We start from the raw sequence: 57,671 nt of genomic DNA, 5'->3' as shown, positions 1-57,671 counted from the left end.
TACCAATATATGCTCATCATCACTGCACTTTATCAGAAGTACACGAATTAGCGGAGCCTGTGACAAGTCGAACGGAGCCCGAGTTTCACGCATGATCCATTCATCTGCAGCTGCCTGCCTTGCTTCTTTGGGCACATTTTCAAGACTGACCAGCTGCATCTGAAACGGAACTACTTCCTCTATTTGCTGAAGCACCTTTTCTCCATCTGCTACAAAGGATGTTCTTAAGGTTTCATGCCTGCGGATAATCTCCTTGAAGCACTCTTCGATATGGGACACAACAACCGGTCCGCGCAATAAAAGAGCCATTGGGATGATATAAGCCGGGTTACCCGGCTGAAGCTGATCCATGATCCACAGTCTCTGCTGTGAAAAAGACACACTTGGATTTATGTTGCGATCTCTTATGGATATAGGATGAATATCCTTTGACTTCAAACCTTTTTTCTCCATAAATTTCTTCACGAATTTAGCCTTCTCAAAAGCATAGCGTTCCAATGGATCAGTAAGCTCCACATCTTCACCCCAATTTGTTTACTTTTATTTGCCAGCGATTTTATCGAAAAAAGCTGCTATCCTCAGTTTGTTGATGCAGTCATCTGCATAATTTTCCAATTCTTGAACATCTTCCTTTCTCATTATGTCATACCGGTTCATAAGATCTGGCAGCATGTAATAAAAAATTAAAGCGCGTTTCGAGACGTTGAAGGGATTGTACAGCTTGGTGTAAATTTCCTTCATTCTTCCGACAGAATGAAACGTTCTTAAAGGCCTTGGTAAAGGTCTATTCTCTTCGTATTCGCCGTGACGGTGAAGTTCAACCCTCATACCATTAACATAAATAATCTTGAAATTTTTCCGGAGTGCAAAGTTAATCGCTTCCTCAATCCGGTCGATGATGGGTTCACCTTTATCATTTAAAGAGGTATTGCATACAATCGGCACACCGGTCTCTTCGTTAAATTTCTCTATCAGTCCATACAAGAGATCCTTCTCATCTTTTTTTATCGTTTGTATTCTCGCACTGTTATCCAAATGCAGGATGGCAGGTACCTGATTCTTTTTATCCTCTCTGATGTGGTAAGTATGAAGCATGTAAGGTGATTTTTCTGAACCATCAAACCATTCCTTTAAATGCTCTTCTAAAATAATCGGAGCAACGGGCCTCCACCATTGTCTGTCTTTAACCTGATTCAACAGCGTTTTGGCATCATTGTACCTCGGGTCGGCAATAATGCTTCGATTTCCTAGTGCCCTTGGGCCTATTTCGGACCTTCCATAAAACCATATAAAAGGCCCATTGATCAGGTCCCGGACAGCCTCTTCCGGATTGAACTCACTTATGGAAAGAATGTGCTTCTGATATGGCTCTGATTCTATAACAGTTAATAATCCGTTGTGCTGATTACCGTAATAGCTGTTTCCCAATGAAAAATGAAAGGTATGTATTTTTTTGTAGAAAGCATATAGTGCAATCCCCATGGACATACCGGTATCACTGACACAAGGTGTACTAATAAACCCTTTAAAATTATATTTTTGCATTAAATAAGTATTTGTCGGGCAATTCAGCGCAAAACCACCAGTAATGGAAAGATAGGTATCTTTTCCCTCTATGCCGGACCGCTCTAATAAATTCTTGACATTTAGGTCCATGATCCGAATTGACATCTTCTGAATTTCTTTCATTACCATACTGATTTTATTGTCCTGGTAGTCAAAGGCTTTGTCGAAACCATTGAATACAATGCCGATATCTTGTTCCGTTGCCTGATCAATGTTTTTCTCTAAACCGTCAATATAATCGGAAATGACTTGATAAGAATTATTGAGAACTCCGGTCGTTTGGAATAAGAAAGTTTCTTCTTCCACATCAAGAAGCTCACTGGTACTTGCCGAAGCAAGCGCCATTAGCGTTCCCTCCCGCAGATTGTACCGAAGTCTGCAATAGGCCCACAGCAATGCCGGCGAGTAAAGCGGATAAAACTCGATTTGTCCATTCTTCACTATGCAACCAATATAGCAATATTTATTATCTCGATAAACATTTGGATCATTAACATGATCGGGACCGTGGTCAACCGCAAGACCGATAATGTTGTCATTTTGAAGAAGCCGAGTTTCGGAATAAATAGCGGAAAATAAATGTGCTACGCTGTGATATGCATATTCGGGAAAATCTTCGACAGAATGGTAATCATCTACGGTGTCCAGCCCGGGTGAACCCCAAACCTCATTCATATCATTCAGCGATAACTGGTACGTATCCAACAGGGAATTAATCACTCTTCTCGCCTGATCAATGTCCAGAAATGAAGTGGAATGTTGTTTATAGCCCGTCAATCGTTCCAATTCCCAATAATGAATAAGCTGGACATGATCCCCCTCTTTTTTCCATAACGATACATTTTGATCATGCCTGATTTCCAAATCCAGAATATGTGCCTGTGTATTGATATCTATATAAGCCGATAAGTAATATCCATCTTTCATTGCCAATACCTCCAGCCTAAGGTTTGATTTCATTAATCAGGATAATAACAAAATGCCGGGCAGCGGTTATTGAATATTTCCGCTTTGACTCTGACCTCGTATTCGTGCGGGTCGGTTATTTCGTTTGCCAGACGAATCAGGCTCTTCATAATCTTGATATCTTCAATCATGTACTCCAGTACATAGCCTCGTCCTACAACCTTCAAATGGGTAACCCCTATATCCATAAGCTTTCTGATCTTGCATACACCGCAGCCCTCGTTTCCAAACCTCGGATAATCATAACCTCTTTTCTTTTCCGGGTCCGCGAGTTTTAGACGGTCTCTGAACATCTCCATACTTTTCAGCTTATCTCCAACCTTTGGAAAAATATTCGATTCATCGTCCAACTTAGAGGTTTTTTGCGGGATATAACATGCCGGTAAAAGCTCGTCACAATGCAGCGAATTACAAAAACCTCCGGAAAACGAACAAAGTGCGTTGAGTATAAACGCTTCGAACTCGATCTGGCCTTTCACGCCCGAACCATTAATCAGTTGTTCCATATTCGCAATGGGTATTTTTCTCGGGAACACATACCTTGAGACCTCAAATTGGTTTAACAGCTGAATCGTCCGGTGATTAATGGCTTCAATCTCGCCGCTGAAATGAACCGTGCATTTAATTCCAGCTTCCCGCAGATAAATGACCAAAGCCAAATCGGCAATAATGAACGTTTCAAATCCGATGTCCATTAAACTGTTTACAATTTTGGTAATATAGGGATATAACTCATTTTGGTAATAATGTGCATTAAAAGTTATTTTAACGGGAATTCCATAGGAATCCGCCATTCGCTTCAGGATCTTCATGCTGCTATAGCTGGTCATATTGGTTGCCTTCGCCAGATTTTCTCTCCGGTTCAACGGAATAACGGAAGAAAATTTATTGAGCCACTCAAAAGGAATAAATCCGCAAAAAAATTCATCCGCTCCAGCTTCGGCCAACGGTTCAAAGTTCCTGATCTCTGATAAAGGAGATAAAATTTGCATACCAGTATCCTCCAATGATAGTTAATACACTGACAAAACAATCCTATCAATCCCGCTGGCGATATAATCATCCAAGCAGGATGAATCCTGCAGCAATGACGTTTCAACCCCGATAATACTGTTGCCGAATCCGAATATATCCAAATGCTTCGGATAGCTGAAATAAAACTCATTGCAATACTGCTGGCATTTTACGGCAAGTCTCTGGTCGCTGCGGTTTGTACTGGTACACTCAGCATACAAGGGACAATAAACCGAAGTATTGATCTGGTAAAAGGGAAAATGTAAGCTATGATTCCCCTCCGGAATACGATTTTTCAGCTTATGCGACTCGAATTCGTATCTCTCGATCCGGTGTTTCAGCAGAAATTGTCTTAAATGCTCTGTGTTTAGATTATTCTCTTCAAAAGCAATGGACCTTTCTTTGAAGCCCCACATAAAGCCTACTCTGGAATCTTTCTTTCGCTTATTCAGCAGCCGGCCAAGAATGGGCTTGAGACGTGTCGTTTGTTCGTTGATTATCCCCAACATTCCCCAGTCATTGACGCTGAATTCCACCTCTGTGTCCTGCTCGATGCACCAATTGTCGATAAATTGGATGATTCGCTCAACGCTTTCCACAGAATTCTCAAGCAAATAGGGATATGAAATCACAATTTTCAGTCCCAAGCCATGGGCTTTAGCAAGAATTTTTTCCAGCAATGGCTTTGCCGGAAATAGATTGTGACAGAATTCGTTTCCAATATAGATTGTACGGACCGCTTGAGTGAACAATTCATGCTCTTGAAGATTTAACTTAGTAAGCATCTTGTACTTAAACGCAGAGAAATCCATTTGAAAAAAATCAATATATTGGAAAAATCCTGATATTGAAATAGCTAAATCTGTTTTTTCCGATAGGGAACGAAATTGTTGCTTCTCTTCTTCCGATAAGGTAAAGGAGAACAGGCCTTGCAGATGCTCCTGGTATTGCTCTGAAAAAACGGCATCCTCTTCAAAGGGATACTTCGGTTGCTTGGCATCCAAAAAGTCTAAGTCATTCAATCCATCCGCACTAGCTTGTTTGGCAACGTTCATTATCCGGTTGATTCTGGATAAAAACTCATGAAATTCCGCTCCATCCTGACCCTCAATCTGAAAGGAAGCGATAATTATCTTATAGAACCGCATATCTTCTATATGTGATGTCTTACAACAAAGGCGGAATTTTTTATACTGGAAATCGGCATAATCAAACATTTGTATATCCAACCCAAAAGCTTCCTTTTCTATTATGGAAGGGCTTTCAATAATAACCTCATCATGTGTAATACTTCTGACTCGAATATCTTCTCCATTTCTAAAACCAACAACCAGCGTAGGAGACATTTGTTCGGTGTTAAATCTCATTTTATTCCTCCTGCCCATAGTAGGCTTCGCTTGTAATTATCATAATCACAACATGCCCTGATACTGTTCTTCCCACTTTGAGAGCTCCTCTAAAAATTCATCCACGGTATCCAGATCGCCGAAAAATTCAATAATTTTGCCCGAAATGTGATGAATCGTAGGGTAAAGAAACACATCCTGTACTTTCAGTTCCAGATGAAACTTGTTATTGATGGCATTAATCAAGCTTATGCCAACCAATGAATTACCGCCCAAATCAAAGAAATCATCATACATTCCAATGTTCTCAACCCCGAAAATATCCTGCCACAATTCACTAATAGCCTTCTCAAGGTTATTACTGGGCGGGGCATATCTTACACTTAACTCCGGTCTTTGATACAACGTAGTGATGTTCGGTACATCCGTGCCGCTGGTGTTCAAATGCACATTCATCCAGGAGACCTTGTCCTGAGCAGTAATAAGATAAGCTCCATCGCTCATGCTAAGTATACTCCGCAGAATATTTAGAGTTTGTCGCTTATCCGAACCCCACTCCCACGCGGCCGTCTGATATGGACGACTTGCATAAGAGCAGTTGTTCAACAACAACCAAGCCGGTAAGCCGCTGCTGATATCCTTGTCAAATAAGTGGAGGTGTAAATGCAGCATAGGCTTCATCCCGTAGTCCTTGTCAGTCCAACGCAGGTCTGGTGCAGAACCCTCTGATGAATCGGAGAAACAAATGATGCCATTAACACCGAATTCGGATTCACAAGCATCGCGGTAAATTCTAAGCGTATGCTCCTCATCATTTCTCTGAATCTGTTCCCATCTGACTCCATCTAAGCTTCTATACTCTCCGCTCGAACTGTCAGCCACCGCAGCAATTCTGCAGCCCATCTCTGTGAGTAAGGCGATCATTTCCGCTTCCCGTTGCTTGATATCCCCCATAATAAACAAGGACATAGCTTCATCTCCGGCAGAGCTTGAACAGACGCTGTTCTCTTCGGTCCATTCTATAACCCATCGATAGCCGTTGCGGTATACCGCGATGGTCGAATCCTGTCCCTGCTCAAGCTCCATAAGAAGCTGCGCCGCACACTGCTGGTATTGCTGTTCGATCTCCATATCAATCAGCTTGCAGCGTAGATTCTTTGATATGTTATTGAGTGTTAAGCAGCACTTGTTGTAGATGGACGCATCCGTTCTTGTCGGTTCATTTCCTATCACATGGAACAATCTTGACCCGATGAGATAGATCCGGAGAATCTCATTAACCAGCACCTCCCGGAAGAGCCGTTCCAGAATGGACAGCGACTGTTCTACAACTGCCTCCTCCTCATTGAGACCCCACATATACAATATTTCATCCGGCAGGGAGCCAATTCGATCCATGATGCTGATATAATCATTCATTCTTGTGGAGTTGATGTAATATATCCCGTCCGCCTCAGAGAAGTCCTCTGCAGGGAAAATGCAGTATACCTCATTTCCTTCGTCAACCAATTGCCTTTGAATGGAGTCAATAAGCTCTGAAGGGTACCCGAAGATACATACCCGTCTGGTATTTTGCTTAACCCGCAAGCCCCCCAACGAAGCTCTCTTCCAGGTAAGTGAATACAGCGATTGTGATTCATCTCCCTCACGGCGGCTAAGCGTGTCTTGAGGAAGCCAATATCTTTGTTTGAAGAAGGGGTATGGTACCAAAGGCACCCTCCTGCGCTCTTCATTCTGATAAAAACGTTCCCAATTAAACGGAACATGCATTCCCGCTAGCATCCCTGCCGATTTTATGAGACTATAATGCTCACTGTATCCCCGGACGACATGTCCCATGGAGGCAATACATGGGACATCAGCCGATGGCTCCTCGACATTTTGTTGAATCAGGCTTGATAAAAAACGTCCTGGACCTACTTCTAGCGCAACACCTAAGCCTTCTCTCAAAAGCGACTGAATCCCCTTTGAAAAGTTCACAGTCTCACACATATGCCTGATCCAATACTCTGGGTCTGCCGCATCTTCATCCTTCATCCAATGACCCGTTACATTTGAAATATAAGGTATCGTGGGTTTTTTTAACGGAATGCTTTGAAGGAGCTCCAAAAACTGTTCCCGGGCAGATTTCATCATGTGTGAATGAAAAGCCTTGGAACCTTTAATGGCCTGATAGGCCACTCCCTGTTGCTGAAGTGACACCTTAAGAATATCAAGTTCGTCTAATGAACCTGCCACAACTGTTATACTAGGGCTATTTACTGCTGCAACGGACAGTCCCGGTGTCAAGGTTAAGATCGGAAGTGTCTCCTCAACACCCATGCAAACAGCAAGCATCCCTCCCTTTTCCGTGACCCTGTCTATTATCTGTCCGCGCTTCATAATGAGAAATAAGGCATCTTGAAGCGTAATGACCTCTGACAAACATGCCGCTACGTATTCGCCAATGCTGTACCCAATCATTGCTTTCGGTACAACGCCCCAGTGAATGTAGAGAACACTAATTGCGTATTCCAATACAAATAGAGAAAGGTGTATTTGACATGTACTCCATTCATCCGCTTGCCGTCTAAACATTATGTCTCTGATATCAAACCGAGCATGCTGCATAATAATCTTAGCGCAGCGGTCAACTGCTTCACGGAAAACAAGCTCGTTCTCGTACAAATCCTGTCCCATACCGGTATAATGCTCACCTAAGCCCGGGAACATAAATGCGACGCCATGCTGCGTATCTGCACGCTTCAGATAATGAAGTTCCAGCGGGTCTTTGGTTTCGAGTACTTCGATCAGCTCATTTACATCACTGCAAACAAGCATATAGGATTCTTTGAATCTCTTTCTCCCCACAGCCAAAGTGTAGGCGACATCCGCAAGCGATAACTCCGCATGGTTTCGAAGATGACCGATAACCCCCTCCACTGTATCGGTTAAGCTCTCCCACTTTTGGGCGGACAGAATAACTGGCAGATACCTCCTGGATTCTTTTGACGAATGTACAGCTGGTGCTTCCTCCAGAATAAGATGCGCATTCGTTCCGCCAATACCAAACGAACTGACAGCCGCCCTCCGCGGGCCCTCATGAACATTCCACGGCTTCGCTTGGTCGATAACGTAGAAGGGGCTTGTTTGAAAATCAATGTTCGGATTCGCAGACTGATAGTGCAAACTTGGGACAAGCATTGCGTTTTTAAGCATAAGGGTTGTTTTTATTAACCCGGCAATACCCGCCGCTGCATCAAGATGGCCGATATTGGTTTTTACCGATCCGATTGCACAGTATTGGATTTCATTTGTATAGTTCCGGTAAGTCTGGGTTAATGCCGCAACCTCTATCGGATCACCCAATATCGTTCCGGTTCCATGCGCTTCGACATATTGGATGGATTGGGGGTCCACACCTGCACGTGCAATTGCCTTGTCAATTACCTTGGATTGCCTGTTGACACTAGGAGCAGTGTATCCGATTTTCTCGGCTCCATCATTATTAATGGCTGAACCCTTGATCACAGCATATATGTGATCATGATCGTGGAGAGCATCCTCCAACCGTTTCAGTACAACAACACCTGCACCGTTCCCGCTGACAGTTCCATTCGCGCGTTCATCGAAAGCCCTGCACTGCCCGTCTTTAGAAATAACTCCGCCTTCGTCATGATACACAATTTCATCCTGCGGAATTTTCACAGCCACACCGCCGGCCAGAGCCATGCTGCACTCATCGTTAATAAGACTTAGGCAGGCCTCATGGACACACACCAATGATGATGAGCAAGCTGTTTGAATATTAATGCTTGGCCCGCTAAGATTCAACTTATAAGACAATTTGGTGGAGAGGAAATCCTTGTCGTTCATAAGCATGGTCTGCAGAACCCCATGTTTTTTTGCGATGCCCCAAGCTTGGCTGGAGTTTAACAGATATGTATTCATTCCTGTGGTGGCAAATACACCTATCTCACCGGAATACATCTCTGAATGATAACCCGCATTCTCAAGGGCATGGTAGGCACATTCCAAAAAAATACGATGCTGCGGGTCCATTAACTGCGCTTCCATCGGCGTATAGCCAAAAAAACCGGCGTCAAACATATCGATGTCAGAAATGACTCCCGAAGAATATGTTCTCGCTGCGCTCCCCGGCTCTTTCGGGAAAACGCTAATACTGTCAACGCCGTTCACCAGATTGCTCCAGAATGTATCAAGGTCTCCCGCTCCAGGAAATATGCCTGATATACCGATAATGGCTATGTCTGTTTCATGATGAGGGCCCATCTTATGAACTGGAAGCCGAACGTCAGACTCAGCCATGGTCAAGCCACTCAAATGTGACGATAATGCCTCTATCGTAGGATACTGGAACAACGTTGTTACCGGCAGATTCAACTGGTATTCCTGATTGATCCGGTTCATGATCCTCATTACGGAGAAGGAATTGCCGCCAAGATCAAAAAAATTATGCTGCGTATTGATCTCACTGCATTCCAGCTCTTCCCGCCATAATTCCATTACCTTTTGTTCGTAACTGCTCTTGGGAGCAGACCGCTCAATCCTCTTCTCCTCTGGACGGGTTATCTGAAACAGTCCTTGACGGTTTATTTTACCGTTTGGAGTTTTAGGGATATCATTAAGCTGTACCAGAGTCGAAGGAATCATATAAACGGGCAGGAAGCTAACCAAATAATTACGCAGGCCGGTTGTATCCAGCGGTTGATCGGATGTAAAAAATGCATGAAGATTGTCCTCTCCATGCTTGTTCTTCTTCGCAATCACAACCGCCTCTTTTACGCCCCCGAACCTTGCTATAAACCTTTCAATTTCCTCAAGCTCAACCCGGAAACCTCTGATTTTAATCTGGTTATCGAGCCTTCCAAGAATCTCGACACTCCCATTCGGAAGCCACCTTGCGGCATCTCCGGTTTTATACATTCTGCAGTTTTCTTTAAAGGGATGCTCTATAAACCTTTCTTTTGTTAAATCCGGGCGGTTAAAGTAGCCTTGTGACAGTCCCTCACCGGAGATATACAATTCACCGGCCACTCCAATTGGTTGCGGTTGAAACTTATGATTCAGAATATAGATCTGTGTATTACGGATCGGGGTTCCTATGCTGAGTTCCGCGCTGTCAGTCAGCCGCTTGACTGTGGACCATATAGTTGTTTCCGTCGGACCGTACATATTATATATTTCGCCCTTCATGCTATTTTTTAACTCTTCCAGGAGCGGTTCATGAAGGGGCTCCCCGCCGATCAACAAATGCTTGATCGCGTTTAGTGATTCTTTACCTGCATTTTTGTTCAGCAACAGCCTTAAGCGGGACGGGGTGCTCTGAAGAAAATCAATCTTCTTTTCCGTAATCATTTGGCCCAACCGTTCCATATCCGTCTGCTCAACTTCACTGGCAAGAACGATTTTTGCTCCGACTGCCAGCGGCAGCAAACCCTCCAGGGCAAAAATATCGAATGAAATCGTAGTGACTGCGGCAACTACACTAGTCTCATCCATTGGAATGCGTTGTAGCATGCCCTCTATGAAATTATAAAATGCCTTATGTTGAATCATTACCCCCTTGGGAGTCCCGGTTGAACCGGAAGTGTATATCAAATACATCATATCCGAAGGAAGAGGATGCCCATGGGTAAGCACGGAGTCATCCTCGGAAGATTGAACGAGTTCTTCCATAGAAATTGTATCAAACTTTGAACATACATCTTCATATCCGCTCTTGTCGGTAATGATAAGCTTTGTCCCGCTATCCTCAAGAATACTTGTAATTCTTTCCTTAGGATATTGAGGATCAAGCGGCAAGTACGATCCGCCGGCTTTGAGAATGCCCAAAAGGGCAATGAGCAGTTCCGGCTTCCTGCCAACCAATAAACCGACAACCTGATTGGCCCCTATTCCATGGCGACGCAGCAATCGGGCAGCCTGGTTTGATTTTTTATCAATATACTCGTATGTATATCGGTTCTCCCCTTGCTCCACTGCGATGGAATTCGGATATTGTTTGACTGAATCCTGAAGAAGACTAAGAAATGAAGTATTTTCCCCGTCCCCGTTATCCGTTTGGTTGAAATCATGAATTAGCTTATGCCGTTCGGCTGTTGTTAGTATGTCAATGGACTCCACCCATTCATTTGGATCAGCGGCCATTTGTCTCAGTGTATTTTCAAATTGCATTGCAAGGCCGGATAAGGCCTCTGCCGTAACTTGTGTTTTGGGTCCCCCTAGGAAATGCAATTCTATGACATCGGTCAGGACCACTTGCAAGGTAATATCGAAATCACTGCCTTCAAACATCGAGTAATTTCCCAACCGAAACGGCAGATTGTATGTTTTTTTGTTTATATAATCAATGGGGTAGTTCTCAATGATGATATTGGTATCAAACAGTTCCCCGGGAACAGTGGCATTGCAGAATTGTTTGATGTCAATCAGCGGTGTGTTATGATATTGCCTCCGTTCGATTAATTCTCCTTTCACTTTCAGCAATAGCTCTTGCACCGTTAGCTCTTCAATGAGATTGATTTGCATAGGTACCGTATTGATGAACAGTCCAATCATTTGCTCTACTCTCGGGATGCTGACGGGTCTGTCGCTTATAGTTGTTCCGAATATCACGGAATCGGTATTTTTATACTTACTTATGACAATAGCCCAAGCGGAATATAGAAAAGAAGCTGCAGTCAGTTCAAGATTTCTGCATACGCTCTCCATCTTTTCTTTAATTTCCGTAGAAACGACATGTGTATGCTTGAGATTAAGGTTATGTTCTTGTCTCCTGGAGTCCTTATCGGGAAACAGGAGTACCTGTTCTTGTAAATCAATTAAATGAGCACGCCAATATTCCCGCTGTTCTGCTGTATTGCTCTGTTTACTGGCTTTAACATAATCCTTAAAGCTGCTCTTGTTATTGGAATACTCGGAATAGCCCGCTAAACTTTCATAAGCAGTAAATAGATCATCTATTAAAATCACATTACTCCAACCATCAAACAAGATATGGTGATAGGTAAGCAATACTTCATAAGTATCCTTTGCCAGTCTTATCAGCTTCAGCCGCAATGGTTCTTTTTGGAGATCAATCAATTCCCTCCGGTCTTTCGTCTTCAAATCATTGACCAAGGAATTCCTTGTCTCAGCCTCAACAGCTGAATATTCATAGACCTTCACAGGGACCTGCATATGTTTCAAAATGATTTGTACCGGCTCTTTAATATTTTCCCAGCGGAATATCGTCCGCAACATTTCATTCCGCTGTACAACCATATTCCAAGCTGCCGTAAACATATTCACATCAAGAGTGCCTATCAGCTGCAATGATAACTGCTGGTAATACAATTGGCTATCAGGGTTGCTGATGCAATTGAAGAGTATCCCCTTCTGTAAGGGCGTTAATGCCAATATGTCCTCGATTTCGCGGCTAGGCGCCAATTTCATCCCCACCCTCTTATTGTGACACAAGGATTCGGCTGTTCAGGTATCGGATCAGTTCCTCTTCTCTATCATTTAGGTAGAAATGTCCGCCGTTGAATAACCGAATCTCCGTAGGTCCATCTGAATATTCCTTCCATTGCTCCATGATCGGATAAGAAACCAGTGCATCCTCTTCACCCATCAAAGCATACAGATCACAGGTAAGCTTATTCTTCTTGTTATATGTGTAATTCTCAAGCATCTTAAAGTCGGACCGTAAAATGGGGATAAAGATTTTGGCTAAATCCTCATTCTCAAATACCTCCGGGTTCGCGCCTCCCAGTTTCAACACCGCTTCGATAAATTTATCGTTGGAAAGAGTGTGATACACTGTTTTATCGCCCGCTACGTGAGGAGGCCTTCTGCCTGACAGAAATAATCCTTTGGGTTCAGGATAACCGTGCTCAATCAGCTGATAGGTTACCTCGAGTGCCAGCCAGCTACCCATACTATGTCCAAATAGAAAGAAAGGGGCGGAGTCCAAGGTTGACGTTATTTGTTGGAATACATCTTCGACCGCCTCATCAAACCGATCATACAAAGCATTTGTAAACCGTTTGCCCCTTCCGGCCAATTCGATAGGCATGATCCCTATCTCCGGATTGAAATATTTTTTCCACTTGTGGTACATCATCGCTGAACCCCCGGCATGAGGAAGACAATAGATGCGCATTTTTTCATTCATTGAACTAATTCATCCTTTGCGGCAAAGATAAGAGCTGATGCTATGTATTGCGTTTGGGGCACAATTTTCCCCAAATCCATCTTTATAATTTGATCTGCCAGATGGAAGTATTGATCATCATGAGTAATGACAATTACACATTTCGATTTTTCCTTCAACTGAAACAACAAATGACTGTAGAAGTAGCTGCGGAATTCGGGGTCTTGATCAGACGCCCATTCGTCAAAAAGAAAAATCGGTTTATCCTCTATATAACTTACAAACAGCGCCAATCTTTTTCGTTGTCCGGTAGAGAGATCTACGGTGCTAAACTCTCCGTTTTCAATTCTTACTTTGTCCGCAACCTGCAATTCAGCAAGCAGATCATCTACTAAGGCATCCTTCAACCGGTTATCTTCGTTCATTCCATACAGCTTTTTGAACAGATAATAGTCGTTGAAGACGGTTGTGTATAAACCCTTCAATTGCTCTGACCCTGACTCCTCCCCGTTAAGCGAGATGCTGCCGGAATGTTGGGAATACAACCCTGTGATTATTTTGGCCAGAGTGGATTTGCCGCTCCCGTTTCCTCCTGTTATGAAAGTTACCTCTCCAGACTTAAACGAACAAGAGAGGGGACCGAGCAGAAACTCATGCCCACTTTCGGTATTATATCTGAATGCAACTTCCTTTAACTGGAGGTCTATTCTCTTTCGCTCTCTGTCAGGGGTTGCCGGAGCGGGTTCTATTGAATCCACCGTCCCGTTCCCCAGCAGATCAATCAATTGATTTAATCTGTTCCAGCTAATTCTGATCTGAAACAGGTTAGGGATCGCATTCAGAACTCCGTTAACAGGACCTGTCATGTAAAGAAAGACCAATACATAGCTGCGCAAAGAGTTATTTTGCACATTATCAAATATGACCGGAAACAAAAATACTACGACACCAATTACAAAAGTAAACAATAGCTCCCCAATAACAAAAACGTTCGTGAATTTCAAATTCCCGGCAATTTGCTTTCTTTTGTAATTATCGCAACATTCCATCATATCCTCATGAAATTCGGAGCGTTTTCTCCTATTCAAGTTGAGTTCTTTAAATCCGTCGACCATGTCACGAATGAAACCGAAGAAAAGGTTCTGCGAATCTCGGGTTTCCTCCCATAATTTATTCGCTGATTTACCGGTGGCAAAATACAAACCCGCAGCAATAGCAATAAAAATGATTGAGGATAAAAGACCATAAAAGTTGATAACACCGAGATAGATAAAGCAACAAAGCAACGTTACAATATTTGTAATCAACGAAACGAAAATATTCACAAAATTGCTGATGTTCTCTGTATCGTTATTAAGCCCGGCATACAGCTTGCCGTTATCGATCTTCTCGAACTGCTCATAATCCGAACCTAGAATTTTGGTAATCAGCTCGGATCTTTTTTCGTACACCAGGTTATTTGTTATATGAATAAATTTAGATCTTACAATCCTCTGACCGAATACATAAATCAAGATCCCCAGAACAAAATACATAACCAAAGCTGTATCTGTATCACCATTACGATTCAGCGCTTCGTTGATGACAAAGATGATTAGGGCGTTGCCAAACCCGCTTAGTAAACTTAAGGAGATCAGAGAGAATATCAATCCTTGTCTTTTTTCTTTCGCTTCAAAGATTGAAGAAATCAGACTATAGACAACAAACAAACCCACCGTAACGTATAGCAGAGCAACAGCGTAAATTACGCTGTTTGGTGCCCATACGTTAACAAAACTCCAAGGCAATCCCCAAAACAAGAGGGCCGGCATTTTGTATAAGGAAAAACCGACGGAGAGAAGAACAATAAGGGCAAATAATACTTTTAAAAAGGATTGAATGAAATTCCCCTTTGCTCTCCAGCCTTGCCTGTGAATTTGAATCAGAGACATGATCAAAAAGAACATAATAGCTAAAGATGCCGGTACCGCTACACAAAAGATTACAAAGGATATTGTGTCAGCCGACTTGTAAGTATCTCCGGTTATAGCATTCGAAGGTTCATAGCCCTGTAGAATTTCTGTAATTCCTTGCCCGATCAGCTCTGTATATGAGCTGTTCAGATTTGCCAAGACAGCTACTCCCACGCCATCCGAGGGACGAATTGAAAAGAATGAAGAATAATTGGGGTTCGAGCCAGCATGTGAAAGCTCCCCTCCGCCCTTCTGAAAAACGTTCCACCCTGCGGCATAGGAAGAACCGTTCGGCCCAGGCATAACCGATCTGTCCGGCTCATGAGATGCACTAATCAGTTTTGCCAATGAAGATGGCAGTTCGGCTTTTCCAAGCTGGATCTGCAGCCAACGCTCAGTGTCACTTGCGTTAGAAATAATATAGCCTGCAGGTGTATTTCCGCGGTATTCCGGCGCCTGATAGGCTGCAGCTCTTAAAAATTTCAGCTTATAGCCCTCTGCAATCCGTCCACTGTCCGATTTATTTCGGCCCAGGTAGGTTTGATTCATTCCCAGTTTCAGCATGACTTCATTCTGCAGATAGTCCTCGAAGGACTGGCCGGTACATTTCTCTATGATGAGCCCAAGAATGTCATAATTAATAGTCGCATACAAAAAACGCTCACCCGGATAAAAATCAAGATGAACGCCACTCACATTTTTAACAGTGTTCTCCAGCGCCATGGATGTGCTGTCAATAGGGATATCCCCAATCGTTTTAAAAGGAATGCCACTTGTGTGATGAAGCAGCTGTTCAAGGGTAATTGGGACCTTCTCCGATATTTGGTGCCCTTTATATTCACCGGAATAGCTTGCCTCAAACCACGGCAGATATTTGGTCACAGGATCCTCTAAGCGGATTAATCCGTTTTCTACTAATTGAAGAACTCCTATCGCTGTAAAAGCTTTGCTTGTCGAGCCCAATTCAAAGAGAGTATCAGGAGACACCTTGACTTTGTTCTGCTTATCCGCATATCCGTAACCCTTTTTTAATATAGTTTTGTTATCCTTCACTACGACAACGGAAATACCGGGTATTCTCCCCTCGCGCATTTGTTTATTGATATACCCTTCAATCTCTTCGAGTTGACTGGAAGGATCGCCACTATTGCCTCCGGAAGCAAATGCATACCCTGTACATACAGACATCAAAAGGATAATGCAAACAGCCGCAACTATAACCCCATTGCTAAAAACAATCCTCTTCATTATGACGTTCCTTCCTCACTTATAATGAATCTAGAATGTAATTCACCTCATCCTGCGTTAAATCGACGGAATGAAAATCTAAATTGCAACGTCTGCCTGCTGCCCCTGAATCTGCCCCCCATTGGGCGATCCTCTCAATATTCTCCTTGAAGATTGCCGCTAACCGGTGAATAGACTTCATTGTATAGCGCTTATGGTTATAGCATATTTCTGTAAAAAGCCGGCGGTTGATTATATAAATATTAATGTCCATCAGGGATGTACATTGATTGCCCGGGTGATTCTCATATTTCCGCTTGGTTAGGTCGAGATCAAAACTGTCCATGTCAAGCGCCAGATCTCCCAGATAATTGAACCGGATATATTTCTGGCATGTCCCTGTAAACAAACCCTTATGATATTGTAAAAGACCAAATCCGTTACCCTTATTCGGAATTGCCTGGAGTTGGTCTCTCAACTCGCCCAGTTGGTTCTGCAGGCTGCCTGACCCTAACGTTATTCTCACCGGATAAATGGAAGTGAACCATCCCACCGTCCTGCTCAAATCAATATCCGTATCCAGGCCATCTCGTCCATGCCCTTCTAATTCAAAGACTATATCGAGTTCCCCTGTTAAATCGTTCATGGTCCTTATAAAGGACAACAATAGCAATTCATTCATAGAAGAATGAAGCCTCACGTTGGCTGCAGTGGTCAAATGAAGCGTGGTTTCCTCACTGAATCCCCATTCATGCACAATACAATTTGCGATGATATCATCTTCCCGGGCTACTTCCTGATCATCCCCTTGAAAAGAAGCCGACTTAGCGGCAACCACGCTCCAATATTCTTGCTCTTCCTGCTCCAGATCGTCCAGCCTGCAAATCATCGCATCGGACCATTCTTTAAGCGAATGGGTTCTCACCAAGGAATTGGCAGAAAAAGCTCCCCCTTTCCCGATCAGTCCGTCCAGGTCGCGCAAGAGGATCCGCCAGGATACTCCGTCTATGATAAGATGATGGGCCACGATCATACATACTTGTCTCTGTGCGCCTAAATCCGCCAAGCATACTCTCAATAAGAGGTCATTATTCAGGTCAAAAGCCCTGTTTAACTGGAAACTGATGTGGTCCATTTGCTCAGCTTGCTCCCCTGCGGACAGCCCGCTGAGGTCATAAGAGCCAACTACTAACGGAACGTTTAAATGCCGGTTATTATAGAACATGCTACCCGATTCTTTGTCCAGGTTAATTCTTAAGCCATCATGTACACGGATGAGCTCTTGAACCGCCCGTTGCAGCATATTCTTATCGGTGTTCCGCTTCATGTTAAGTACCACCGATTGCATATAGTGCCCCGGGCTGGCTAACTGCTGCGACTTAAACCAGCGCACAATCGGTGTATCCTCAATATTTCCTTGAAGCACTTCCTGTACGCTACCAGTATTCAATTCTAAACAATCTATCATCTGTTCAATAACAGGAAACGACAAGATATCCCGTACACTTATTTTTAAGCCGAACTGGTCTAATAATGCGGAAGCAATTTGAATAGCTTTTATGGAATCGCCCCCCACATGGTAAAAGTTATCCTTTAGGGATAATTGGGAGACATTGAGAATATTTTGGACGACAGAAAGAAATAACCCGCTGATGTCATGTTCCGCTGCTCCCCTCTCTGTCACTAGGCGCTCCGTTGAATCAGAAGCACCCTGCTCAGGAACCGGAAGTGCCGAACGGTCAATTTTCCCGTTGGGGGTAAGGGGCATTGTATCCATCCTGATAAAGTAAAGCGGACACATATAATCCGGCAGCTGCCCGGATACAAAACGTCGAAGGTCCTTATCGTTAATATCCTTCTTGGCAACATAATAAGCGACTAAAGCAACAGCCCCGTTGATATTATGGTCAACAATCGTCACATGCTCAATATTCCTGTGCTTCAGCATAAGGTTCTCAATTTCCGGTAATTCCACCCTGAAGCCTCTAATCTTCACTTGCTGGTCCATCCGCCCGAGATACTCCAAGCAACTGGCTGAGGCTAATAATTTTCCCAAGTCTCCTGTGCGGTACATCCGGTTCCCTTTATTAAACGGATCTTCCATAAATTTATCTTTAGTTGTCTCTGGTTGATTCATATAGCCTCTCCCGACACTATCCCCTGAGATATAAATCTCCCCGGATACCCCTGTAGGAACTGGCCTTTGTTTTTCATCGAGTATATAGATTCGGTTATTATGGCTGGGTTTCCCGATAGAGACCGACGCAGCCCTTTCCAGTTGCGGCTCAAAGCGGTGGATCATACAACCTACCGTCGTTTCTGTCGGACCATATTCGTTGTAAATGCGGATCTTCCCGTCAAAATTGTCATAGACGGCCTGTGCCAACGCCTGCTTCAAATCCTCACCGCCGACGATTAATGTATGGACACAGGACTCCTTATATATTTTGTCCTTTATTAAGTTCAAATGTGAGGGTGTGGCCTTCACAACCGTCGCATGTTTGTCTTTAAATATCCGATAAAAAACATATTCATACGCATTATCCTCATACACTGCGATCTCGCCGCCGCTCAACAATGGCGTAAAGACGGAGGTTACTGTTAGATCAAAGGCGAGTGAAGAATAGAATGCAAACACCTCGCGGGGTGCTTTAACATAAACTTGCTTTGCCCACCAGATATAGTTCACCAAATTGCGATGCTCAATCATGACACCTTTGGGTCTCCCGGTTGATCCCGAAGTATAGATCACATACGCAAGATCTTCTGGGGAATTCACAACGTTCAAATTCCTGTCTTCCCCATTGTACAGGGATGAGTCTTGAACATGGACGACTTCCCCCCAGAAATCATTGTCGGGAAACGATGTATTATTAACAAGAAGTATCTGTACATTCGCATCCTGCAGCATATACTTTATTCGATCCGGCGGATAAGACGGGTCCAAAGGAAGATATGCGCCTCCCGTCTTCAAGACTGCAAGTATACTGATAACCGTCTCAATGGAATGTCGGGTAAGGATGCCTACTACCGATTCCACACCCACATTCCTTGACCTCAGAAATCTTCCAAGCTGGTTGGCCTTCCGGTTCAGTTGGTCATACGTCATAACCTCTGAGCCGAAGCTTACAGCCCGTGCATCCGGACATTCATCCACATACTCTTCAAATAATTGATAGACAAGCTTATTCCGGGGATATGCGGATTCTGTACGGTTATACTCTTCCCGGATATTATCACTCTCAGTCGGGACATGAAGGCCAAGTATGCTATTAAGAGGATGCTTTATCATTTGTTCCGCGATATCTGTAATTGTCCCATACATATGATTGATCTGATCCCTGCAATACAAATCTGTTTTGTAGTCAATATCAATTGTAAGAGCGCCGTCTGCGTCCCAATCTCTGATGATGACATGCAGGTCGTACAGCTGACATCCATTGTAGAATTCCTTATTTTCAACTTTCAGATCATTGATAGCATTAGGCAACGCCGTATTGTAATAATTGATGCTTATTTTCATCAGTCCGTTTATATGTGGGTGTCGTTCTTTGAGGTCGTGAATCATCATGTCATAGGGATACTTCTGGTGGAAGTAGCATTCCTTGAGTTCCCTTTGGATGGATTTAAATGTCTCCAATACAGATGTACTAGGCTCCACCCTGAACCTGAACGGCATCGTACTTGTGAACATACCGAAGATTCCTTTTTCCTTTTTCCCTGAACGGTTCAATACCGGAGTTCCGATTACCAGTTCAGACTTGTTTAAATACAAATAAAAATACGCAACGAACATACTTATAAAGAATGTGTTAATTGTAATTTCATTATCTCTAACATATTGTTTCCATTGAGCAGCTGTATGCGGGTCTAGAATAAATGATTCTCTACACCCTTTCTTTACCTCTAAATGGACTGAGCTACAATCTTCTGGTATGATGTTAAACTTGTCACACCAGAACGCTTTATCCTTTAAACGCCGCTTTGAAGATAAATAATTGTTTTCAATTGCAATATACTCACTGAACGGCAGTGCGTCTGCACCCGCATATTCCTGAATTCCTGTAAATTGCTTATAGTGATCTGCAATCTGATTTGTTAACAAATGGATGGACCAGCCATCCGCTATAATATGATGTAATTTAACAAAATAACCGCATTGTCTATCATTTAATATGTACATCACAAAACGGAAAAGATTACTGTTTTCTTTGAAGAATGGCAGTTGCGCTTCTTCCTTCACCCAGTCATCGAATGCTTGTTCCGGTACTTTATGACTGCGGAAATCAATAATAGGGATGTCAATATCCTCACTTCTATATTCCGCTATAAACTGCATGACAACGCCGTTTACTTTTTTTAGCTGTACCCGGATTCCTTCGTTGCTTCTGATGACGGATTTTATAGCTTGCTCCATTAATTTGAAGTTAACCATCCCTCCAATGTTTACCGGGCCGCCAATATTATGGACGGATGTTCCTGAATAAATTTCCTCAATAACCCAAACCCTGCGTTGAGGATGGGTTAAAGGATAATATTGTACGTCCCTTTCCTCCATAACTAACTACCTCCGTACATATAATAATATAAAAAAAAGACAAGACACTGGGTGTCTCACCTTTTTCGTTTCAGAGATGCATTTATTAATTGATTGCCTTATAAAGACATAGTTTCACCATGTCATCCAAGTATCCACCTGCACTACGGGAACTATAAATATATGATCTCCATTAGCGGTTATCGTGCCGAAACAACGTATAACTTATAGAGACTTCTATTAAATTATCAGCTTGAATTATATATATATCAATAGATAAATTCGACAAAAATGGAACATTTTTAAAATGTGTTAATTCTGCGGGAAACTTCAAAAAACTCTACTACACTTATTAGTTGTCTATATAATTACCTTCTATGTAAAAATCCTTTTCTTCGTAAAGTAATGAGACATGTATTTTCACCTTGTGCTTGCGCTTATCAATCTTTTTTATCAAATATTCTTTTCCTACCAGAGGCCCGGAAACCACTTCTATTATACCGTCTTTAATTCTAAAATTAGAGGGCTGAATAATATGGCCATCATCGAGCAAGTTAGTTATAAATAATAAATCCTTTTCATCCACCTCTTTAAAATAACTATTTTGAAATGCTTCACTTTTTAAAGTTTCACAGTACTCTTTGTTAACTTTCTTCACGTTTTTTAACTCTAGCTTTAAATATTCTGTATCGTAATTAATTAAACGGTATAAATGAGGTGTTTTTTTTAAGTCGTAATACTTCTGGAAGTTTAGTCCTGAATCGATATTCGCAAAAATATAGCCTGGAAATAATAATTTTAACGTTGCAACCGTTTCTCCGCCTCTCCTTTCCGTCAAATAACGTCTAGGCAGGACAAACTTGTAACTCGGATGCTGCTTCATTAAATAGTCGGTTACTATTTCTTCCTTACCGCTTTCAACATACAATGCGTACCAACCCACAGGAGATCACCTTCACTAATTTAAGAGTATTGGCTTTACTGGCAGGGAATTGTTCCAACTTTATTAGTCCAATGTTTGCGTTTACAATATTAAATTCTTCAGTATGATTATTGTATTGCAGCAATGTCAGATATATCGCGTTCACACATCAATTCATTCAATACTTTAGCTAGTACTTCCCTTTCGTGCGACTGAATTTTTTGTAGGTTATTGATTATTTTATCTTTAACGATTCATTCTTTGTAAATATATACTTAATATATAATTTGCTGACCAAGTGAGAATCACGTTCAATCTCCAAGTAATCGCTAATATAGGAATTCGTAACTATTCTTTTTGGTTCCAAATATTCTAATCTCATTAACATAACTTTTTTGTGCTGCCACAATACATATAAAGGACATTTATTCCAAACCTCTTTGGCACACATTAAAAAGTTAACCATAATGTGATATTTTCCCATATATACCCCATATCACTTACATGACTCATCCATTGATCATTAGGATTACAATATCTCTCTACGGTTCCCATTCTTTAAATCCCAAAGTAGTTTTCCACCTCGTAATTGACAAGTTTAATTCCTTCCAACCAATCTTCAAGATCCAAAATATTAAAACTTTCGTAGGCTGCATTCAATTCGCTAAACAAAACTTCTGTATAGCTATGTCTTCCATTAGCATAGTTATCTGCAGTATAAAATACCATTCTGTCAGTATCTACTCCAAAGATAAAATATCATGTTCCTGATGTGTTTGTTGGAAAGTGTCGGTGTATTTCGAAATATAAAAAGTATCAACCAGCAGATAAACATAAGACTTTTTAGAATATCTTTAAGAAAATCAGTGAAAGACCTGTAAAGCCTATCCACCATTTTTCTTGACACTTTTTGCAGATTAATCCATGAGCAAAAATGGAAATGATCATTTGTATAAAAGTCTAATCTCAGAATATCTTTTATATAGTCATTTTTGTCGGCGAATAATTGCAGATAAATATTAAAAACCCAGTCTAAATAATTCTTATTTTGTGAGATTATCGATAGTAAGTTTGCATGATTTGGATAGCAATCAATAATTGGATACTTCATATACAATTTAATTTCCAAACTCTTGCCTCCCTAATAATATCCCCCCCATATTAATCAAAATATTTCCTTATTATTCATATTACTTTGTTTTTTTAAAGTTTAATGTACTAAATATCATATTTCCCAAACCCTGTTATTTTATTGATAATACAAATACCTGATGCCCCCACCTTGTTCATATCAGGGCGTGAGGGCATCAGGTATAAGACAAATTGGATCAATATTTGTTCATCCCTTACTCAAACATGCTCTCCAGAACTATCTTCCAACTGCCTTACAGCGTCTAATAATTGATCAAGACCCCATATTATGAATTTTGGCGGAAAATCCTCACTTAAGCTGCACACAGCTAACTTGTACTGAGGATGTACCTGATATTGACGAAAATAATAACGCTCAGGGCTGTGCCTATTCTCAAATAAAATATCATTACCGTTAACCGAAAATGATACTAAATTTAATGGGATGGTCAAGCCTTGACCATAAGCTTTAATATAGCTTTCCTTTAATGTCCATAAATCATAAAAATACTGAATTTTCTCCTTTTCATCCTTTAAAATTAATTCTTTATATTATTTCTCCGCGAAGAACCTTTTAGCAATATCCATCTCTATTGGTTGAATCTTCTCCACGTCTATACCGACAGGACTTTGACCAACTACAGCTACAACCCATTCTCCAGAATGAGACACATTGAATTCTACCGGATATGTCGCTAAATATGGCTTACCATAAGCATTTGATTCAATTTGAATATCTGAATTTTTCAAACCTAATTGCTTACCGAGAAGTACACGGATAAGAAGGTCTGCGGCCAGCGACCGGAGAAAGTCCCCTTTACGAATGTATCGACTTAAACGTTCACACTTTTCTTCAGGTAAAAACTTTAAGTAAACCATATATTCACTTATTGAAGTTATTTGTTCAAGTAATGTAAATCTTATACAAATAATGTCCACAGTTTTTCTCTCCTAATTAAGATAAACGGAAGCTTAAGCCTTTTTTACTTCTGTGAGAAAGAATTTTTTATACTATTCACATTTAGGTCGTGTCTGAAAACTCTTCATTGAGTCAATTTAAAAATGGAAGCCACGTATACAAATGCCAAGAATGACTTGGCTTGTCTATCGTAGCGAGTAGCCACACGGCGAAAGTGCTTGATTTTATTGAAAAAGCACTCCACTAAGTGGCGTTCTTTATACCGATACCAATCGACGTTCCATGGGTTTTGACTATTCGCTTTAAGCGGGATGGTGTAGGATGCCTGTTTAGCTGTGATCCAATTCCGAATCGCTTCGGAGCCATAGGCTTTGTCGCCAAGAATATGCTATAAATCGAGTAGGAGGAGGCGGTGAGCCTCCCTCCTCTCACACCACCGTACATTCGGCTGTCTCTGCTCTTCATACTGTTTTTTGCAAGTAAAAAACAAGCGATATCTCTGATCGGATAGTTGCTGAGATATTATTGGACAGTCATGATAGATACTCGATAAGTTTTTTATATAACTTAACCGATATCTTAAAGCCGCAAGGGTAGCGTCAAGAAGTTTGTGTAAGAGAAGTAGAAGTACCTCCCCGGGGTTACGGGTTGGGGGTGTAGTGTTTCTGGGGGAGGGGGAACCCTTGATCTGATTAACAAACTTCACAGGATCAGTTATTATTCAGATTACCTGCCCCCAAATGTAGTCCTCAATTTGCTCAGCATTAAAAGAAGGTGCTATACATTTTTCAATCTCGGGTCCATATTTCTTGGGAACCGTATTAGGGCAACGATATCTTCGACTTTTACCAATCTCACCGGTTTCCTTATCTTTAGCACCTTTAGTAGTGGTCGCATCATATGTTCTTCCGCAATGTCCACATTTCAATAAAGACTTTAATAAGTACTGATACTTCTTATTGCCTACGTATTTATTTGTATCATTTTGAACTCGTTGCATCTGTGCCAGTTTCCACATCTCGCTATCTATAAGCGGGGGAACATCGACGGTCAACCAATCCTTACGGTCTCGAAAGGTGTATGATTTTTTGGGATTACCTCCATCAGTGAGTTCGCCTTTAACCTTCTTAGTTTCTCAGCGATTGTAATAGTACTTTCCAATATAAATTTCTGAAGTCAAGATCTTACTGATACTGGATGCTCCCCAGTTTGAACTTTCGGCTCGTTTAGGTTTAACTTTACCGTAAAGACGGTCTCCGATTTGACGCAAAGTAAGTTTCTCAAGTACATACCATTCATAAATCATTTGAACATACTGACGTTCAGTTTCATTTACTACTAGTTGACCTTCCTCATACTTATCAAAACCAAATGGGGCTACACGCATGGGCATAATCTTCTTATCATTTCTAACTTTTTCCAATCTGCCTCGGATCGTCCTTTTTCTTATCAGTTGCAACTCATATGATGCGATTGCAGACATTATTCATCGCGGTCTGGTTCAGCAATCCAACAAGCTGCGTATAGACATGCATCTCCTCGGGTGTGCGTTCAGTTGGGAAAAATTCAAAACTGATCGTGCTGCTGTCAAAACTGAAGGTGATGCCTGGGTAATATTGTTTGCCAATTTCAAATATCGCTGTCTTGAATTTTTCCATTGTATCGACATTAGCATCATTGATGGCTTTAGCAAAACTATCTTCGATAAAATTCGCTTCAATACCAAGCGATCTCTTTACAAGTACTTGTTTGCCGTAAAGCAAATTAATCAAATTTCTAAGTGTTATCCCTGTGTGACCTTCCAGCGGGACAACTACTTCCAGTGAAACATTCGTGTTTGCCGCGGGCTTGTCTGGAGTACCTGAATCAACATGTCCGACTAGTCTGACTGGTTCTTCTGATTTTAAAGGTTTCTCTTGTTTCTCAATAACCTGACTGGTCAGTAAGCTGTCAAGAGCAACCTCCGTGCCATTCGATGTGGTGATTTTACCCGCTCTGTCAATCCAGTAAATCTCCGTATCAGTCTCAATCTGGTAAGCGAAGCTCGGAACTCCCATGTACTTAGGCTCTATTCCTAGATGGTCGCTCAGCGCCTTAACGACTTCTTTTCGGTCCATATTAACCTCCAATTAGAATCGATGTTCTCAACGAGCTTGGGGATAACCCCTTCCATTGAGGTTGTAACCGTTCTAACTTGGACGGAGGTTTAATGCAAGTAAATTATCGAGCATGCCCTGATAAACGGATTGACGGATATGTATGACAGGTGTAGCATATAGCTACTAGCTATATGCTATTAGCTACTACGAGAAAATCTCGAACAGAACGGAGGATGTAAAATGCTAATCGATAAGAACACTTCTTTGGAAGACTTGATGAACATTGCCAAAGCAACTGTTCCAAGTCTGGTTCAAGGTGAGGTCTTCCTTGTCAAAGATCTGTTTCGGGGCTTTGAGTGGAACCGGATCGCAAAGGGTAATCGTACTAAGCTTGGCTCCATGTTCCTAAACTACGCTGAGAAGCATGCAAGCAATTCCCTTAAGATATTAGGGAAAACGCCGCAGAATCAGCAAATGTACGAAAAGCTGTGATCAACTTTATAAATTAAAAGAACAGGGATGGTGACTCTTATAACACCGCCCCTGTTCTTTTGAGTTTAACCCCTGCCTGCTTTTCTTACCCCTGTCTCAAAGTCATTCCGACACCATCTGACAAATGTAGATGAATGACGTAGGTACGTCTTAGCCGCGCTAGGTTCAAGTTGACCCGCCTTCAGCTTCTCCGTTACTTCTTGCTCATACTGCTCATATAATAGCTCCAATTGCTTGATAAATTCCTGCGATGCTTTCATTCGGATAACCACCTTAGAATATTGGCATAAGCTCATTATACTGAACTGGAAGCATTTGCATAAGTAATTGGAGATATGTGATTCACAGTTGTGATTGAACTATGTGAGTCTAGGATTAGGATTAAACACAGTACACAAGTCATCTAGAGTAAAGGGCTGGTATGACCCAGCCCCTCCTCATCAAACCGTACGTGAGGTTTTCCCTCATACGGCTTTCCGATGTTTGTCATTCATGGGCATGCAGATTACAATAGCGTTTTTAGTCCACACTTATTGGCCATATACTTGACCTCCGGGAATGAACTCATCCATCTCCTCCGATTTCTCTTCTTTGCATACCACCGGGTGAATCGCTGCAAAATATACCAATCCAGCTTCGCTAACCTCTTTTGGCTGTAGTTCGTGTAGTAATAATTTCTCCATCCCTGTATCTTTGGATTGAGCCATTCCACGTGTTCCTCAAACGATTTCCAGCGCATGCCAGGCGGTGCTAATCGGTCTTTGACCACGCCTCGGATGCGTTCCTCTGCCTTCTTCGTTAGCCACTGCTGGGTGGTATAGTACAACTTCCCTTGAGAAGTTTCTGCTTTCGTTTTTCGGTGGTGCATTCCTAAGAAGTCGAAGCCTTCGTCTCCTGTCCACAGACCTACAATGCGGGTTTTGGTCGGATGTAGCGTGAGTTCTAGACATTCCATAATGTTGCGGATGAGTTCATATGCATGTTCTGCATCCTTTTTGGTTTTACAGACCACGACAAAGTCGTCTGCATACCTCGTCAGTTCTCCCAACCTACTTCCGTGTTTCTCCCATAACCGGTCAAAGTAGTTCAAATATCTATTCGCCAACAGTGGCGAGATGACGCCACCTTGGGGTGTACCTAGATCGGAGCGCCGTAGGTTTCCTTCTTCCATCACTCCCGCATGAAGCCACTTCCGTATTAATTTCAGGATTCGCCTGTCATTGATACGCATTTGTACCCATTTCATGAGCTTCTCCTGATTAATGTTGTCGAAGTAGCCTTGGATATCGACGTCGACTACCCAATTTTCTTTGCGGTTGCAGGCTTTCCGGATTCGTTCCAGCGCTCCTTTCGCACTTCGCTTCGGACGAAATCCGTAGGAGACTTCTTTAAAATCGGCTTCAAAGATGGGTTCAATCACCAGCTTGGTTGCCATCTGCACTACTCGGTCACGCACGGTGGGGATGCCTAGCGGTCTTGGCTTCCCGTCTTTCTTCGGGATATAGTGCCGCCGTACCGGCTGCGGATGGTAGCTGCCTGCTTTCAGTTCTCGCTCACATCTTTTGAGAAATCTCGTCACTCCCTGTTTCTCGATTTCAGCGAGCGTTACGGCATCTACTCCCGCAGCTCCCTTATTCGCTTTCACCCGTCTCCAGGCTTCGCACAGCACATCCCACCGGTAGACTTTGTCATACAAGGCGTGGAATTTACGCTTGTTGTTCTCCTTGGCCGCATGACCTAGCTTTTCTTGGAGTTCTTGAACTTTTTCCTTGGGTGTCGTTAGCCGTTTGGCATTCACTCACTCGTACCTCCTCCAAAAGCGTAAACAAAGCAGGGCTCCTTCCCTCCCTAAGGTTATGTTGTCCTTAGGTTCTTCGGTACTATAAGCCCCTCGGACTCCCTTCCCACAGACGGTTCACTTCGTCTTCTGGACTTATAGAGCGTCTCTCTACGGGTTCCTTAAAAAAAATTTTTTTCTCCCGTGTGGGGAGGGTCTCCCCAGTTCACTGCATTATCTTTCAATCCATGCCGTTCCCTATACGCCGGAGGATTCTTCACTGCTGTTCCAAGTTCTGAACAGTTTCCTTGGCCTTCGTCTATTGTTTCGAGACTCGGCATCCTCTCTTCCCCTTCGCAGGGCCTTTTTGACGACGCGGCAAGATTCACTTCATGTTGCGGCCTGGATTGTTGCTCGCCCAGTCTCTGACTGGTACTTTTGTCGATGCGCTTTTACACACAGATTTCGCCATGCGCAAGCATCCTAGCTACAAAGGTGGCTTGGTCCCTCCTTTGGTTGGACTTTCACCAACTAGGTAATGCGTGCCTCTGGGCACGCAAACAAGAAAAGAGGTGCAGATTTTCCCTGCACCTTGTAAGCATTACTCGGAACGGAACTGAAACTGACTATCAATCCATTCCTTAACCATTGTCTTTGATTGAAAAAAGATTTGGGTTATCACGAGCAGGTCGGAGAACATAATGTCGTCAGCTCGAATCAGATGAGTGCGATAATTCGCGTCTGTAATTCGCTTGCCTTTGGTCAAGGTAGAATTCATTCGCTCTTCGATACTGTCCCCTGTATAAATGTTAATCGCAAGATCCAAATGATTAAGTCTCACCTGATCGAATGGTGTGTCATACGAATCCATTGCATCCAAGTGAATCATTCTTCCAATCAGCATCCCGTCACCAATTGATTCTTCGGAAAGTTCCTCTAGTGACATGCTGAAATGTTTCTGGTTGCCTTCATTCTTCATCGTGGCTACAATTTGTAATTTACGAATGCCATCAATTTGGTATTCCCACCACTGCTTTCGTTTCCATTCATCTCCTTGTATATCTTCAGCAGTATATTCTGGTAAAAACAACTCGCTACCTTCATGTTGATCAGGATGAATTATTAATCGTTCGATCCAATACGGGTTAGGGGGTTGAATAAACTCTTCTTCTAATGATAGTGGCGGTGCCTTTTTAGATACAATGTGTGGATCGACTCGAATGTATAATTTTTTGGTGCCATATTTATGTATTAAATAAGAAGGAACCATTGAGTTGAGGTATCTATCAATAAGAAGAAAAGAGTCTTTGTACTTACAAGTTCTGTGTTTTGGTAAATCGGGAATCGGTTTATATCCAACTGCATCTAATCGAATTAACTCTAGATCAGGATTTCCGTTCGACTTCTTTCTGAGCTTATCATAAAGCTCTGGGTGCGCCTGAAAAATTGGCTGTGAGGGATTATACTCCTCAAAAGATTTAACTTGATGATAAATGCGACTAGCCTTAAAAATCTCTCCTAATATACTGGTAAGTGCAGAATTATCATCACCAATTAGAGTAGGAAAATTATTACCAACTAGATGAACCAAATTATGGTCTTCCGGCGTAAGCATCTGCTTTCTTACCGAAATCAACCGTGTTATACTATCGGTTTCGTTCTGCAACTTGTCTTGTAAAAAAGCCGCTGCTCCGGCTAAGTCCAATCTTTGGCTTTCTGCATATCGCTGAATACACTGCTCATAGAATTCTAAATCATCCATTTTGCCGCACACCTCTTTCAGTAAGGAACCTACATTTCTCTTATCTTATCCCATTAAGGATCGTGTCTCAATTTACACCCACTATAAATAAAGTATGTATGATAGTTGCGAACGTAGCCATCGAAAAGCTTCATTAAAATAATATTCAAAGTAACCCCCATAGAGTAAATAACAATATAATACAGATCAAGTAGTCATGTAATGTTGTCTTACCCAATTAAACGTTCTTGTTGGTGCATTACTCACCTTGCCTATTTCACTATCTGGATCAAGATAGTCATGAATATAATTTTCGATTTCATCCGGTAATTTTTCTAGCTGTAGTAAATCGTTGATTCGCTTAGAAAGTTTATCAAGACCTTCCCTACTATAAGATTCATAATGATAATAAGTGTAATAATCCCAAGTCCCCATCTGAGCACCTATTCCGAAAATTTTAACCTCATTCGGCTCTAACCATCTTGTCAAATTTCTAATTGAATCTTCTAAGACCTCAGCCAACTCGTTAGCTTCTTTCCACTTTTTAATCTTCCCATCAACTATGGCATTAATTTCTTTCTTGAAATTATTAAGAGCCTCAATTCTTTTCGGTAGCTGTTCCGTATTTGCAATCACTGAAAGAGCTTCCTCTATTAATTCAAGCATCGAGTAAAACTCCCTAATATCTTTATCGGTACAACCAAACAATCCAAATGAAATCCCCATTATACCCCTAACATTCAATCCATAGAACCCAAGATCAAGCGCACTTACCATCCGATTTCCTTTTACAATCGATTCTTGAGGTAGCTGTGTCATAAATTGACTGTAGTATTTTTGAAAGAGCATAGTGTTTTTAGCTAACTCTGATTGAATGTCATCCCAAAATAATATTTGAATACTAAACGTTCCAGACGCTTTTCTTTTTATATTCTCTAATCGTACTGACTCTTGTAATACACTATCCCTTTTACCTGTAGTGGCAACGTAATAAGCATTAATAGCAGGTTTAAAGGATTCTGCCTTTTGTGCTTCATCAATTATTGTTTGAAGGTTCAAGTTTTCTGTATTCTTACATTGAACTCCAACAAACTCACCTTTATGGTTTTCTCCGAATATATCAACGCCAGCTTGGTCTTGTCCTTGCCTCCCGTTCATTTCTAAGTCAGGAGAACTCCACTTTTCACTTAACGCATCACGAGTCAGTGACTCAAATTCTTTCCAATCTTGTGGTGGTGCAAGTTTAGAAGTTGCAACTAGTGGCATTCAACATACCTCCATGCTAATAATGTAGTTTACATTTCTAGTACAACAAAGAATTGCTTGATAGAGTTTTGGTGATGCTTTCATTCCGATTAGCCCCCTTGAGCTAAGTCTTAAGCTTATAATAATGGCTGGTATTATCGATTTTTGCCTGCTGATCCTCAAGCCGATTTATTTCGTTTACAGCTGCATGGAATGAATTTTTCACTTGTTCCAAATAGTTATATAGCTCGTTTACTGGATCTTCTGCTACTTCAGCTAAGTCATATCGACGTTCAGCAGCCTTATCTACTGCATCTTGTGAAACATCATTCATGTCTTCGTTATGAACCATCTGCTCAGATAGTAAATCGGACGCATACTCAACTGTATCAAATTCAGCAAGTTCATAGATTGGTTTACCATAATCACAAAGATCACGGATTGAAGTAATAGAATCCATGTCAACAAGATTCGCTACGTTTTCCAAACCTGCGACCTCTCGGAACTCATTATCGAGTTCACCTTCGATTTCATCAAGCACATCTAGTAAACTCGCTAAATCGCTTACCTTCAAATAAGGATCGTGAATGTTGTAGATTTCCTGATCCTCATATGGATAACCTACAAACGTAAAAAGTCCGTCACGAATAACAGCAGCTGCCCCCTCTAACCTTGACAACAGGAAGAAAGGAGGATTTTCTTATCATCCAACATGCTTCCGAAGTAAGGAATACCTTCATTGATTAAGATAGGGACAATACTCTCTCTGATAATACTTACCAAATCCTGTCCTCGGACAAAGAACCCCGTTTCCCTGCTTTGTTTGCTCTCTTCGGAATAGTTGGCCGAACCAATATAAGCGATATTATCCGTCATAATCACTTTGGAATGATTACTGAAATTGAAGGATGTAGCTAAGTTATCAATGTTCGATGGATCAAGGCGTTGTGTATAGCGATCAATACTTTCTGATGCACGTTCACGTGGTGCGTCTCCATAGTACCTCTCATATCGGTCAGGGATATTCGTAATGATACGAACCTCGGCATGGGAAGTCGCATCTTCAAGTGCACGAAGCAGTTCCTTACGACGTGCTGAAATGTTGTATGTTGTTACGAATATTCTCTCTGCATTGGGGAAATCGTCCAATACCTCTTGAAAGTTGTATTCCCCTTTCGAAGTGACAATATCAATCTGCCCTGGGATTAATGGGATTATCGTGGTTCTACTCATTCAAATCCAACTCCTTACAATTTTATACTAAAAGAGTAACCCCTTTGAGTACAATGTCAAGCTATTTATTTGATATGGATGTTACTTCCACTCCCTCACCTCTGACCTCAGAGGATATGTCCTTATAGAGTTTCACTACAACTCCCTTTACCGCTTCATAATGCTGCATCGCCATTTCATACGCCGAAAGACCAGTATCCGAGTAATGTGCCATTACGATGTAGAGTCCTACCGTTGCAACCGCGCTGATCACGAGGAATTTCAGGATACTGCCGAAGAATCCAAAGAGACTGATGACCCCATTATGCAGGGCTTTGAATAACCCCTTTACTGGTGCTACAACAAAGGTCTGAATTGTCCAGTTCACCGCTTTACCAGCTCGGTCAGCGGTCGTTACTTTGTCTACCTCAACAACTTTCTCTTTGATCGCTGCGGTCTGATCGATATATTCGGCTTCTAATTGCTCGATAACAGGCAACAACGGAGAAGCTTCAACTTCATCCAACATATCGGGTTGCTCTAATGGCGATTCTGCGATATTGTCCGGAAGAGGTGCTGTATATTCAATTGCTTCCATTACCACTCTCGTCTCGGCAAATAGCTTTGCGCTGCTCTCGGCTACGGTCTCCTTGGCTTCGAAATCTTTTTTTTCTTCTGGCTCTTCATCTGTGTAGATGCTTACTCCAACAGGTTCCTTATGGTCTGACTCTGCCGCGGGGAGGTCTTCGCTGGTTGATGAATCGACTGCGATGGCAGCTACTGGCTGTTCAGGCTCAGCATCTGCAGGACTGAAATGGTCATTGGGTATCTCTGGCTCGTCAAAAGATGCTCTTCGACCAAAATCGGTATTCGAGTCAATGTCTACTCCAATTCCGGCATCAATCTTATCACCGAACGAGTCAAAGAATGAGTAGGTTTATTTTCGGGAGTCGGTACTGGCTCTGGTGTTGGTTCAGGCTTCGTCGTTGGCTCTGAACTCTGTGGTGTTTCTGGTTTGACTAGTATTTCTGGCTTGGTGTTGGCTTGGGACTTGGTTCAGGACTTGGCTCGGGCGTTGGTGTAGGCTCTGGACTCCGTGGAACTTCTGGTACTTCTGGCTCTGGATTTGGCGATGGTGTCGGTGTCGGAATAACGGCTTCCTGTTTATAAAAAAAGGGCAACCTTTTGAACGGCTCTGTGGCTGACAGCACCACTTGTTTGACCGCATCACCGATTAACTTGTATATCCCGATTATCGAGTCCGCTGTATACGATTGGTTTCCTAATGGCAAGTCAGTTAGTGTGACATCCGCTTTAACTTTACTGTTCGTATCTTGATCAACAAACTCGACCGTTATCGAGCCTTTCGGATCGGGATGAACAATGACAGGTTCGAAATAAGCTTGTACGAGCTTATCCTCATCCATGATGAATTGAAGCGACTGGTCGGATACTTCTAGATCATTTAGCACCCATTTTGAGAAGGCATACCCCTGACCTGGACTCATTACTGCATCTACCTTGCTGCCCTCATTAAATTGTCCGACTGTTCCCTGCACATCTTGATATACGACAGTTGTTTGATCGTTTGTAACATCGATTTTGCCTTGACCTACGACCTCTACGACCAGTTCAAATTGCTTCGGCATAACAGAGATAGGAGAGAAGTATGCAATAGCGTCCATGTCCCGATCCATAAATACGCTAATAGTCGGGCTTCCCATCTCAATACCGTTGATCATCCATTTCTCGAATTTGTATCCTAGCGAGGGACTAGCAGTCAGGTTTAACGTTTCAAACTCAGGAATTTTGTCAAAGTCACAGCAGCATAAGGGGCTACTGTTCCCGTACCAACTTGATCGACGGTCAATGTGTATTCCACAGGCTGCGGTGCCATTTGCTTGAAATATGCAATCGCTACCTTGTCACTGTCCATCTTCACATTTTTCAAATTAAAAGCCTGGCACTGTGTCCTGAGTCGATACAGATATCCATGCTCCATCATCGTAATCATATGTGCCGACCGTGGGGAATGTTGTGCCTTGCCCTTCCATAGTGACTGTTAGTTACTTTTTCCAGTTCGGTATGCTTGTCCATGACGTTCCCCACTTGTCCGTTTTTTAGATTTGTTTCTTATTCGACAAATGGTTCGTTTTTCCTTGTCAAGGTTTGCTAAGAACTTTGATTCAACTTATATAGATGTTTAAGAATACTACACATTTAATGTTTTCCGCCCTTCTCGTATATCTTTGTTATATTTCTCATATGATTGTAGTAACTGAATATGGAGACCATATATATCTTTGTATGTCATTCAATTGCTCTTCTCTACTAATGAAATAGTATTTTCTAAATTCCATTTCCTATAGCAAGAATAAAAAAGCAACTCATCCGTAGACAAGTCGCTCACTATACAATTTATTTCAAAGAATATTAATTTTAGTTATTCACATGTTGCTCACCGCTTTACCTTATAAAACTCATGATACAGCTTCATCAGCGCTCTTTTCTCAATCCGCGACACATAACTCCGCGAGATCCCCAGCTCCTTCGCAATCTCCCGCTGCGTCCGCTCTTCCCCGCCGGTGTCCAGGCCGAAGCGGCCGACCACAACTTCCTTCTCCCGGTCATCCAGGATATTCAGATTCCGATAGATCTTGCTCTTCTCAATTTTCAGATCCACTTCCTTAATCACATCATCCGCTTCCGAGCCGAGGATATCGATCAGGGTGATCTCGTTGCCTTCCTTATCCGTTCCGATTGGATCGTGGAGGGATACGTCCTTGCGGGTCTTTTTCAGCGACCGGAGGTGCATCAGGATCTCATTCTCGATACAACGGGCGGCAAAAGTAGCCAGCTTAGTGCCCTTGTTCGGGCGGTAGCTCTCGATGGCCTTGATCAACCCGATGGTGCCGATGGAGATCAGGTCCTCCATGTCTTCGCCGGTGTTGTCGAATTTCTTCACTATATGGGCAACCAGCCGCAGGTTATGCTCGATCAGCAGGTTCCGTGCCTTGGCATCTCCCTCGGCCATCATGCCTAAGTATTTGCTCTCATCCTGCTCCGATAGAGGCTGGGGAAAAGCGTTGTTCCTTACGTAAGATACCAGCAGCGTCAGTTCTTTGATCAGCAGCGCAATCGTGCTTATGATTCCAGGCAACTTGGCGACACCTCCCGCACATGTACAATGAAACCGATCAGTTAGGAGAACAACGGGTTCATGGTCCTTTTATTGTATGTGGGTAGGTGCCTAGAAGTGCATGTACGGGGAAAATAGGTACGGGCCTCCTACACCCGGAGCAACTCGCGGATATCTTCTTCCGACAGCCGGGTCGTCTTGTTCTCGCCAGCTTCGATGATCTCTTCGATGAGACCTTTCTTGCGTTGCTGCAGCTCCAGCATCTTCTCCTCGATGGAACCTTCGGTGATCAACCGGATCACCTGGACCACATTCCGTTGCCCCATCCGGTGTGCCCGGCCGATGGCTTGCTCCTCCACTGCCGGATTCCACCACAGATCGTACAGAATCACCGTGTCCGCTCCAGTCAGATTCAGCCCTGTTCCGCCCGCCTTAAGCGAGATCAGGAACACTTCACCTGGCCCTTCATTAAAAAGCTTGCACAGCTCCACCCGCTCCTTGCCCGGAGTCGAGCCGTCCAGATATAAAGGCTGAACTCCCGCTTCTTCCAGGCGCTGCCGGATCAGCGCTAACATGCTGGAGAATTGCGAGAACACCAGCATTCTGCGGCCTGAATCACGGCATTCTTGCACCGTCTCCAGTAATTGCTCCAGCTTGCCGGAGCCGCCCGCATAGTTCTCAATGAACAGCGAAGGATGGCAGCAGATCTGCCGTAAGCGGGTGATGCCCGCCAGAATCTTCATCCGGCTCTTGTGAAATCCGTCCGCAAGCAGATCCTGTTCGGTATCGTCACGGAGCCTCGCTAAGTATGCGAGATATACCTGTTTCTGCTCGTCCAGCAGCTCTGTGTGCTGTACAGTATCAATGCGGTCTGGCAGCTCCTCCAGAACCTCTTTTTTGAGCCGCCGCAGAATAAAGGGGGACACGATGCTGGCGATACGTCCGGCGGGCAGCTCCTTGAAGGTCAATCGTCCGGTGAACAGCGCCGGGAAGACTGTGCTGAAAATAGCTTCCAGCTCATCCACCGAATTCTCAATCGGTGTGCCCGTCAGAGCGAATTTCCGTGCAGCCTTAAGCGATTTAACCGCTTGGGCAGTTTGGGAGGCTGAGTTTTTGATCGCCTGGGCTTCATCCAGAATTAACGCATGAAAGGTTATACCGGAATACAGATCAATATCCCTGCGGAGAAGAGGGTACGAGGTAATAATCACATCCGCTTCTTCTACGGCCTTTCCCTCCAGCAGTCCACTGCGCTCCTCCTTCTGCCCTGCCGCCACCAGTACGTTGACTGCTGGTGCAAACCGGGCGAACTCATGGCTCCAGTTATAGGTTAAGGATGCCGGACACAGAATCAGCACCGGAGTTTTCCCTTGTACCTTAAGCGGCATCTCAGCCAGCTCGGAGCAGATATAAGCAATGCTCTGAATTGTCTTGCCGAGGCCCATATCATCTGCCAGAATTCCGCCGAACCTGAACTTCGACAACGTCTTCATCCACTGGAAGCCTCTGGCCTGATAATCCCGGAGAACCGGCTTCAGCTCAGCGGGCAGCTCGAATTCCAGACTGTCCGGTTCCCGCAGCTGGTCCAGGAATTCCCGGAGCGACTTGCCCCACTTTGTATCCTTGAAGCCATGGCCCCGCTCTGGAAGCTGAAGAGCTTGTACGGAGGGCAGGCGGATTACCGAGTGTTTAAGATCCTTTTGCCTAAGATTCAGCCGTTCGGCAACGGTGCCGAATTCGCTGAAGCTGTCCACTGCAATGGGCAGAAAAGCCCCGCTGCGCAGGCGGACATACTTCCTTTTCTCCACAATCGCCTGCATGACCCGAACAGTCTCCTCCTCATTCAAGCCTTCCAGCTCAAAAGAGATATCCAACCAATCCAGACCTTCGCTCAGCTCCGCTTTCACTTTGGGGTAAGCTTTACGCTCCAGCACAAGTCTCTGAACAGCCGGGGTGACAAACAGCTCGGCAACCTCTTCCAAAACCGGCACAAGCTCATATAACGCCTCATAGATGACCGGTTCACTTACGGAAACCCAGTGCTGCCGTTCCCGTCTAAGCGGAGAGTTGTCCAGAATATCAACGATCTTATTTTCCCGCTGCATATTTCGGATCAGGATCTTCTCCTTGTGCACTTCATCCACGCTATTCTCTTCCAGCGGATTAATCACAATCTCCTCATAATGAAATTCCAGCCGAAACGTTAAGGTGCCGTCCGCATAATCCAGATACAGCTTAGCCTGCAGTTCAGGCTCCACAATTCTCTCGCTTACTGCCTGTTCCACACTTACTTTCCCCAGCTTTCTTAAGGCTGGCAGCACCTGCTGTACGACCGCTTCGATTTGTTCGGGAGCAATCTCAATGTTCTGCGATGCCGCAAACTGCTGCCTTAATAGTGAAATCATGCTTATAACATCACTGTTTATTGAATATATCTTCCCGTTCATGATCATAGTGGAGTAGTCTGGAAACAACATCAGCTTATCCAGTGCTGAAGCTGACAGAACGTAGTCCTTCTTCTGCCCTGGTCCAATCTCGTAAATTCAAGCGGAGGTGCCTCTCCTGCAAGCTCAGCCCGAATTCCCGGGTTCCCCGATCGCCCCATAATGACATTCACCTCCGGAAAAAGCAGTTTAAGCTTGTCCCAGGCCAGCGGGGTGACGACAATTGTTTTCCCGTCCTTTAAGGAGTTATTATGATAGCTGGGGAGATCATTTCTATAAATCTTCTCAGTGTTTTTCATTAGAAGCAACAGTTCAAGGAATTTCATATCCTCAGGATTAATGTGCTGGTTTTCAGAATCAAAGGTAAATATACTCTTAAAGTATAATGGCTTACGCTGCTCGAAATACTCTAGAAACTCGTTTATTTTGGACACTACATACAGACGTTTGATTCCCACACGCATTTCAACGGAGAAATGCGGATTGCTATTGTAACCACCATGAACGATAAGCGTGAACTCGAACTGCAGCGACTCTGCATGACCGAATAGCACAGGCTCACTCTCACGGGTAAGAACTGATTTCTGAAAAGAAGAAATAAGCTGCTCCATCTGGTTGTATTTAGACTTGTTTACGCGTCTGAATGGAGCAGCTGTTGCATCGGTAGGCTCCTTAATCTGCTGCATATGTATAGCAATAAGTGTTGCCGCCACATGTTTACAGCAGCCATAGTTCTCATAGGCAGGACAAGAACAGTCTGCTTTGAAGGTATCGGTACGGTCATAAATATCAATATTTACCTCATATACCTTTCTTCCCTTCACCTGTGCACCATAGCTGCTATCATCCGGATAGAAGGTAAGGCTGCGGACACACCCCTGTTCATAATAAGACTTCCCCCGGTTATAAAAGTCAGTTCCGCAAAAATCTCTAATTGTTCTCATTGTAATCTTCATATTAAGCACCTTCTCAATATAAAATTCATCTTCATCATTTATAGCTAATCACTCGGCATCGCCGCTTCTCTACTATTATCATAACTCCAGGCAACAACCGTAGCACTGTCCCGGCCTAACTGCTCATGTACATCCTCTAATACCTTGTGCACACATCCCTCCAGATTCTCATCACCTGTAAAAGCAAGATAAAGCCTGCGCGGGTCCTCCATTACCCTTGCCCCAACCTCCAAAAGACCGTCCGTCGTTAACACGAGCACGTTACGGCCCTGCCGCAGCTCACGGATGCCTGAAGAGTAACAGGCGATGGGCTGGGCGAAGGTGTTGACGAAGCCGATCCATTCGTAGTAATTGCGCTGGTTCAGCAGATATTGCCCGCGGGCAGCCAGCTCAGGGTGGAGTACATAGAGCGAGTTATCCCCTACGGAGAATCACCAGAGATAATTCTCCATCCGCACGCAGATTAGGCAAGCCGTTTCCCCTGTAACTTGCTTGCACTCGCTGATGAACGTCTCAGATGTGAAAATAGACAACAGAAATTCCTCCAGCGCCTGGAACGCCCGCTGAACCGACAGCGACAGCAGCCTGATAATCTCATCAGCTTCATTGTCGATTGTGCGAATCAGCAGCTCCGCGCTTTCTGCCGTATGATGCGCATCCAGGAGCATTACCCACTCCCAACCACCGTCCGGCTCACTTAATACGTAGGCTCCATCTTCATTTTTGTCGGCACCGGCCGCAGTGTTCCCGCCGTAACGGCCGATCACCACACTTTTATGCGCATATGTAGTTGGATGATCCAAATACATCTCATCACTGCCCACCCAGCTAAATTTATGAATCCCCTGTTTCATCCTGCTCCTCCTGCCCGTGATTACACGGTTTTGTATTTCTAGTATTATATACTTATACGCTTCCTGCGTTAAGCCTGCACCCAAGAAGCCGTTATTAGCTGCAAGCAACTATGATCACAGCAAATAGCCCCCGGACCGTCCATACGGCCTGGGGGCTATCTTCGCATCACCTATTCAGATCAGCTTACACTGCCGGCTCTCTCCATATACTCTATCTTCTCCCGGCTGATCCTATAGAGCCTGGCGTCCGGCCCCGGATTCAGACTGTCGCTTGCGGACAGGAATCCTCTATCCGTGTCCCGCAGAATATACACTCCGTTCAGAAACTCTCCCCCAACCAGCTTAATGTTCATCCTCGAAGCCTGGTAATAGTTCTCTGCATACCAGTTGTAAAGTGGCCGCATCAGCAGCTTGCCGATTACGAAATAGAGAGCAGTCATAATCAGCAATAGCACGTACACCACCTCCCGGTCCTGTCCATAGACGAAATAGAGTATATCGAACTGATTCGTCATGTTAAGATTATACGTGACAATCAGCCTGCTCATCAGCAGCATGCCAAACAGCAGGTAGAAGCTTATGCCAAGCACCACATGGATCAGCAAGATCCAAGGCTGGTATGGGGAGAGGCGCTTGCGCATACCGGAGGTCATAAAATACGTAACGAGCAATCCCGCAGCAACCAGCGAAATCAGCAGCGGATTGCTCAGAGGATGAAGTACATACAATAGCAAGCTGTTAATCCCGGCAAAAATTAGAATATCCGCAAGTATGAATTTGGTCCGTTCCCTGCGGCTGTCCGCTGGAAGCTGAACAGCGGAGTCGCCCTGCAGGAAGTCTACAGCCCATACGATCAGGAGCAGAACACTGAACCAGAACAGCGTAGTAGAGAACGGAATAAGATTGAAATACTGCAAAAGTGATGCACCATCCTTATTTTTCCTTTATCGTATCATTTCCACCGATCTTCCTGCCGTAACATTCATCTCCTACATTGTTATAAGATTTGTAATTGCTTTCTAACTGCAATGCTGCAAGAATAGATACACTTACATTCTGACACAGACTTACCATCCATACTTACACTTCGACTATCTCTGAGGGGGCACCACCTATGCTGTTGCTGGGATCATGCGTTATTGCTGCACTGCTGTCTTTTTCATATAGAATCTTCGAGGGGATACTCGGGGTTATCTCTAAACAGCAAGCGCGGTTTACGATTTATTATTGGGGAGCTGCCATGATTGCTGGGAGCGTTCTCTGGAGCAACAGTTATACGTTTGGCGCCCCGCAGCAAGTAATGAGAGTGCTCCCGCTGTTCCTTATTATTCTGCTTGTGAACCTGATCATCTCCCGATCCTCCGGCTATAATCCAGTGGGAACTTATAATACGGTCAACTTCGTGCTGTGCTTCCCTGTCTTTGAGGAGATCGCCTTCCGGGGACTTATCCTGCCGATACTTGCGCACCATCCGGTACTCGGTCAGCTGCATTCCACTTCCATCATTGATGTCAGCGGGGCGATCCTCCTTACCTCACTGCTGTTTGCGGTCTCCCATTTGCAGTATTACAAGCTGAACCGCGAGAGCGTCAGGTTTATGCTCTTTGCTTTTAGCGCGGGAATATTCTTTGGGCTAATCGCACAAGTTACCGGGTCTATCATGCTGACGATTCCGCTCCATATTGCTTTTAACGGATCAGCCGTGCTGTATGCCCGGGCCTCCGCAAGCAAGCACCTACAGGCCTGACGTATAACTATATATGTATGAAAAAAGAGCCACAGCTCATCTACAGAGCCAGCGCCTCTTCCGTAATCTGTCTGATATCAATCGGAGACAGTGTCTCCTCGTTCACCATGTCCGGCAGAATCTCTGCCAGGAAATACTCGACACACTTAAGGTCAATATGTTTGATCTTGATCAGCGCATTGCGGTACATCACCACAAATTCCTTCTCCGTGTTCCCTCTTTGCAGCTCGGCGAAGGCCTCATACACCTGATCCATCTTATCCGCAACCTCCAGAATCAAACCTTCTAGCGACTCGTCCTTGCCTTCGCGCAGCTGCTGGTAGAAGATGCTTTTGAATTCGTCCGGAATATGCTCCTTGATGAAGTTGTCGATCATGCCCTCCTCCACCTGCTGGATCAATGATCTGAGCTGGAGCGAGGAGTGCTTCACCGGCGTTTTGATATCCCCGATAAAAATCTCTCCGTAATCATGGCTGCTCGTGATCTCGTACAGCTTCTTCCAGTCGATCACCGCGCCGTGCTTCTCTTCAATATCCGCCAGCGTCTTCGCGTATTGCACGACCTTCCAGGAATGGGCCGCAACGCTATGCTCCTCGAATTTGAATTTTCCCGGACAGCGGATAATGCGCTCCAGCTCATTCAGTGAGCGAAAATACTTGTGAATTCCCATGGCTAGTCCTCCCGTATGTTAGTTAGGCTACGCTAGAGTTCAGTCTAATCCTCCAGTGTTAACCCCGGATGAACCTCAGCACACCATTGTGTAAAATCCGCACGGCTACGCGCATCTAACGTTATTTCCCAGCCTCTCCCCGCCCTATTGCGGTCCGCATCCCCGACTAAGGTCGGGATTCAAGAACAGTCTGCAGGCCGTTTTGCCAGAATGAATAATTACGTACAATACATACATAGACAACGGAAATGAACACGCCACACAGGCGGTCATCTAATATGAGAGGAAGATATATTATGAATAAAAAATTAACCCGCTCCGTAACAGACAAGAAACTCACCGGTTTATGCGGAGGACTGGCCCGCTATTTCAAAGTTGATGCAACCCTTGTAAGATTGATTGTTGCTATCGCTACGATATTCAGCTTCGGCACTGTAGTCTTTCTGTATATTATCGGCAGCCTAATTGTTCCCCAGGAATCCTACGGCGGCTTCGATGATGGCTTCAACTACTAATTCCTTCTATTAAATACTTGCGTCATACCTTAACCAACCCACATAAAAAGGAGATCATTATTATGAGTATATTCCAAAGAATCACCACGTTAACGAAGGCTGCCATTCACGAAGGACTGAACAAGCTGGAAGATCCGATCCTGCTGACCGGCCAATACCTGCGGGATCTGGAGGATAAAATCGCAGGCGCCGAAGGCAAACAGCGTGAACTTAAGGCAGCAGCCAGTGTGCTGGAGCGCCGGATCTACGAATACAAGGTGCTAGCAGAGCGCAGTGAATCGGAAGCAGTCCAGTTCATGAGCGAGGGTAATGAACCCGCTGCCCGCACTGCGGTAATGGCTAAGCTCCGCTACACAGAGAGCGGACAGGAATGCACCGCCGGACTTCAAGAGACACAGGCAGCACTTTCCTCGCTGGAGGTACAGCTTGCCGGTGTTAAGGAAGAACATACGCGCCTCAAAGCCAAAAGAGCCGAGCTGGCTGAACGTGCCCGCAAAGCTGCGGAGATCAAGCAGTCTGCACAGGCCAGCGCATCATGCTCCCCGGCCGGATACGGCGGTCAGGTGCTGAATGCCGGTGCCGCAGCCCGCGGCTTCGAACGGATGGAAGACAAAATCGCCATGCAGGAAGCACTGGCCGAGCAATCCGGGCTGGCAGCAGCCGCAGCAGCTCCTGAATCCCCGCTGAACAGCGCGGTTGAAGCCGAGCTGGAGCGCCTCCGCAACCGCAAATAAGCTGACGGTCTATAGTCAGCAATAATAATAAGGATGCCTCCCCTTTCATCAGGGAGGCATCCTTTTGGTGCAATGAACTTTGTTCCAAATAGGGCTAGACAAGTTAGCCTATGCAAGTACAACAGCAAAAGCTTCATAAGGCCGTAATTGCAGCTGCTTGAAGTCCACATCATCTCTGGAGTAGTTGCCGATAATGAATCCGGCGTGACCCAGCTCCGGCAATTCCAGTGTGATGGGCTCCCCGCTGAAGTTGGCCGTTACCAGCCAGGTCTGTCCTTCATAGCGGCGGAAGTACATGAACACTTGATCCGGCACGCCGGTCACCAGTTCGAAATCGCCCCATACCACAATCGGGTTGTTCTTCCGCAGTTCAATCAGCTTACGGTAGCAATGGAACACCGAATCCGGGTCCTTCAGATTCGCCTCCATATTAATTTCCTTATAATTCGGATGTACAGGCAGCCATGGCTCTCCGGTTGTAAATCCTCCGTTACGGGTAGCATCCCACTGCATCGGAGTCCGGGCGTTATCTCTCCCCTTCGCATTAATGGAATGAATGATAGCTTCCTTGGCGTAGCCTTGCCCGATCCGTTCATGATACATATTGATGGCCTCAATATCCTGCGCTTCGCTGATATCCTGAATCGGATAATTGGTCATTCCGAGCTCCTCGCCCTGATAAATGTAAGGCGTACCCTTCATCAGGTGAAGGAGTATGGCGAACATTTTGGCGCTCTGCACACGGTACTGCTTATCGTTGCCCCAGCGCGATACAATTCTCGGCAAATCATGATTGTTCCAGAACAGGCTGTTCCAGCCCTCGTTCCCCAGCTCGGTCTGCCATTTCGCCAGCACCTGCTTCAATTCGCTTACATCCAGGGGCTTCAGATCCCACTTCTCTCCCCCGGCCTGCTGATCCAGACCGATGTGCTCGAACTGGAATACCATCGACAGCTCCTTGCGGTCCGGGTTGGAATAGAGCTTGGCTACATCCGGCGTCGCCCCCCAGGTCTCTCCCACCGTCAGAACATCATGCGCTCCGAAGGTCTCCCGGTTCATCTCCTGCAGATATTCATGCAGCTTCGGACCATTCCCTGTGATCTCCTGATCGGGAATTTTGCCGACCAGATCAATGACATCCATGCGGAATCCGCCGACACCCTTATCCAGCCAGAAATTCATCATGTCCCATACCTCTTGACGGACCTTGGGGTTCTCCCAGTTCAGATCCGGCTGTCTGCGGCTGAACAAATGCAGAAAGTACTGGCCGCTGGCTTCGTCAAGCTCCCAGGCCGACCCGCTGAAGGTTGAACGCAGGGCATTGGGAACCCCGCCGTTGACCGGATCACGCCAGATATAATAGTCACGGTACTGGTTATCCCTTCCTTTGCGGGCTTCGATGAACCATGGGTGCTCATCCGAGGTATGGTTGACGACCAGGTCCATAATAATCCGGATATTGCGCTGCTTGGCTTGCTCGATTAATTCATCCATGTCATCCATGGTTCCGAATTCGGTCATAATATCCTGGTAATCACTGATATCATAGCCGTTATCGTCATTGGGTGATTTGTATACCGGACTAAGCCAGATTGCGGTAATGCCAAGCTGCTCCAGATAGTCCAGCCTGCTGATAATCCCCCGGAGGTCGCCGATTCCATCCCCGTCGCTGTCTTGAAAGCTTCGGGGATAGATCTGATATATTACAGCTGTCTGCCACCATTTTGTATTGTTCAACCCATTCACTCCTGTAAGCTAAATTTAACTACAACCATGGACCAGATGCGCAGGGACGGCAAAGTGAATCTGGCCGCAAGTCCTTGCCCGTGAGGAACTACCTCATAATCCAGGACAATCACTTCCTGGGCCTCATCATCTGGGCTGGCCGTGTAAATGCATTCAATCGGCTGTTCGATCAGCAGTGTGCACACCACATCATTTTGAGCTTCAGGCCGCTGTTGCTTGCCATGCTCCCAATAATCATCTTCAAGCCCGGCAAGATTAATCAGCTGCAGGATCTGATAGCCCGGCTTGCGTTTAATGATCGTCCAGACCGAGTCAATATCTCCGTTCGGGGCAAATGGCACCTTGCCTTCGAAGGTAATCTCGGTGTTCACCCCGGCGGTATAGGTATAAGACACATCTTCCAGCTCTGCATCCTGGATCACCACACCAAAACGCACGATGAAATCATAGTAGCGTCTGACCTCGACGGCGAATTCAGGCCGCATCACTGCATAATCGGGATAGTAGGGCATAGTCAGCATTCCATGATCCTCACCCAGCAAAAGGTGATATCCCCCGCTAGCGAATATGGAGGCCATCGTCAGCAGCGCCCCGTTCTCCGCCCATTCCTTGTCATGTCCAGCTTCCGGGTAGAAGGAGGGCAGATAGGCGGAGAGGATCACCGGCTTGTGAGGGTCGAGTGAACGCGCATGATCAATCAGTCCTTTAAGCTCACGCAACCGGACTACCGGCGGCCACACTTCAATATATAGCGCCTCCTGATCCGCCGGGGCCGTCTTGTGTATAGGATAATTACCCACATTATTGAAAATAACCCCGGCCTCTGCCTTGATTTCCTTTACGGCCGCCTGCGTCCGGTTAATCAGAGCCGGATAACATTCCGCCAAATCGACCTGTTCTTCTTTTCCTGCGATCCGGCGCACGGCTTTCTTCGGAAAGCCATATTGATCCATATGAATTCCGTCGAATCCGGCATGTACGGCCTGACGGAACTGTTCAACAATATGATCGGTCCAAGGAGAATCCGGCGTAATATCCATAATATAGAATAGATCTATTAATTGAAACGGATCTCCCTGGCGATTATACAGTCCCCATTCCGGGCGTGCCTGCAAAAAGTCCTTAAGACTTGCATATACCGCTCCATAGGCCATGGCAGCCATCCCTTTATCGTGTACGGCTGCGATCTTTTCACGAACCACCTTATAGGACATCGTCCGGCCCATCGGATCAATAAATTCATCCTCTTTCGGAACCAGATCATCATGCCTGTACATCCAGTCATAGAACTGTATGACATTCAAGTGGAATTTGTTCATGCTGTCAACGTCACGGGTGTCTCCGGATTCTTCACTCCGGAAATCGCTTAGAAATCCATACCGTGGCGCCCGGCCCCAATGATCGGCAATATCGTAGGAGGTATAGGTGGTTGACACTACAGCTTCATTGCACAGAACTGTAGCCTTGACCCCGTACCCCGCCCACTCTGTAGCTTCAGTGAACAAGGGGACGGGCACTCTTTGTCTCAAGCCTGGTTCCGTACGGATGCTAAGTCTTGCTTCCGCAACCTGCTGCTCCAGCTTGTAGAAGCTGACCACCACCTGCAGAACCGCTTCCTGCTCGGTCTCTACTTCAATGATTATATTGCCTGATTGGCCGGTCTTGTACTGAGCCTGATCCGGATATATATCTATATGAGTCACTAATCTATGGTCCATATGAATTCTCCAATCCTTGTAGATCGAGCTTGGTCACTTCCACTTATTTCTTTCCATTTTCCGCCAGCCAGGCATCCAGCTGCTTTTGCGCCTCCGCGATGACTTTGTCTGCTCCAGCCGCTTTTTGTTTTTCCAGCATTTTAGGAAGAGACTCTTCCGGATCGAGCTGGCCGGACTTCAGACCGTCAACAAAGGCTTTGTTGGCGTTGTCAATCGAGATCAATTCATTTTTTACCGGCTCCGCATCGAAGACAAATCCAAAGATCCGTGAAGGATTAGAAGACACCTGTTCGTTGAACTTCTCGTAGTTCTGGTATTTATTCGGATCTTCGCCTACACGGGTATAGTTGAGCATTTGATTGCCAAGCTGCCACATAATATCGTGATAGTAGCCGACATTATCTGTAGTTTTGCCTTCCGGCAGCGCAACTTGTCCGTCTTTGAGTACATAATGGGTTCCTTCAATCCCGAAGTTGAAGAGGGTCAGCAATTCCTTGTCCTTATAGAACAGGTTGAGCAGCATCATGGCACGTTCCGGATCTTGGGAGCTTTTTGAAATCGCATACATGGTTGCTGTCATTTTCCCTGTCTGCAAGCGATCAATATTAAGCGGAATTTGCAGCATCTCACGGCCCGCTTTAATCGAACCATTCGGTGATACGGCTGCTGTGCCGATCTCCATATCCGCGATAATATCCATATCAGAGACAAAGGCGAAGCCTTTACCCGCTTGAATCTTCTTCCAGGCGTCCAGACCAGGTGTCAGTGCATCCTTGTTAATGTATCCTGCCTTATACCACTTATTGGTAAGCTTGGCAAGCTCCATATACCGCGGAGTCGTGTAGGAATTGATGACGGTATAATCATTCGCCGCTGTTCCCACGGTGTTAATCGCTGCAATACTCACAATAGAATCCAGATTCGTCGATGAATAGTACGCTTCGAGAGGAAAGCTCGGTGCCACCAGAGGCGTAATCCCCGGTTCGTTCTCCTTGATGGTTTGAAGCATGGGCTCCAGATCCTCGACTTTACCAGATTTCAGTGCAGTCAGATCAAATTTGTACTTGTCCACAAGCTCTTTGTTCAAGTAGACCCCTTGTGCACCGCCCAGCTCCTGGTGGGTATGAATACCGTATAGCTTGCCGCCGCGTTTAGCCGGCCCGTGATAGTCCTTCTCCACAGCTTCGATGTCCGGGCCGTATTTAGCGAGCAAATCATCCAGCGGCAGCAATCCCCCTTTGGTCACCTGCTGCTGGAACCCGAGCCAATCCGCTGTAAACAGCAGGTCCATTTTGTCGCCGGAGGCCATCATCAGATTCGTTTTATCACTCCAGGCGCCCCAGTCGATGGGATTCAGCTTGACCGTCATGTTCATGTCCGGATAGGTCTTTGCCAGATAATCATTCATCGCATCCTGTACCCGCTGATTATCGTTTTGCGGCGCATCGGGGAATACCATTACAACTTCGTAAGGCTTCAATTCGGAGCTGCCCTCGCTTCCCGGCTGGACTGTGCCCCCCGGTGAATTCGCAGCATTATTCCCGCCGCAGCCGGTTACTAGGGCTGAAGTCAGCACAAGCGATGTCAATACAACAGAACTCTTTTTCAACCACTTCATAGATAATAGACCTCCCTGAATGATTCTGTATTCTTGCCTTTGTCCTCTAATTCTGAACTTGCTTATACTAATCCGGTCATATACCGGGATCAGCCTTTCACAGCGCCTACGGTAAGGCCTTTGACGAAATACTTCTGCAGGAAAGGGAATACCAGCACCAGCGGTCCGATTGCAATCATCGCCATCGCCATCCGGATGGATTCAAGCGGCGTTGTGACCTGTGCGGTTGAACTGTAAGCCTTATTGGCAATCGTCTGCAGGAACGAAGCGTTCATTAGGGTTTTGGTCAAAAGATATTGCAGAGAGAACAGCTTCTCATTCTGGATGAAGACCAGGCTTGTAAACCAGTCGTTCCAATAGGATACGGTGGTGAATAACCCGATTGTAGCCATTACAGGCAAGGACAGCGGCAGAATAATGCTGAAGTAGGTCCGGAATTCACCTGCACCATCGATCTGAGAGGAATCAATCAGGGAAGGCGGGATGCTGTTCGTGAAGAAGGTCCGCATGATGATCACGTTGAAGCCGCCGATTAGACCCGGAATGATAAGCGCCATCAGCGTATCCTGAACATGCAGGAACCGGGTGTAGACCAGATACCAGGGCAGCAAGCCGCCCGAGAACAGCATCGTGATCAGGATGTAGAAGCTCAGAGCACCTCTGAGAGGAAACTCTTTCCGCGATAATGCATAGGCCATGGCCGAAGTCACAAACAGACTGACTACAACTCCAATCAGTGTTACCGAAGCAGAAACACCATAAGCCCGCAATATTTTTCCGGCATCTTCCAATAAATACTGATAAGCGACAAGGCTGAATTTGCCGGGCCAGAAGCTGTATCCATTCGCAGTTACCCAGTCCTCATCAGCAACCGAGATCATAAAGATAAGCCAGAACGGGATCAGGCAGGCAAGACTGAACAATGACAGGACAATAAGGATAAAGGGATTGGTTCGTTTTTTCTGCATGGTGTTCTCCTTCTAGAACAAAGCATTTTCTTTGCTGAATTTACGGACAGCCAGGTTGACGGTAATGACAAGTGTAAAGCCAACTACAGATTGCAGCAGCCCTGCCGAGGAGGCGAGTCCCGTATCCCCGGTAACCATTAACGCCCTGTATACATAGGTATCGATAACATCCGTTGTCTCCTTGATCATACCGGAGGCCATGGTTGCCTGATAGAACAGACCGAAGTCCGCGTTGAAGATCCGGCCGATCGCCAGCAGTGTCATGATGATGATGATCGGAGCGATCAGCGGAATCGTAATTTTCGTCATTTGCTTCCAGCGTGTGGCCCCGTCAATGACGGCCGCTTCATAATATTCAGAGTCTATCCCGACAATGGCTGCCAGATAGACGACGGCCGAGTAACCCACACCCTTCCAGGTGTTAACAAGGGTCAGGATATAAGGCCAATGCTCTGCTTCCGCATACCAGTTTCTAGGATCTATTCCGAAGGGCTCCAGAATGAATTTATTGATGAATCCCAGCTCCGGATTCAGAAATCCATACACGATATAGCCGACAATGACCATGGAAATGAAATTGGGCAGGATCACTGTGCTCTGAAAGAACTTGGAGGCAAGCTTATTTTTGACCTCGTTAAGGAGAAGTGCCAGCATCACTGCGAGTATCGTATTGATGATCAGGAAGCTAAGGTTGTACAGCAAGGTATTCCTGATGATCAGCCAAGCGTCGTTCGAAGCAAACAGAAACTTGAAGTTGTCCAGTCCGATCCATTTGCTGCCCCAGATTCCTGCCGTATAATTCAGGTCCTTGAAGGCCAGGAAAATACCGAACATGGGCAGGTAGTTATTGATCAGCATCAGCAGCACACCGGGCAATGCCAGCACGACCAAGGCCCTGTACTTCCATATGCTTTTCCATTTTGATCCAGGCCGCGAGCTGCCTGATTGTGCCGTTAGTGCTTTTTCCGAAGCCATAGTTCCACACCTTCTTATTGGGTTATGGCTTCATTATAAGGAGTTGCCTGCAGCTGCTCTGCCGTTTTTATAACCTTAATCTATTCGTTTTGTGACATTGCGGTATTCCTGGGGATTGACGTCGAACTGCTTGCGGAACATTTTGGTGAAATGGGAAAAATTGCTGTAGCCTACCTGCTGCGCGATCGCGCTGACCGGCATATCCGTGGTGTCCAGAAGCTCGCGTGTGCGGTCCATCTTCACCGAAATCAGGAAATCAATCAGGTTCTGGCCGGTCTCTTTCTTGAACAGCCTGGAGAGGTAAGCCGGGTTCAAGCCCACATAATCAGCGACACTGACCCTGGAGATCTCTTCCTCCACATGCTGCTGGATGTAGCGGATGGACCGCTCAATCACACCGCCCTTCTCCTGCCGCTCAAATTCCGCTTCCATGACCGCCGATACAATTCCTTCCGCCCAATGCCTGTATTGAAGCAGTCCCCGTATCCGGGCGGTTGTCCAGTCTGGAAACAGAGCTATGCTTCCCGCATTGATTCCTCTGACCTGCAGGAAGTGATATATAATCTGCAGGGTATCCTGATGCAGGGCGTCCAGATGTCTTCCCTGAAAAGAAGGATTAGCTTCCAGCTTCGCTGTCAGATGATGAATGAACTGCACAGCGGACTCACGTTTGCCGTTCAGCATATAAGAGATCAGATCACCCAGCAGGATATCCTCCGAATTAGAATTGGCGGACAGCATCTGATCCTGTGGTAAGTATAAGAGCACGGATTGAGTCCGGGAGATATTATCACGCTCCATGGTCTTTAGACTTTCACACATTCCCGGCAGCTCCTGGATGGGTTTGAACGAACCGACATAGCAGGTTACGATGCTGTAGAACAACTCCTGGCAAGCTTGGATAAAACGTTTACCTATGGCCGTGAGCTGCTGAAGGCTAACCTTCTTAGCCGCAGGTCCTCCCTCCACACCTCCGGCATACAGCAGAATGAACAAAACCCCGCTCTTATCGGTGATGGCCTCCCCCGGATGCTCTTCTGTAAAACATTCCTCCGCCGCTTTCTTCACAGCATACTCCATGATTTCCTGATCACGCGGGCTGAGCGGTTTGGACCACTCCTCAATACTGATCAGAATCGGGAGCACCTGATCGTCAGGATTTAACCCTACCCCTGCACCCGCCAGCTCCCGGTCAAAGAAATCCCCGAACGACAGGATGCTGCGGGACAGCAAATCCTGCCAGAAGCGTTCTACACGCTTCGGCTTTTCCTGTTGCCACAGATTCAGATACTTATGATACATCTGGTTGTAGGACTCATACTCTTCCTTCTCACGGATGGCCGCCATCATCCCCGATACAGCTGACAACAGCTCCTCTGTGTCAACAGGCTTCAGCAAGTAATCAAAGCTCCCGAGGTTCACGGCTTTCTTGGCATAGGAGAATTCGGAATGACAAGTCAGAAATATCGATTCCGTCCAGGGAGAGTGCTCCCTCACCCAGCCAACCAGTGAAAGTCCGTCTTCATCCGGCATCTCAATATCGCAAATCAGGAGTTCTATTCTCTGATCATTCAGCAGCTCTCTGGCCTTGTCGGCCCTGTTCGCCGTCAAGACCTCTTCAATTCCATACGCCTTCCAGTCGCAGCAGTAGAGCAGCCCCTCCACAGCGAATTGTTCATCATCTACAATCAATAATCGCATGGCTCAACGTTCTCCTTCTGTATATTCAATAGGCAGGCTAAGCCGCACACGGAATCCGGACGGCTGATTGCCGCTGAAGTGAATTTCGGCTCTCCCCTGATAGATCATAGCCAGTCTCTGTTTCACATTCCAGATCCCGATATGTCCTTCATCTGTAGCCGGGGTATAATCCGGTGCATTCAGCTCCTGCAGCTTCTCTGCACTGCTGCCTTTTCCATTATCCGAGATTTCAATGATCATGGTATCGGCCGCTTCTTCTGAGAGACCAGCCGAAATCTCCAGATGAAAGATCTCTGCCTTCAGACTTATGCCATGAAGCATGGCATTTTCTACAAAGGGCTGTACCATCAAGGACGGTATGGAGGCGCGGTTAAGCTCTTCGGCTACGGTGATCTGGAACTCAAACGACTGCTGGTAGCGCATCTTTTGAATTTCCAGGTAATTGCGGAGATGTTCCAGCTCTTGTCCCAAAGTAATGCGGTTATCCTTGACCTGAAGCATAAAGCGGAAATACTGCACCAGATGCCGTACTGTCTTTTTGACCAATTCGAAACGCTTCAGATCGGCAAGCTGAAAAATAATATTGAGCGTATTCAAAAAGAAGTGCGGATTAATTTGCATTTGCAAATGCTTCATTTCTGCCTTTTGCGCATTAATCCGTTCCTCGTAGATATCAATTTTCAGATCATGAATTTCCACAACCATGTTATTAAAGGCTTGATTCAACGCCTGAAACTCCACCAGGTTCGAATCGGGAAGCTTGGTTTCCATGGCGCCGTTGCGGATCCGGTGGATGCCGCTGAGCAAATCCAGAATCGGGCGGATGACCATACGGCGGAAATAATATAAGTAAACCAGTAAAATGAGCAAAATAATAAAGGGCAGCACATTAATAATCGTTTGGAAGGTATTGAGTCCCTGGAGCAGCTCGGAAGCAGGGATGACCACGGACAGATTGATTCCCAGTGCGGAGGACTGGCTGGACACCACAAACCACTTCAGCCCATCATGCGTAAACGAAAAGGAAGAATTCAGATTCATCTTCTCACCCGGCAGCTTGAAGTCGTAGCCCATGGATGCCGAAGGACGGGTTAAGATATTCCCTTCATTATCCACAATCAGCACATCACCGCCCGATTGCAGGTTCAGATTGCCCAGCGGTGAACGCATGGAGTCGATTCGGATCAGAGCGCCAATACAAGCGGTATTGTCCAGATTATTGCTGACGGTCCGGTTTAAATAGTAATCTCCGGCAATTTTAACGATTGTCCATTTGTACTGAAGTGTTTCCAGATTATCTTCATTTTGAACCTTTGTCGTAATCCAATCCCTTATCTGGTCCATATATTCCTCTGTCGTTCCTAGTACATTGGATAGTGTCAAAGTATCATTAACGCCGGAGTATAGATAAAACATATCCACGCTATGGTAATAGGCCTGATAAGCCTGATTTCTCTGCATAATCCCCATACGGGCAAAATAATAGTCGGACTCTGTCAGCCCCGGCTGATTCAATTGAAGAAAATTCACATCATGATCGACAATATCGACCAGATTAATCGTAATGTCCTCCAGACTGCTCTCCATCATCTTAAGATTGGAGTTGACCAGATTCTGATAGGATCTGGATACCTGTTCGAGTACAATTCCCTTGGCATAATATCCCCCGGCAAAAAGAACGGCGAGCAGCGGTATCGTTATCGCAGCAGACAGCTGAATCAGTCTTGCGCCCAGCGAGTTTTTCCTGTTTGTCATCATGGATCCTTTCTGTAACTTAACATAACTTAACATAAGAAAGAGTCACCTCAGTGACCCTTATCCTATGACCTTATTTGCGGATTAATCAATTAAATGCTCTATGACCTGAGCGGCTTCTGCCCGGGTTGCGCTGGATTCAGGTGCAAAGTTTCCATTCGCGTATCCATTCATCAGACCAGCTGACTTCACCTTCAGAACTGCTGACTGTGCCCAGGCAGAGATCTCTTCGCTGTCCCTAAAGGTTAAGTTTATCTCTTCGGTCTGCTTGATACTTCCATGGATGGCTGATGCTTTGGCAAGCATCACCGCCATCTCCTGACGGGTTATCGCTTCATCAGGTGCAAATCGCTTCCCGTTTCTTCCGTTCACCAGACCTGCCTGATAAGCAGCGGCAATATCACCGGCATACCAGCTATCCGCAGTTACATCCATAAATGGAGCCGGTCCTTCGGCTTTTAACCGAAGTGCCTTGACCATCAATGCAGCGAACTGTGCCCGGGTAATCTTCGCCGCTGGAACGAACGTATTCTCCGTCATTCCGTTGATGACATGCTTCGCGGTCAAGCGGCGGACAGCCTTATATGCCCAATGCTCCGCAGGTAAGTCAGCATACGTTTTGTCATATGCAAACACGGTATAACGGCTAAAGTGACTAAGCTCAGCTGTAATCTCCTGTTCGGCCGTGTTGGCTCTGCTGCCGGTATATTCCCATTTCTTCAGCGGCTCACTGAAAGTGTAGATGCCCAGCAATTCATTCAGATCTTCTTGCTCCAGATCATCAACCTTTAAGGTAAGCTGCACCGGGCTTCTAAAGGAAGCGAGCCTGGATAATCCTCCGTCAGCCGTCGTTACTCCGAATTCAAATTCATAGGTCGATCCAGCGGGAACCCAAGGCTTCACAGCCGGAAGGAAAGCTGCCTGCGGCTCGATTCTGTTGAAGGTAATTTGAATTTGTGAATCGGCTGTTATTTTCCCTTTATTCTCTTCCAGAAGCTGAAGAATATGATCATGGGTGAAGTTCAGGCTGAAATGACTTCCTTGAAGCTGCAGCTTCTTCCCCTGTAGCCCTTCCGCAACAGAGACAGGAATCTGAATCCGGTTGTACTCATCCTCATTGACCGCAATTGTGATTGTCCCATCAATCGCCGGACTCAAATCCTTCGCCAGCAAAACAAGAACATCCCTTTCCGCTGCTGCTGGAGTAGGCGTAGGCGCAGGTGTGGCCGATACCGTCACTGTACCTATATCTGCCCCTCCGGGAGCAGGTGCAGGAGTTGCCTCTGCAGTCGGTGACGGGCTTGGAAGGCCCGGTTCATCATCACTGAAGATCGGCTGAACCCATGCTGTCCTCGGCGCCTTGTCGATATAAATCATCGTCCAATACTGCATCGATGGCAGTTCAATCTGCAATTGTTCACCATTCCAAGTATAATTCAGCTCTTGTGACAGACCATGCCCGGCGTCAGGACTGGCGGCATAGACCTTCAGATCCGGTGCTTCCGTCTCGGTGATGCCGATATCGTAAGACACTTTTAAATGGTTGAGGACCGCTGGCTCATTGGCTGCATTTCTCCAGTTGTCATCATTATGAAGCAGATTGATCAGATGCAGTACATCATACCGCTCAAAGCCTGTATTAGTATCATTTTTTCTGACTGTTGTCCAGAGTGTATTCTCCGTTCCGTCTTTGCTTGTTGCCAGATTGCCGCCGTCCGCTTCCACGGACACAACAGCGGATGAATCGGCTTTGCTGCCGAACAGCAGGTTTTCATATGCAGCATTGAATTTATAATACTCCTGCATGGATTCCTTGGTGGATTCCAGCATTTTTTTGCTGCGGTTCGGATAATATTCATGGGCTAGCATGTTCGGGCCTTCCGATTGCTTCTCGGCGGTTCCCAGCTCAATATGGGTTGCACCCATCGATGCCAGCCCGGCATCCATCAGCCGCACGGACGGCTCGTTGAAATAGCCAGCCGTTACCCCGCGCAGCCGGACGCTTCCGGCAATATCATCCGCTTCCATCTTCAATGTAACGGTATGGGTTCCCGCCTCCATGTGTGGAATAATCACGTATCCGTCCCCGCTGTACTTCTCACTGCTCTCAGTTCCATCCAATCCAATCTTCAGATCGTTGCCATGTTCATCCTTGGCGCGCACGCCGTCAATATAGACCGAACGTGTGGTCATGCCGCCTGCATTGGAATAGGTGAAGATCAGACTCTGTTCCCCCGATTGAGGGATATTCACCGGATAGGTCACCTGCTCTCCGATTTCACCAAAGTTCAGCACGGTATCCTTGTAGAGAGAGAACGGTGACTCCGTATCCGTACTTTCGGCTTCATAGCTGCGGGTTACCGGGTCCGGATCACCGGATAATGCAACGTTCAGCTTATCCAGCCTGATTCCGCTGTCCTGCCCCTCCGGCATTTTGATGATTATGCGATTTATGCCTTCCTCCATTGGAATACCGCTCATTGCCGCTTCTCCCCATTCCGAGTCAGCGGTTGGTGCAAAGCTTACAGGAGTGCCCGCGCCATTGTTAATATACACACTGCGGCTGACGGTCGCTGCCCCCGGGGCATTATTTTGATAGATCCAGCCGAGATCGTAGGTGCCTGATTGCGCTGTATTCACTGTAAAAGTCAACCGGTCATTGACATTATTGAACTCGGAGGCATATCCGATGATAGGGACAACCCCGCCTGTTGTTTCAGCGCCGCCTGTACTGTATTCATACCCTCCGGCAGTGATCCCGCCCACATTGATATATTGTCCGCTTGATTCCATTCGCAGCGTAACCTTATGGTGTCCCTCCTGGACAGGGACAGATAATTCACGGGGCTGCATAGAGCCCTCCCAGCCGCCGGCTGTTTTAGCAAATGTGATATTCTGGGCCTGTGGAGCTGGTTCGCTATCCACCAGAACCGACATTACAGGATCATTATCGCCATGATACAGGACCGTAATCGTGTCCAGCGGATGTTCTGCATATACATCGTAGGTGACAGTCTGTCCTGCCTGCCCGAAATTGTCTGTCTTGCTCTGGCTGTAACTCAGGCTGCTAGTCTGCGGAACATCCGCATACAGTGCATAGTTTCTCTGTGTGCCGACCGTCATATACCGGAGCTTAATACCCAGGTCATTTGCAGACGCTCTTAGCGTTATGGTATTATCGCCTGCGTTCAGATGAACCTTGTGCAGATTGCCAAGCTCCGAGAATTTATCCCATGTACCCGTGCCGGCAAACGAGACCTCTCCTTGAGGCACATCATTCACAAGCAGCTCACGTTTCACCTCCTGCCAATCCGAAGCGTAGCTGAATCCGAGCGGATATTCTCCTTCAGCAGGAACATTTACATGGAATTTCACATAATCGCCTGCGGTATCAAAATAATACACATTGCTGTACTGATCCACAATTACCGTATCCAGCTTGGCATCTGCCGCCTCATAGCGCTCATTGATCCCCTGCCCTTGGACCTCCAGGCCCGCCAGATTGAGCCAAAGGCTATTTGTATTCAGGGTAAGCTTAACGGAATTTTCACCTTCCTTTAACATTGCCGTTACTGCGGCTTGTGCTGTCGGGTTCCCCCACCCCGTATTGGCCTCAAAGGGAATTGCCGCTGCGGCAATCTCATCATTAACCATCAGCTTGCCTTCCGGAGAACCGGCGCCATTGCCCTGTCCATAATTCAGGACAAGCGTATACATTCCGTCTGCTGGAGCATTTACGGTAAACGTCACCGAATCCGTATCTTTGCGTCCAAAGTTGCCGACCCAGCCGTAAGCTTTGGCAATCCTTGATTGGTAATCCACGGTTACCGGAACATCCTGGGCTTCCG

Annotated in this window: 39 protein-coding genes and 1 pseudogene (2 of these 40 running past the window's edge); 4 read left to right on the top strand and 36 right to left on the bottom strand. The window is 45.3% G+C overall.

Features of this window, described 5'->3' with window-relative positions; all coding sequences use genetic code 11:
- The 14 genes from C173_RS20440 to C173_RS20375 all read right to left on the bottom strand — a co-directional run.
- A protein-coding gene (locus C173_RS20440) for a non-ribosomal peptide synthetase (RefSeq protein ID WP_155991590.1) crosses the window boundary here: on the bottom strand, nucleotides 1–516 show its 5' portion. 3,339 nt of this gene lie to the left of the window's left edge; the window shows 516 of its 3,855 coding nt (coding positions 1–516); it begins with the start codon at nucleotides 514–516; the stop codon falls past the left edge of the window.
- Between the two features lie 24 nt (nucleotides 517–540).
- Nucleotides 541–2,493: a carbamoyltransferase C-terminal domain-containing protein gene (locus tag C173_RS20435; RefSeq protein ID WP_051478211.1), complete on the bottom strand. Its 1,953-nt coding sequence runs from the start codon at nucleotides 2,491–2,493 to the stop codon at nucleotides 541–543.
- Between the two features lie 32 nt (nucleotides 2,494–2,525).
- Nucleotides 2,526–3,524, bottom strand: coding sequence for a U32 family peptidase (locus C173_RS20430; protein ID WP_036727789.1), 999 nt, complete (start codon nucleotides 3,522–3,524; stop codon nucleotides 2,526–2,528).
- A gap of 21 nt (nucleotides 3,525–3,545) precedes the next feature.
- Complete coding sequence (locus tag C173_RS32975; protein WP_051478210.1) at nucleotides 3,546–4,913, bottom strand: hypothetical protein; 1,368 nt, start codon at nucleotides 4,911–4,913, stop codon at nucleotides 3,546–3,548.
- Between the two features lie 45 nt (nucleotides 4,914–4,958).
- The gene (locus C173_RS20420) at nucleotides 4,959–12,329 is read right to left on the bottom strand and encodes a hybrid non-ribosomal peptide synthetase/type I polyketide synthase (RefSeq protein ID WP_036727787.1); all 7,371 of its coding nucleotides are present in this window, start codon (nucleotides 12,327–12,329) and stop codon (nucleotides 4,959–4,961) included.
- A 10-nt stretch (nucleotides 12,330–12,339) separates the two neighbouring features.
- Nucleotides 12,340–13,050 carry a thioesterase II family protein gene (locus C173_RS20415; protein WP_036727785.1) on the bottom strand — a complete coding sequence of 237 codons (711 nt, stop codon included), beginning with the start codon at nucleotides 13,048–13,050 and terminating at the stop codon, nucleotides 12,340–12,342.
- Complete coding sequence (locus C173_RS20410) at nucleotides 13,047–16,229, bottom strand: cyclic peptide export ABC transporter (protein ID WP_051478209.1); 3,183 nt, start codon at nucleotides 16,227–16,229, stop codon at nucleotides 13,047–13,049. Before C173_RS20410 ends, C173_RS20415 begins: the two co-directional genes overlap by 4 nt.
- Nucleotides 16,230–16,248: 19 nt before the next feature.
- Nucleotides 16,249–20,766, bottom strand: coding sequence for a non-ribosomal peptide synthetase (locus tag C173_RS20405; protein ID WP_036727783.1), 4,518 nt, complete (start codon nucleotides 20,764–20,766; stop codon nucleotides 16,249–16,251).
- Nucleotides 20,767–21,097: 331 nt separating this feature from the next.
- Nucleotides 21,098–21,688, bottom strand: coding sequence for an antiterminator LoaP (gene loaP / locus C173_RS20400; protein WP_036727781.1), 591 nt, complete (start codon nucleotides 21,686–21,688; stop codon nucleotides 21,098–21,100).
- A 1,329-nt stretch (nucleotides 21,689–23,017) separates the two neighbouring features.
- The gene (locus tag C173_RS35680) at nucleotides 23,018–23,338 is read right to left on the bottom strand and encodes a 4'-phosphopantetheinyl transferase family protein (RefSeq protein ID WP_081751260.1); all 321 of its coding nucleotides are present in this window, start codon (nucleotides 23,336–23,338) and stop codon (nucleotides 23,018–23,020) included.
- 12 nt (nucleotides 23,339–23,350) lie between these two features.
- Complete coding sequence (locus C173_RS33785) at nucleotides 23,351–23,737, bottom strand: 4'-phosphopantetheinyl transferase family protein (protein ID WP_051478208.1); 387 nt, start codon at nucleotides 23,735–23,737, stop codon at nucleotides 23,351–23,353.
- Nucleotides 23,738–24,438: 701 nt separating this feature from the next.
- Complete coding sequence (locus C173_RS33775; protein WP_162174708.1) at nucleotides 24,439–24,717, bottom strand: zinc ribbon domain-containing protein; 279 nt, start codon at nucleotides 24,715–24,717, stop codon at nucleotides 24,439–24,441.
- A gap of 135 nt (nucleotides 24,718–24,852) precedes the next feature.
- Nucleotides 24,853–25,140 carry a recombinase family protein gene (locus tag C173_RS32970; protein ID WP_162174707.1) on the bottom strand — a complete coding sequence of 96 codons (288 nt, stop codon included), beginning with the start codon at nucleotides 25,138–25,140 and terminating at the stop codon, nucleotides 24,853–24,855.
- Nucleotides 25,141–25,177: 37 nt separating this feature from the next.
- Nucleotides 25,178–25,834 carry a hypothetical protein gene (locus tag C173_RS20375; protein WP_051478205.1) on the bottom strand — a complete coding sequence of 219 codons (657 nt, stop codon included), beginning with the start codon at nucleotides 25,832–25,834 and terminating at the stop codon, nucleotides 25,178–25,180.
- 222 nt (nucleotides 25,835–26,056) lie between these two features.
- Between C173_RS20375 and C173_RS20370 the strand changes: the two genes are divergently transcribed.
- Nucleotides 26,057–26,308, top strand: coding sequence for a single-stranded DNA-binding protein (locus C173_RS20370; protein ID WP_235191965.1), 252 nt, complete (start codon nucleotides 26,057–26,059; stop codon nucleotides 26,306–26,308).
- A 505-nt stretch (nucleotides 26,309–26,813) separates the two neighbouring features.
- On the opposite strand, the gene ltrA is transcribed toward C173_RS20370, so the two are convergent.
- The 13 genes and pseudogenes from ltrA to C173_RS20305 all read right to left on the bottom strand — a co-directional run bounded on the left by ltrA (nucleotide 26,814) and on the right by C173_RS20305 (nucleotide 40,593).
- Nucleotides 26,814–28,106 carry a group II intron reverse transcriptase/maturase gene (gene ltrA, locus C173_RS20360; protein ID WP_036727773.1) on the bottom strand — a complete coding sequence of 431 codons (1,293 nt, stop codon included), beginning with the start codon at nucleotides 28,104–28,106 and terminating at the stop codon, nucleotides 26,814–26,816.
- A 580-nt stretch (nucleotides 28,107–28,686) separates the two neighbouring features.
- The gene (locus C173_RS20355; protein ID WP_036727771.1) at nucleotides 28,687–29,847 is read right to left on the bottom strand and encodes a hypothetical protein; all 1,161 of its coding nucleotides are present in this window, start codon (nucleotides 29,845–29,847) and stop codon (nucleotides 28,687–28,689) included.
- Nucleotides 29,848–30,033: 186 nt separating this feature from the next.
- Nucleotides 30,034–31,092: a hypothetical protein gene (locus tag C173_RS32965; RefSeq protein WP_051478204.1), complete on the bottom strand. Its 1,059-nt coding sequence runs from the start codon at nucleotides 31,090–31,092 to the stop codon at nucleotides 30,034–30,036.
- Between the two features lie 103 nt (nucleotides 31,093–31,195).
- Nucleotides 31,196–31,750: a hypothetical protein gene (locus C173_RS20345; RefSeq protein WP_036727769.1), complete on the bottom strand. Its 555-nt coding sequence runs from the start codon at nucleotides 31,748–31,750 to the stop codon at nucleotides 31,196–31,198.
- Nucleotides 31,738–32,304: a phospholipase D-like domain-containing protein gene (locus tag C173_RS20340; RefSeq protein ID WP_051478203.1), complete on the bottom strand. Its 567-nt coding sequence runs from the start codon at nucleotides 32,302–32,304 to the stop codon at nucleotides 31,738–31,740. The genes C173_RS20345 and C173_RS20340 overlap by 13 nt, the downstream gene beginning before the upstream one ends.
- A gap of 61 nt (nucleotides 32,305–32,365) precedes the next feature.
- Nucleotides 32,366–32,881, bottom strand: coding sequence for a hypothetical protein (locus C173_RS20335; RefSeq protein WP_036727767.1), 516 nt, complete (start codon nucleotides 32,879–32,881; stop codon nucleotides 32,366–32,368).
- Between the two features lie 421 nt (nucleotides 32,882–33,302).
- The gene (locus tag C173_RS34715) at nucleotides 33,303–34,025 is read right to left on the bottom strand and encodes an InlB B-repeat-containing protein (protein ID WP_036727766.1); all 723 of its coding nucleotides are present in this window, start codon (nucleotides 34,023–34,025) and stop codon (nucleotides 33,303–33,305) included.
- Between the two features lie 44 nt (nucleotides 34,026–34,069).
- On the bottom strand, nucleotides 34,070–34,297 hold the full coding sequence (locus C173_RS35050) for a hypothetical protein (protein ID WP_036727764.1): 228 nt from the start codon (nucleotides 34,295–34,297) through the stop codon (nucleotides 34,070–34,072).
- Between the two features lie 444 nt (nucleotides 34,298–34,741).
- On the bottom strand, nucleotides 34,742–35,443 hold the full coding sequence (gene sigK / locus C173_RS20320; protein WP_036727762.1) for an RNA polymerase sporulation sigma factor SigK: 702 nt from the start codon (nucleotides 35,441–35,443) through the stop codon (nucleotides 34,742–34,744).
- A 128-nt stretch (nucleotides 35,444–35,571) separates the two neighbouring features.
- The gene (locus C173_RS20315; protein ID WP_051478202.1) at nucleotides 35,572–37,899 is read right to left on the bottom strand and encodes a DEAD/DEAH box helicase; all 2,328 of its coding nucleotides are present in this window, start codon (nucleotides 37,897–37,899) and stop codon (nucleotides 35,572–35,574) included.
- Nucleotides 37,899–38,822, bottom strand: a complete 924-nt coding sequence (locus C173_RS33770) for an SWIM zinc finger family protein (RefSeq protein ID WP_051478201.1) — start codon at nucleotides 38,820–38,822, stop codon at nucleotides 37,899–37,901. The genes C173_RS20315 and C173_RS33770 overlap by 1 nt, the downstream gene beginning before the upstream one ends.
- 44 nt (nucleotides 38,823–38,866) lie before the next feature.
- Nucleotides 38,867–39,631 (bottom strand): annotated as a pseudogene (locus C173_RS20310) (protein phosphatase 2C domain-containing protein).
- Between the two features lie 224 nt (nucleotides 39,632–39,855).
- A complete protein-coding gene (locus tag C173_RS20305; RefSeq protein WP_036727760.1) occupies nucleotides 39,856–40,593 on the bottom strand; it encodes a hypothetical protein in 738 nt (245 codons plus the stop codon).
- 197 nt (nucleotides 40,594–40,790) lie between these two features.
- Between C173_RS20305 and C173_RS20300 the strand changes: the two genes are divergently transcribed.
- The gene (locus tag C173_RS20300; RefSeq protein ID WP_036727758.1) at nucleotides 40,791–41,423 is read left to right on the top strand and encodes a CPBP family intramembrane glutamic endopeptidase; all 633 of its coding nucleotides are present in this window, start codon (nucleotides 40,791–40,793) and stop codon (nucleotides 41,421–41,423) included.
- A 40-nt stretch (nucleotides 41,424–41,463) separates the two neighbouring features.
- On the opposite strand, the gene C173_RS20295 is transcribed toward C173_RS20300, so the two are convergent.
- The gene (locus C173_RS20295; protein ID WP_036727757.1) at nucleotides 41,464–42,093 is read right to left on the bottom strand and encodes a YfbR-like 5'-deoxynucleotidase; all 630 of its coding nucleotides are present in this window, start codon (nucleotides 42,091–42,093) and stop codon (nucleotides 41,464–41,466) included.
- Nucleotides 42,094–42,389: 296 nt separating this feature from the next.
- On the opposite strand from C173_RS20295, the gene C173_RS20290 reads away from it, so the two are divergent.
- Both C173_RS20290 and C173_RS20285 read left to right on the top strand, forming a co-directional pair.
- Nucleotides 42,390–42,608, top strand: coding sequence for a PspC domain-containing protein (locus C173_RS20290; protein ID WP_036727755.1), 219 nt, complete (start codon nucleotides 42,390–42,392; stop codon nucleotides 42,606–42,608).
- Between the two features lie 62 nt (nucleotides 42,609–42,670).
- Nucleotides 42,671–43,342 (top strand): PspA/IM30 family protein, encoded by a 672-nt coding sequence (locus C173_RS20285; protein ID WP_051478200.1) that lies wholly within the window; start codon nucleotides 42,671–42,673, stop codon nucleotides 43,340–43,342.
- 108 nt (nucleotides 43,343–43,450) lie between these two features.
- Here C173_RS20285 and C173_RS20280 read toward each other — a convergent pair whose 3' ends face one another.
- From C173_RS20280 to C173_RS20245, 8 genes are all read right to left on the bottom strand, one after another.
- A complete protein-coding gene (locus tag C173_RS20280; protein ID WP_051478199.1) occupies nucleotides 43,451–45,079 on the bottom strand; it encodes a glycoside hydrolase family 13 protein in 1,629 nt (542 codons plus the stop codon).
- Nucleotides 45,080–45,084: 5 nt separating this feature from the next.
- A complete protein-coding gene (locus C173_RS20275; RefSeq protein WP_051478198.1) occupies nucleotides 45,085–46,806 on the bottom strand; it encodes a glycoside hydrolase family 66 protein in 1,722 nt (573 codons plus the stop codon).
- 43 nt (nucleotides 46,807–46,849) lie between these two features.
- Nucleotides 46,850–48,424, bottom strand: a complete 1,575-nt coding sequence (locus C173_RS20270) for an ABC transporter substrate-binding protein (RefSeq protein WP_036727751.1) — start codon at nucleotides 48,422–48,424, stop codon at nucleotides 46,850–46,852.
- 89 nt (nucleotides 48,425–48,513) lie between these two features.
- The gene (locus C173_RS20265) at nucleotides 48,514–49,392 is read right to left on the bottom strand and encodes a carbohydrate ABC transporter permease (protein ID WP_036727749.1); all 879 of its coding nucleotides are present in this window, start codon (nucleotides 49,390–49,392) and stop codon (nucleotides 48,514–48,516) included.
- A 12-nt stretch (nucleotides 49,393–49,404) separates the two neighbouring features.
- The gene (locus C173_RS20260; RefSeq protein WP_036727747.1) at nucleotides 49,405–50,367 is read right to left on the bottom strand and encodes an ABC transporter permease; all 963 of its coding nucleotides are present in this window, start codon (nucleotides 50,365–50,367) and stop codon (nucleotides 49,405–49,407) included.
- A gap of 75 nt (nucleotides 50,368–50,442) precedes the next feature.
- Nucleotides 50,443–52,068: a helix-turn-helix domain-containing protein gene (locus tag C173_RS20255; protein WP_036727746.1), complete on the bottom strand. Its 1,626-nt coding sequence runs from the start codon at nucleotides 52,066–52,068 to the stop codon at nucleotides 50,443–50,445.
- Between the two features lie 3 nt (nucleotides 52,069–52,071).
- Nucleotides 52,072–53,823: a cache domain-containing sensor histidine kinase gene (locus C173_RS20250; protein ID WP_235191964.1), complete on the bottom strand. Its 1,752-nt coding sequence runs from the start codon at nucleotides 53,821–53,823 to the stop codon at nucleotides 52,072–52,074.
- Nucleotides 53,824–53,907: 84 nt separating this feature from the next.
- Nucleotides 53,908–57,671, bottom strand: the 3' portion of a protein-coding gene (locus C173_RS20245) for a glycoside hydrolase family 66 protein (protein WP_051478197.1). It continues 1,345 nt past the right edge of the window; only the last 3,764 of its 5,109 coding nucleotides appear in the window; its start codon lies off the right edge, out of view; it ends in the stop codon at nucleotides 53,908–53,910.

This window comes from Paenibacillus sp. FSL R7-277, assembly GCF_000517965.1.
Lineage (GTDB): Bacteria > Bacillota > Bacilli > Paenibacillales > Paenibacillaceae > Paenibacillus_AQ > Paenibacillus_AQ silagei.
Note: the sequence above shows the minus strand (reverse complement) of the source record. Positions and strands in the feature narration are given on the sequence as shown.

Bases quoted from the DNA above. Each gene is read 5' to 3' on its own strand.
- C173_RS20415 (WP_036727785.1), bottom strand. From the start codon at position 13,050: ATGAATGAAAAAATGCGCATCTATTGTCTTCCTCATGCCGGGGGTTCA.
- C173_RS20375 (WP_051478205.1), bottom strand. From the start codon at position 25,834: ATGGACCGAAAAGAAGTCGTTAAGGCGCTGAGCGACCATCTAGGAATA.
- C173_RS20370 (WP_235191965.1), top strand. From the start codon at position 26,057: ATGCTAATCGATAAGAACACTTCTTTGGAAGACTTGATGAACATTGCC.
- C173_RS20265 (WP_036727749.1), bottom strand. From the start codon at position 49,392: ATGCAGAAAAAACGAACCAATCCCTTTATCCTTATTGTCCTGTCATTG.
- C173_RS20430 (WP_036727789.1), bottom strand. From the start codon at position 3,524: ATGCAAATTTTATCTCCTTTATCAGAGATCAGGAACTTTGAACCGTTG.
- C173_RS32975 (WP_051478210.1), bottom strand. From the start codon at position 4,913: ATGAGATTTAACACCGAACAAATGTCTCCTACGCTGGTTGTTGGTTTT.
- C173_RS20335 (WP_036727767.1), bottom strand. From the start codon at position 32,881: ATGGAAGCAATTGAATATACAGCACCTCTTCCGGACAATATCGCAGAA.
- C173_RS20340 (WP_051478203.1), bottom strand. From the start codon at position 32,304: ATGAGTAGAACCACGATAATCCCATTAATCCCAGGGCAGATTGATATT.
- C173_RS20255 (WP_036727746.1), bottom strand. From the start codon at position 52,068: ATGCGATTATTGATTGTAGATGATGAACAATTCGCTGTGGAGGGGCTG.
- C173_RS20435 (WP_051478211.1), bottom strand. From the start codon at position 2,493: ATGAAAGATGGATATTACTTATCGGCTTATATAGATATCAATACACAG.
- C173_RS20315 (WP_051478202.1), bottom strand. From the start codon at position 37,899: ATGTTGTTTCCAGACTACTCCACTATGATCATGAACGGGAAGATATAT.
- C173_RS20410 (WP_051478209.1), bottom strand. From the start codon at position 16,229: ATGAAGAGGATTGTTTTTAGCAATGGGGTTATAGTTGCGGCTGTTTGC.
- C173_RS20300 (WP_036727758.1), top strand. From the start codon at position 40,791: ATGCTGTTGCTGGGATCATGCGTTATTGCTGCACTGCTGTCTTTTTCA.
- C173_RS32965 (WP_051478204.1), bottom strand. From the start codon at position 31,092: ATGCCACTAGTTGCAACTTCTAAACTTGCACCACCACAAGATTGGAAA.
- C173_RS33775 (WP_162174708.1), bottom strand. From the start codon at position 24,717: ATGCAACGAGTTCAAAATGATACAAATAAATACGTAGGCAATAAGAAG.
- C173_RS33770 (WP_051478201.1), bottom strand. From the start codon at position 38,822: ATGAAGATTACAATGAGAACAATTAGAGATTTTTGCGGAACTGACTTT.
- C173_RS20405 (WP_036727783.1), bottom strand. From the start codon at position 20,766: ATGGAGGAAAGGGACGTACAATATTATCCTTTAACCCATCCTCAACGC.
- C173_RS35050 (WP_036727764.1), bottom strand. From the start codon at position 34,297: ATGATTACGATGATGGAGCATGGATATCTGTATCGACTCAGGACACAG.
- C173_RS20290 (WP_036727755.1), top strand. From the start codon at position 42,390: ATGAATAAAAAATTAACCCGCTCCGTAACAGACAAGAAACTCACCGGT.
- C173_RS20260 (WP_036727747.1), bottom strand. From the start codon at position 50,367: ATGGCTTCGGAAAAAGCACTAACGGCACAATCAGGCAGCTCGCGGCCT.
- C173_RS20275 (WP_051478198.1), bottom strand. From the start codon at position 46,806: ATGGACCATAGATTAGTGACTCATATAGATATATATCCGGATCAGGCT.
- C173_RS20270 (WP_036727751.1), bottom strand. From the start codon at position 48,424: ATGAAGTGGTTGAAAAAGAGTTCTGTTGTATTGACATCGCTTGTGCTG.
- C173_RS20295 (WP_036727757.1), bottom strand. From the start codon at position 42,093: ATGGGAATTCACAAGTATTTTCGCTCACTGAATGAGCTGGAGCGCATT.
- C173_RS34715 (WP_036727766.1), bottom strand. From the start codon at position 34,025: ATGATCAACGGTATTGAGATGGGAAGCCCGACTATTAGCGTATTTATG.
- C173_RS20250 (WP_235191964.1), bottom strand. From the start codon at position 53,823: ATGACAAACAGGAAAAACTCGCTGGGCGCAAGACTGATTCAGCTGTCT.
- C173_RS20420 (WP_036727787.1), bottom strand. From the start codon at position 12,329: ATGAAATTGGCGCCTAGCCGCGAAATCGAGGACATATTGGCATTAACG.
- C173_RS20355 (WP_036727771.1), bottom strand. From the start codon at position 29,847: ATGGATGATTTAGAATTCTATGAGCAGTGTATTCAGCGATATGCAGAA.
- C173_RS20285 (WP_051478200.1), top strand. From the start codon at position 42,671: ATGAGTATATTCCAAAGAATCACCACGTTAACGAAGGCTGCCATTCAC.